At 70.1% G+C, this 57,391-nt stretch carries 49 protein-coding genes and 1 pseudogene (1 of these 50 cut by a window edge); 34 read left to right on the forward strand and 16 right to left on the reverse strand.

What is annotated here, in order from left to right; translation table 11 throughout:
* Positions 1-191: 191 nt before the first annotated feature.
* The 4 genes from AB0D27_RS09905 to AB0D27_RS09920 all read right to left on the reverse strand — a co-directional run bounded on the left by AB0D27_RS09905 (position 192) and on the right by AB0D27_RS09920 (position 4,310).
* Entirely contained in the window at positions 192-782 is a 591-nt protein-coding gene (locus AB0D27_RS09905; protein ID WP_362504709.1) for a malonic semialdehyde reductase, read from the reverse strand.
* 572 nt (positions 783-1,354) lie between these two features.
* The gene (locus AB0D27_RS09910; protein WP_362504712.1) at positions 1,355-1,591 is read right to left on the reverse strand and encodes an exodeoxyribonuclease VII small subunit; all 237 of its coding nucleotides are present in this window, start codon (positions 1,589-1,591) and stop codon (positions 1,355-1,357) included.
* Between the two features lie 9 nt (positions 1,592-1,600).
* Complete coding sequence (gene xseA, locus AB0D27_RS09915; protein WP_362504715.1) at positions 1,601-2,809, reverse strand: exodeoxyribonuclease VII large subunit; 1,209 nt, start codon at positions 2,807-2,809, stop codon at positions 1,601-1,603.
* A gap of 130 nt (positions 2,810-2,939) precedes the next feature.
* Positions 2,940-4,310 carry an APC family permease gene (locus AB0D27_RS09920; protein ID WP_362504718.1) on the reverse strand — a complete coding sequence of 457 codons (1,371 nt, stop codon included), beginning with the start codon at positions 4,308-4,310 and terminating at the stop codon, positions 2,940-2,942.
* 97 nt (positions 4,311-4,407) lie between these two features.
* Here AB0D27_RS09920 and AB0D27_RS09925 point away from each other — a divergent pair, with 97 nt between their 5' ends.
* Positions 4,408-5,427 (forward strand): 4-hydroxy-3-methylbut-2-enyl diphosphate reductase, encoded by a 1,020-nt coding sequence (locus tag AB0D27_RS09925; RefSeq protein ID WP_362504721.1) that lies wholly within the window; start codon positions 4,408-4,410, stop codon positions 5,425-5,427.
* Between the two features lie 50 nt (positions 5,428-5,477).
* On the forward strand, positions 5,478-6,227 hold the full coding sequence (ppgK, locus tag AB0D27_RS09930; protein WP_362504724.1) for a polyphosphate--glucose phosphotransferase: 750 nt from the start codon (positions 5,478-5,480) through the stop codon (positions 6,225-6,227).
* Between the two features lie 406 nt (positions 6,228-6,633).
* Here ppgK and AB0D27_RS09935 read toward each other — a convergent pair whose 3' ends face one another.
* On the reverse strand, positions 6,634-7,200 hold the full coding sequence (locus tag AB0D27_RS09935; protein WP_362504727.1) for a DUF6542 domain-containing protein: 567 nt from the start codon (positions 7,198-7,200) through the stop codon (positions 6,634-6,636).
* Positions 7,201-7,375: 175 nt separating this feature from the next.
* On the opposite strand from AB0D27_RS09935, the gene ychF reads away from it, so the two are divergent.
* Positions 7,376-8,464 (forward strand): redox-regulated ATPase YchF, encoded by a 1,089-nt coding sequence (gene ychF, locus AB0D27_RS09940; protein ID WP_362504730.1) that lies wholly within the window; start codon positions 7,376-7,378, stop codon positions 8,462-8,464.
* Positions 8,465-9,215: 751 nt separating this feature from the next.
* Positions 9,216-10,190 (forward strand): alpha/beta hydrolase, encoded by a 975-nt coding sequence (locus AB0D27_RS09945; RefSeq protein ID WP_362504733.1) that lies wholly within the window; start codon positions 9,216-9,218, stop codon positions 10,188-10,190.
* Between the two features lie 18 nt (positions 10,191-10,208).
* On the opposite strand, the pseudogene AB0D27_RS09950 reads toward AB0D27_RS09945, so the two are convergent.
* Positions 10,209-10,352: pseudogene (locus tag AB0D27_RS09950) on the reverse strand (AAA family ATPase); the annotation flags it as partial.
* A gap of 648 nt (positions 10,353-11,000) precedes the next feature.
* Complete coding sequence (locus AB0D27_RS09955; RefSeq protein ID WP_362504736.1) at positions 11,001-11,450, reverse strand: SRPBCC family protein; 450 nt, start codon at positions 11,448-11,450, stop codon at positions 11,001-11,003.
* Positions 11,451-11,555: 105 nt separating this feature from the next.
* Between AB0D27_RS09955 and AB0D27_RS09960 the strand changes: the two genes are divergently transcribed.
* A complete protein-coding gene (locus AB0D27_RS09960) occupies positions 11,556-13,949 on the forward strand; it encodes a DEAD/DEAH box helicase (RefSeq protein WP_362504739.1) in 2,394 nt (797 codons plus the stop codon).
* Between the two features lie 97 nt (positions 13,950-14,046).
* Here AB0D27_RS09960 and AB0D27_RS09965 read toward each other — a convergent pair whose 3' ends face one another.
* A complete protein-coding gene (locus AB0D27_RS09965) occupies positions 14,047-15,048 on the reverse strand; it encodes a superoxide dismutase (RefSeq protein ID WP_362504742.1) in 1,002 nt (333 codons plus the stop codon).
* Between the two features lie 142 nt (positions 15,049-15,190).
* Between AB0D27_RS09965 and AB0D27_RS09970 the strand changes: the two genes are divergently transcribed.
* A complete protein-coding gene (locus tag AB0D27_RS09970; protein ID WP_362504745.1) occupies positions 15,191-15,640 on the forward strand; it encodes a MarR family transcriptional regulator in 450 nt (149 codons plus the stop codon).
* A 66-nt stretch (positions 15,641-15,706) separates the two neighbouring features.
* On the opposite strand, the gene AB0D27_RS09975 is transcribed toward AB0D27_RS09970, so the two are convergent.
* The gene (locus AB0D27_RS09975) at positions 15,707-16,822 is read right to left on the reverse strand and encodes a pyridoxal-phosphate dependent enzyme (protein ID WP_362504747.1); all 1,116 of its coding nucleotides are present in this window, start codon (positions 16,820-16,822) and stop codon (positions 15,707-15,709) included.
* Between the two features lie 492 nt (positions 16,823-17,314).
* On the opposite strand from AB0D27_RS09975, the gene AB0D27_RS09980 reads away from it, so the two are divergent.
* The 6 genes from AB0D27_RS09980 to AB0D27_RS10005 all read left to right on the forward strand — a co-directional run bounded on the left by AB0D27_RS09980 (position 17,315) and on the right by AB0D27_RS10005 (position 23,931).
* Positions 17,315-18,574 carry a DUF4190 domain-containing protein gene (locus AB0D27_RS09980; protein WP_362504750.1) on the forward strand — a complete coding sequence of 420 codons (1,260 nt, stop codon included), beginning with the start codon at positions 17,315-17,317 and terminating at the stop codon, positions 18,572-18,574.
* A gap of 148 nt (positions 18,575-18,722) precedes the next feature.
* A complete protein-coding gene (locus AB0D27_RS09985; protein WP_362504753.1) occupies positions 18,723-19,475 on the forward strand; it encodes a GntR family transcriptional regulator in 753 nt (250 codons plus the stop codon).
* 325 nt (positions 19,476-19,800) lie between these two features.
* Positions 19,801-19,983: an SPOR domain-containing protein gene (locus AB0D27_RS09990; RefSeq protein WP_362504756.1), complete on the forward strand. Its 183-nt coding sequence runs from the start codon at positions 19,801-19,803 to the stop codon at positions 19,981-19,983.
* Positions 19,984-20,028: 45 nt separating this feature from the next.
* Positions 20,029-20,436, forward strand: coding sequence for a (deoxy)nucleoside triphosphate pyrophosphohydrolase (locus AB0D27_RS09995; protein ID WP_362504759.1), 408 nt, complete (start codon positions 20,029-20,031; stop codon positions 20,434-20,436).
* Positions 20,437-20,614: 178 nt separating this feature from the next.
* Positions 20,615-21,043 carry an ATP-binding protein gene (locus tag AB0D27_RS10000; RefSeq protein ID WP_362504762.1) on the forward strand — a complete coding sequence of 143 codons (429 nt, stop codon included), beginning with the start codon at positions 20,615-20,617 and terminating at the stop codon, positions 21,041-21,043.
* Positions 21,044-21,312: 269 nt separating this feature from the next.
* On the forward strand, positions 21,313-23,931 hold the full coding sequence (locus AB0D27_RS10005; RefSeq protein WP_362504765.1) for a SpoIIE family protein phosphatase: 2,619 nt from the start codon (positions 21,313-21,315) through the stop codon (positions 23,929-23,931).
* Between the two features lie 128 nt (positions 23,932-24,059).
* On the opposite strand, the gene AB0D27_RS10010 is transcribed toward AB0D27_RS10005, so the two are convergent.
* Positions 24,060-25,574, reverse strand: coding sequence for a hypothetical protein (locus AB0D27_RS10010; protein WP_362504768.1), 1,515 nt, complete (start codon positions 25,572-25,574; stop codon positions 24,060-24,062).
* Positions 25,575-25,685: 111 nt separating this feature from the next.
* Between AB0D27_RS10010 and AB0D27_RS10015 the strand changes: the two genes are divergently transcribed.
* Both AB0D27_RS10015 and AB0D27_RS10020 read left to right on the forward strand, forming a co-directional pair.
* A complete protein-coding gene (locus tag AB0D27_RS10015; RefSeq protein WP_362504771.1) occupies positions 25,686-26,936 on the forward strand; it encodes a hypothetical protein in 1,251 nt (416 codons plus the stop codon).
* A 183-nt stretch (positions 26,937-27,119) separates the two neighbouring features.
* Positions 27,120-27,440: a hypothetical protein gene (locus tag AB0D27_RS10020; RefSeq protein WP_362504774.1), complete on the forward strand. Its 321-nt coding sequence runs from the start codon at positions 27,120-27,122 to the stop codon at positions 27,438-27,440.
* Positions 27,441-27,461: 21 nt separating this feature from the next.
* Here the strand turns inward: AB0D27_RS10020 and AB0D27_RS10025 are convergent, their stop codons facing one another.
* The 4 genes from AB0D27_RS10025 to AB0D27_RS10040 are packed head-to-tail and all read right to left on the reverse strand — an operon-like array spanning position 27,462 to position 31,320.
* Entirely contained in the window at positions 27,462-28,232 is a 771-nt protein-coding gene (locus tag AB0D27_RS10025; RefSeq protein WP_362504777.1) for a succinate dehydrogenase/fumarate reductase iron-sulfur subunit, read from the reverse strand.
* Positions 28,229-30,172 carry a fumarate reductase/succinate dehydrogenase flavoprotein subunit gene (locus AB0D27_RS10030; RefSeq protein ID WP_362504780.1) on the reverse strand — a complete coding sequence of 648 codons (1,944 nt, stop codon included), beginning with the start codon at positions 30,170-30,172 and terminating at the stop codon, positions 28,229-28,231. Before AB0D27_RS10030 ends, AB0D27_RS10025 begins: the two co-directional genes overlap by 4 nt.
* A gap of 17 nt (positions 30,173-30,189) precedes the next feature.
* Positions 30,190-31,011 carry a hypothetical protein gene (locus AB0D27_RS10035; protein WP_362504783.1) on the reverse strand — a complete coding sequence of 274 codons (822 nt, stop codon included), beginning with the start codon at positions 31,009-31,011 and terminating at the stop codon, positions 30,190-30,192.
* A gap of 18 nt (positions 31,012-31,029) precedes the next feature.
* On the reverse strand, positions 31,030-31,320 hold the full coding sequence (locus AB0D27_RS10040) for a hypothetical protein (RefSeq protein ID WP_362504786.1): 291 nt from the start codon (positions 31,318-31,320) through the stop codon (positions 31,030-31,032).
* A 493-nt stretch (positions 31,321-31,813) separates the two neighbouring features.
* Between AB0D27_RS10040 and AB0D27_RS10045 the strand changes: the two genes are divergently transcribed.
* The 8 genes from AB0D27_RS10045 (at position 31,814) to AB0D27_RS10080 (ending at position 42,969) form a co-directional block, all read left to right on the forward strand.
* Positions 31,814-33,976, forward strand: coding sequence for an ABC transporter family substrate-binding protein (locus tag AB0D27_RS10045; protein WP_362504789.1), 2,163 nt, complete (start codon positions 31,814-31,816; stop codon positions 33,974-33,976).
* A 78-nt stretch (positions 33,977-34,054) separates the two neighbouring features.
* On the forward strand, positions 34,055-34,306 hold the full coding sequence (locus AB0D27_RS10050; protein WP_362504792.1) for a hypothetical protein: 252 nt from the start codon (positions 34,055-34,057) through the stop codon (positions 34,304-34,306).
* 158 nt (positions 34,307-34,464) lie between these two features.
* Positions 34,465-36,378: a translational GTPase TypA gene (typA, locus tag AB0D27_RS10055; protein ID WP_362504794.1), complete on the forward strand. Its 1,914-nt coding sequence runs from the start codon at positions 34,465-34,467 to the stop codon at positions 36,376-36,378.
* A 714-nt stretch (positions 36,379-37,092) separates the two neighbouring features.
* Complete coding sequence (locus tag AB0D27_RS10060; protein WP_362504797.1) at positions 37,093-38,718, forward strand: ABC transporter substrate-binding protein; 1,626 nt, start codon at positions 37,093-37,095, stop codon at positions 38,716-38,718.
* Positions 38,719-38,873: 155 nt separating this feature from the next.
* Positions 38,874-39,806 carry an ABC transporter permease gene (locus AB0D27_RS10065; RefSeq protein ID WP_362504800.1) on the forward strand — a complete coding sequence of 311 codons (933 nt, stop codon included), beginning with the start codon at positions 38,874-38,876 and terminating at the stop codon, positions 39,804-39,806.
* A complete protein-coding gene (locus AB0D27_RS10070; RefSeq protein ID WP_362504803.1) occupies positions 39,799-40,761 on the forward strand; it encodes an ABC transporter permease in 963 nt (320 codons plus the stop codon). The genes AB0D27_RS10065 and AB0D27_RS10070 overlap by 8 nt, the downstream gene beginning before the upstream one ends.
* A gap of 11 nt (positions 40,762-40,772) precedes the next feature.
* Positions 40,773-41,831 (forward strand): ABC transporter ATP-binding protein, encoded by a 1,059-nt coding sequence (locus AB0D27_RS10075; RefSeq protein WP_362504806.1) that lies wholly within the window; start codon positions 40,773-40,775, stop codon positions 41,829-41,831.
* Positions 41,824-42,969 carry a dipeptide ABC transporter ATP-binding protein gene (locus tag AB0D27_RS10080; RefSeq protein WP_362504812.1) on the forward strand — a complete coding sequence of 382 codons (1,146 nt, stop codon included), beginning with the start codon at positions 41,824-41,826 and terminating at the stop codon, positions 42,967-42,969. Before AB0D27_RS10075 ends, AB0D27_RS10080 begins: the two co-directional genes overlap by 8 nt.
* Positions 42,970-43,374: 405 nt before the next feature.
* Here the strand turns inward: AB0D27_RS10080 and AB0D27_RS10085 are convergent, their stop codons facing one another.
* Entirely contained in the window at positions 43,375-44,427 is a 1,053-nt protein-coding gene (locus tag AB0D27_RS10085) for an amidohydrolase family protein (protein ID WP_362504815.1), read from the reverse strand.
* Between the two features lie 101 nt (positions 44,428-44,528).
* Between AB0D27_RS10085 and AB0D27_RS10090 the strand changes: the two genes are divergently transcribed.
* The 8 genes from AB0D27_RS10090 (at position 44,529) to AB0D27_RS10125 (ending at position 51,796) form a co-directional block, all read left to right on the forward strand.
* Positions 44,529-45,032, forward strand: a complete 504-nt coding sequence (locus tag AB0D27_RS10090) for a DinB family protein (RefSeq protein ID WP_362504818.1) — start codon at positions 44,529-44,531, stop codon at positions 45,030-45,032.
* Positions 45,033-45,035: 3 nt separating this feature from the next.
* Positions 45,036-45,428: a VOC family protein gene (locus AB0D27_RS10095; protein WP_362504821.1), complete on the forward strand. Its 393-nt coding sequence runs from the start codon at positions 45,036-45,038 to the stop codon at positions 45,426-45,428.
* Positions 45,429-45,911, forward strand: a complete 483-nt coding sequence (locus tag AB0D27_RS10100; protein ID WP_362504823.1) for a GNAT family N-acetyltransferase — start codon at positions 45,429-45,431, stop codon at positions 45,909-45,911.
* Between the two features lie 243 nt (positions 45,912-46,154).
* Positions 46,155-47,786: an ABC transporter substrate-binding protein gene (locus AB0D27_RS10105; protein WP_362504826.1), complete on the forward strand. Its 1,632-nt coding sequence runs from the start codon at positions 46,155-46,157 to the stop codon at positions 47,784-47,786.
* 52 nt (positions 47,787-47,838) lie between these two features.
* Positions 47,839-48,762 (forward strand): ABC transporter permease, encoded by a 924-nt coding sequence (locus AB0D27_RS10110; protein WP_362504829.1) that lies wholly within the window; start codon positions 47,839-47,841, stop codon positions 48,760-48,762.
* Entirely contained in the window at positions 48,755-49,738 is a 984-nt protein-coding gene (locus AB0D27_RS10115) for an ABC transporter permease (RefSeq protein ID WP_362504832.1), read from the forward strand. Before AB0D27_RS10110 ends, AB0D27_RS10115 begins: the two co-directional genes overlap by 8 nt.
* Before the next feature lie 5 nt (positions 49,739-49,743).
* Complete coding sequence (locus tag AB0D27_RS10120; protein ID WP_362504835.1) at positions 49,744-50,718, forward strand: ABC transporter ATP-binding protein; 975 nt, start codon at positions 49,744-49,746, stop codon at positions 50,716-50,718.
* Complete coding sequence (locus tag AB0D27_RS10125) at positions 50,711-51,796, forward strand: dipeptide ABC transporter ATP-binding protein (RefSeq protein ID WP_362504839.1); 1,086 nt, start codon at positions 50,711-50,713, stop codon at positions 51,794-51,796. The genes AB0D27_RS10120 and AB0D27_RS10125 overlap by 8 nt, the downstream gene beginning before the upstream one ends.
* Before the next feature lie 187 nt (positions 51,797-51,983).
* Here AB0D27_RS10125 and AB0D27_RS10130 read toward each other — a convergent pair whose 3' ends face one another.
* On the reverse strand, positions 51,984-54,113 hold the full coding sequence (locus AB0D27_RS10130; RefSeq protein WP_362504842.1) for a prolyl oligopeptidase family serine peptidase: 2,130 nt from the start codon (positions 54,111-54,113) through the stop codon (positions 51,984-51,986).
* Between the two features lie 176 nt (positions 54,114-54,289).
* On the opposite strand from AB0D27_RS10130, the gene AB0D27_RS10135 reads away from it, so the two are divergent.
* From AB0D27_RS10135 to AB0D27_RS10150, 4 genes are all read left to right on the forward strand, one after another.
* Complete coding sequence (locus AB0D27_RS10135) at positions 54,290-54,484, forward strand: hypothetical protein (RefSeq protein ID WP_362504845.1); 195 nt, start codon at positions 54,290-54,292, stop codon at positions 54,482-54,484.
* Positions 54,485-54,544: 60 nt separating this feature from the next.
* Positions 54,545-55,405, forward strand: a complete 861-nt coding sequence (gene mshB, locus AB0D27_RS10140; RefSeq protein ID WP_362504848.1) for an N-acetyl-1-D-myo-inositol-2-amino-2-deoxy-alpha-D-glucopyranoside deacetylase — start codon at positions 54,545-54,547, stop codon at positions 55,403-55,405.
* A complete protein-coding gene (locus AB0D27_RS10145; protein WP_362504851.1) occupies positions 55,405-55,821 on the forward strand; it encodes a DUF6113 family protein in 417 nt (138 codons plus the stop codon). Before mshB ends, AB0D27_RS10145 begins: the two co-directional genes overlap by 1 nt.
* 160 nt (positions 55,822-55,981) lie before the next feature.
* Positions 55,982-57,391 carry the 5' portion of a hypothetical protein gene (locus AB0D27_RS10150; RefSeq protein ID WP_362504854.1) on the forward strand. It continues 921 nt past the right edge of the window, so the window shows 1,410 of its 2,331 coding nt (coding positions 1-1,410); it begins with the start codon at positions 55,982-55,984; the stop codon falls past the right edge of the window.

A 57,391-nucleotide genomic window follows, 5' to 3' on the forward strand; every position in this document is an offset into this window, starting at 1 on the left:
CTGGGCCCGGGGCGCCACGCCCGGGGTCCCCGCCCCGGCGTCGTCCGCGGCACTCACAATTTGGGCGCCGGCGCTTAACACGTGTAAACCGCCATGGACGCGAGTGTGGCCCCCCGCACAACACCCGGGGCCCCCTCACTCGGGTAAGTCCGGCTGGCGTCCGGCTGGCGTCCGGCTGGCGTACGACCGGATCAGACGGTCGTGATGACCTCTTCGGCCGCCAGGCGCGGGGAGCGCGGGAACCAGGCGTCCTCGCCCGGCTTGCCGATATTGACGATCATCAGCGGGGTGTGGTCGCCGTCCAGGAACTCCTTCTGGACGCCGGCGAAGTCGAAGCCGGTCATCGGGCCGGCGGCCAGGCCCGCCGCGCGGACGCCGATGATGAAGTACGCGGCCTGCAGCGCGGCGTTCAGGGCGGCGGCACCCTCACGAGCCGGGCGCTCGGCGAAGAAGACGTCCTTGGCGGCCGGGAAGTGCGGGAAGAGGGTCGGCAGCTCCTCGTGGAACTCGTTGTCCGCGGAGAGGATCGCGACCAGCGGGGCGGCGGCGGTCTTCGGCTGGTTGGCCTCGGCCAGGTGCGGGACGAGACGCTCGCGGGCCTCGGCGGAGCGGACCAGGGTGATGCGCAGCGGCGACTGGTTGAAGGCGGTCGGGCCGTACTTGACCAGGTCGTAGATCGCCTGCACCTGCTCGTCGGTCACCTGCTCGTCGGTGAACGTGTTCGCGGTGCGGGCCTCGCGGAACAGCAGGTCCTGGGCGGTGGGGTCAAGAACGAGAGACATGACAAACCTTCTCGGGAAGTCCGGTGGATCCGGGGGGTCGGCTGACAACACCGACAGTACGTCGAAGAGGTTTAAAGTTCAACCAAAAAGGGGCGAGGTGATCCGCTTCACAGGTCAAGAGGGGGTGGGCGCGACCGCCGTCATGCCTGGGGAGGGCGGGCCGCCGCTTACGCGGGGCCGATTGCTGGGGCATGGGCGGCCATGGGTGGCGCGGGCCGGAGGGGGACGTCGGCGACCTCGGCTCACGCGGGCCGTAGCCGGACGTCGGCGACCGCGGCTCATGCGGGCCCGTGCTGGGCATGGGCGGCCAGCGCTTGAGTGGGCGGGAGTCGCTTACGCGGGAGAGCCGCCGCTGACGTGGGCCGGATGTCGCTTACGCGGGAGAGCCGCCGCTGACGTGGGCCGGATGTCGCTTACGCGGGCAGCCGCCGCTTACGTGGCTCGGCCCTCGCTTACGCGGGCCGGTCGCCGCTCAGGGGCAGGTCGCCGGGCTGACCATGTCGCCCGGTCGCCGGGGTGATCACGTAGGCCGGGTGCCGGACCGATCACGTCGGCCGGGCGCCGATGGACGCTCACTCGGAGTCGGTGTCCTCACCTTTCTCCGACTCCTCCTCGGCCAGCGCCGCGTCCAGCCGGGCCCGCGCGCCCTCCAGCCAGCGCCGGCAGACCTTCGCCAGCTCCTCGCCCCTCTCCCAGAGCGCGAGGGATTCCTCGAGGGTCGTACCGCCCGCCTCCAGACGGCGTACGACCTCGATCAGCTCGTCCCGTGCCTGCTCGTACCCGAGCGCCTCGTCCACCTTGCTGGTCATGCGCCCACCCTATGCATCGACTCGAACCGTGAATTCGCCCTCGGCGACCCGCGCCCGCAGCGGCTCGTCCGCCGTGACCTCCGCCGGGTCCCGGACCACATGACCGTCGGCCCGCTGCAGCACCGCGTACCCCCGCTGGAGGGTCGCGGCGGGGGAGAGGGCCACCACGCGCGCGTGGGTGTGCGTCAGCTCCGAGTCGGCGCGGTCGAGCTGGTGCCCGAGGCAGCGCCGGCCCCGGTCGAGCATCGAGGCGACCTGGTCCGCCCGCTCGTCGACCATGCGGTGCGGATCCTCTATCGAGGGCCGGGCCAGCGCGTGCGCGAGCCCGCGCTCCTCCCGCTCGATGAACGACCGCACACAGCGCCGCGCCCGGTCCCGAAGGAACCGCACCCGCTCGTACTCCTCGCCGACGTCCGGTACGACCTTCTTGGCGGCGTCGGTCGGCGTGGACGCGCGCAGGTCGGCCACGTGGTCGAGCAGCGGATTGTCGGGCTCGTGTCCGATGGCCGACACGACGGGCGTACGGCAGGACGCGACCGCCCGTACGAGCTGCTCGTCGGAGAACGGCAGCAGGTCCTCCACGCTGCCGCCGCCCCGCGCCACGATGATCACGTCGACGTCGTCGAGCGCGTCCAGATCCTTCACGGCCTGCACGACCTGTGGAACGGCGTGCACGCCCTGCACGGCGACGTTGCGCACCTCGAAGCGGACGGCGGGCCAGCGGTGCCGCGCGTTCTCCAGCACGTCCCGCTCGGCGGCGGACGCCCGCCCGCAGACCAGCCCGATGAGCTGCGGCAGGAAGGGCAGCGCCTTCTTGCGCTCGGGCGCGAACAGGCCCTCACTCGCCAGCGACTTCTTCAACTGCTCGAGCCGGGCGAGGAGTTCCCCGACCCCGACCGGCTTGATCTCGGCGGCCCGCAACGACAGCTGTCCCCGCGGCGCATACCACTCAGGCTTCGCGTGGACGACGACGCGGGCGCCCTCGCTCACCACGTCGGCCACCGCGTCGAACACCTGCCGATAGCAGGTCACGCTCACGGAGATGTCGTACGACGGATCGCGCAGCGTCAGGAAGACGACGCCCGCGCCCGGGCGCCGCGACAACTGGGTGATCTGCCCCTCGACCCACACCGCGCCGAGCCGGTCGATCCATCCCCCGATGAGCCGCGACACCTCGCCGACGGGCAGCGGGGCGTCCGCGGACGTGTTGAGTGCCATGCGCCCGAGCGTAACGGCCGCCACCGACAGTGCCCGCACTCGTGCCGTGGCCGTTCCGAACGCGCCTGGCACCGGTGCCTCTGCCCCACCCGTGCCACCCTGGCGGCACGATGGCCCGCAGCTGGAACGGCTACGCCTCCGGGGTGACCCGCCCGCGCTGGGCCACCAGCACCGCCAGTCCCACCACCAGCCAGATCGCCCCCACCACTTGGGCCGTCCCCGACGCCTCGACGATGACCGCGATGGTGATCGCGGCGCCGAGGACCGGGACCAGGACGTGCCGCCACCACACCACGGGGCCTCCCCGGCGGCGTACGGCGAACCAGCCCACCACGCTCGCGTGCAGCAGCGTGAACGCGGTCAGCGCGCCGATGTCGACCACGGACACCAGCTTGTCGAGGCCGTCGTCGCGGCAGGCGGCCCAGACCGCGGCGACCAGCGTGATGACGGCCGCGCACAGCAGCGCCGCCCGCGGCACTCCCGCGTCGGTCCGCGACAGCGCCCGCGGCAGCCGGCGGTCACGGGCCATCGCGAAGACGAGGCGCCCGGCCGCGGCCTGCCCGGCGAGCGCCGCGAACGCCGCGCCGATCGCCTTGCTCACGGCCACCAGGTTGTGCAGCCACGAACCGACCGAGGAGTCCACCGCGTCGTAGAAGGCAGACCCCTGCTTGCCGGGGTCGGCGGCGAGCCGCGCGGACGACAGCGGCTCCAGCAACGCCACCAGATACGTCTGCGCCACGAACAGCACACCCGCCAGCACCAGGCAGAACAGCACCGCGCGGGCCACCTTCTCCGAGCCGCCCGTGACCTCCTCCGCGAAGGTCGCGATCGCGTCGAAGCCCAGATACGACAGCACGGCGACCGAGACGGCACCGATCACCGCGGACAGCGCGAACGCGCCCTGTGTGCCGTCCCCGGACAGCGGTGACAGCCAGTCGCGGTGGGCCCCGTGGCGCGCGAGCATGACGATCGCCGACACGACGAAGACAAGGAGGACCACGATTTCCATCGCGAGCACCAGGAAGCCGACCTGAGCGGCGGCCCGTACGCCCCACAGGTTCAGCAGCGTGGTGATGACCACGGCGAGCGCGGTCCACACCCACCGGGAGACGCCCGGGACCAGCGAGTTCATCGCGATCCCGGAGAACAGGTACGCCACCGCCGGGATGAGCAGATAGTCCAGCATCGCCATCCACCCGGCGATGAACCCGGCCTCGTTTCCGAGCCCCACGCGCGCGTAGGCGAATACCGAACCCGCCTGGGGGACGACGCGGACCATCTGGGCATAGCTGAATGCGGTGAACGCCATCGCGACCGTGGCGACGAGGTAGACCAGCGCGACCGCCCCGTGCGACTTGGCGTCGAGGGTCCCGAAGACACCGACCGGGGCCATGGGGGCGATGAACAGCAGCCCGTAGACGACGAGATCCCGGAAGCCGAGGCTGCGGCGCAGCTCCTGTTCCTCGTCCGCCGCGCCGGCCGAGGCCTCCGTGTCGGACATCGATTCCTCCCGAGAGTCGCGCCTGGCCCCACCCCTCCCAGCTCCCCATCAGTCTCCCCAAGGAGGCGATCTTTGACCCGCCGAGCGCGGCCTTACGATGGGGGGCATGACTGCTTCGCCTGGCCGCCGTGTCCTGCTCGCCGCCCCCCGGGGCTACTGCGCGGGCGTGGACCGCGCCGTGATCGCCGTCGAGAAGGCCCTGGAGCAGTACGGGGCCCCGATCTATGTCCGCCACGAGATCGTCCACAACAAGTACGTCGTGCAGACCCTGGAAAAGAAGGGCGCGATTTTCGTCGAGCAGACGGCGGAGGTCCCCGAGGGAGCCATCGTCATGTTCTCGGCGCACGGCGTCGCGCCTGTAGTCCACGACGAGGCCGCGGCCGGCAAGCTCGCCACCATTGACGCGACCTGCCCGCTGGTCACCAAGGTCCACAAGGAAGCCGTCCGCTTCGCGAACGAGGACTTCGACATCCTCCTCATCGGCCACGAGGGCCACGAGGAGGTCATCGGCACCTCCGGCGAGGCGCCCGAGCACATCACCCTGGTCGACGGCCCCGAGGACGTCGCCAAGGTCGAGGTCCGCGACCCGTCCAAGGTCGTCTGGCTGTCCCAGACCACTCTGTCGGTCGACGAGACCATGGAGACGGTCGACGCGCTGAAGGTGAAGTTCCCGCAGCTCATCTCCCCGCCGAGCGACGACATCTGCTACGCGACGCAGAACCGTCAGCTCGCGGTGAAGCAGATGGGCGAGGAGGCGGACCTGGTCATCGTCGTCGGCTCCCGCAACTCCTCCAACTCCAAGCGGCTCGTCGAGGTCGCCAAGCTCGCGGGCGCGCGCGACGCGTATCTCGTGGACTTCGCCGACGAGATCGAGGAGGCGTGGCTGGAGGGCGCGACGACGGTCGGTGTCACCTCGGGCGCCTCCGTCCCCGAGGTCCTGGTCGAGCAGGTCCTGGAATGGCTGTCGCAGCGCGGTTTCGAGGACGTGGAGCTCGTCAAGGCCGCCGAGGAGTCCATCACCTTCTCGCTGCCGAAGGAGCTGCGCCGCGATCTGCGCGCGGAGGCGGCGGCGCTGATCGAGCAGCGGACGACGGGCACGGCATCTTCGGCCGAGTGACGGCACCCCTCGACCGCGTGACTGTCAGTCGTACGTCGTAACGTAGGGCCATGCAGATCTTCGGCGTGGACATTGGCGGATCCGGGATCAAGGGCGCCCCCGTGGACCTGGACCGCGGGGACCTCACCCAGGAGCGCTTCAAGGTGCTCACCCCGCATCCGGCGACGCCCGACGCGGTGGCCGACGGCGTGCAGGAGGTCGTCGGCCACTTCGGCTGGACCGGCCCGGTCGGCATCACCTTCCCGGGCGTGGTCACCGGCGGCGCCACCATCCGTACGGCGGCCAATGTCGACAAGGGCTGGATCGACACCGACGCGCGCGCCCTGCTGAGCGAGCGGCTCGGCGGCCTTCCGGTGACCGTACTGAACGACGCGGACGCGGCGGGCGTCGCCGAGACCCAGTTCGGCGCCGGGCGCGACCGCCGGGGCACGATCATCCTCCTCACCTTCGGCACGGGCATCGGCAGCGCCCTCTTCATCGACGGTGAGCTGGTGCCCAACACAGAACTGGGCCACCTGGAGCTGAACGGGCACGACGCGGAGAAGCGCGCCTCCACGAAGGCCAAGGAGGACCACGAGCTGACGTGGGAGCAGTGGGCGCATCGGGTCACGAAGTACCTCGCCCATGTCGAGATGCTCTTCTCCCCGGAGCTCTTCATCATCGGCGGCGGTGTCAGCCGCAAGTCCGACAAGTTCCTGCCCCTGATCGAGGGCATCAAGGCGGAGATCCTCCCGGCGCAGCTGCAGAACAACGCCGGGATCGTGGGGGCGGCGATGAGAGCGGCGAAGACAGCGGGGTAGGCCCCGGTTCGGGGAAGGGGGTCGCGGGCAGGGCGCGACCGCCGGCCTCGGCGCCGGCGTCCACCGCGCCGACCACTGCTGTTTCGAGCCGAGCCGAGCCGAGCCGTCGCCGAGCCGAGCCTTCCCACCACCCGGGATGGGTGGCGCGTCTCGCCCGTCCTTCCGGCAGCTGGGTTGCTTCGGCGTCGTTTCGAGCTGAGCCTTCCAGCCGGCCGAGGACGGGTGGGCGTGGTGGAATCCCGCCGCGAAGCGACGAAAACCCACCATCGACCTCCCGGCCGAGGACGGGTGGGCGTGGTGGGAACCTGCCGCGAAGCGACGAAAACCCACCATCGACCTCCCGGCCGAGGACGGGTGGGCGTGGTGGGAACCTGCCGCGAAGCGGCGAAAAAACCCACCACCGACCTCAGGTCGGCCGGCGACGCATGGAAGCCTCCGCCCGGCGCTGGGCGGCCCGTCGGCTCATGAGCCGAATCTTCCGCGCGGTCACGATGACCCCCGCGACCAGCGTCCCCCCGTACAGCCACCCCGCCTGGAAGGCGAGCCCGGTCACCAGCCCCATGAGGCGCCCCCCGAGCCCCCCGCCGCCGTCGGCGACCGGCAGCAGCCCGAACGCGAACGCGATCGGCACGACGACGGGCGCGCTCACCAGGTCCCCCCGCCGCACCCACACCGCGGTCAGCGCGCACACCGGCAGAAACAGCACCCCGTACACCGTCGTCGACGCCCCGAACAGCAACTGGTCGAGACAACCGAGCGCGAACATCGACGCACTGCAGAACAGTCCGCTGCCCAGCCCGGTCAGCCGCGGATTCGGCATCCGCCGCGCCGCCTGGACCAACGGCGGCACCGGCCGCCGCGCCCCCGAGGAGCCCCGCCGAACACCGTCGGCCGCGCCCCGCCCGGCCTGCGCGGGAACGGGCATGCCGCGTCGCGGTCTGTACTGAGGGGGACGCGTCCTGTGTTGCTCCACCGGACCAACTTAGGTCGGTTTATGTGTCGAATAGCCCCTGGGACACGCCGAAGGCACGCGGAACAACGGCCGATGGGCAGAGCTTGGCCAAGCGTTCGACACGTCGCCGGTGCGGGTCCGTGCACGCCGTAGACTGGTGGATCGTCCTCCACCCTCATGTACGGGAAGTCGCAACGTGTCGCTCACGATCGGAATCGTCGGTCTGCCCAATGTCGGCAAGTCGACCCTGTTCAACGCCCTGACCAAGAACGACGTGCTCGCGGCCAACTACCCGTTCGCCACCATCGAGCCGAACGTGGGCGTGGTCGGCGTCCCGGACGCCCGTCTCACCAAGCTGGCCGAGATCTTCGGCTCGCAGCGCATCCTCCCGGCGACCGTCGATTTCGTCGACATCGCGGGCATCGTGAAGGGTGCCTCGGAGGGCGAGGGCCTGGGCAACAAGTTCCTCGCGAACATCCGTGAGTCGGACGCGATCTGCCAGGTCATCCGCGCCTTCAAGGACGAGAACGTCGTGCACGTCGACGGCAAGGTCTCGCCCAAGGACGACATCGAGACGATCAACACCGAGCTGATCCTCGCGGACCTCCAGACGATCGAGAAGGTCCTGCCGCGTCTCCAGAAGGAGTCGCGCATCAAGAAGGACATCGCTCCCAAGGTCGCGGCGGTCGAGGCGGCGAAGGAGATCCTGGAGAGGGGCGACACGCTCTTCTCGCAGGGCATCGTCCAGGGCTCCGGCAACGAGGAGCTGCTGCACGACCTGCACCTGCTCACCACCAAGCCGTTCCTCTACGTCTTCAACGTGGACGAGGACGAGCTGGTCGACGACGACTTCAAGGCCGAGCAGCGCGCCCTGGTCGCCCCCGCCGAGGCGATCTTCCTCAACGCCAAGCTGGAGGCGGACCTCGCCGAGCTCGACGACGAGGACGCGATGGAACTCCTGGAGTCGGTGGGCGCCGAGGAGCCGGGCCTGACCACCCTCGCCCGCGTCGGCTTCAACACCCTCGGCCTGCAGACCTATCTGACGGCCGGCCCCAAGGAATCCCGCGCCTGGACCATCAAGAAGGGCGCCACTGCCCCCGAGGCCGCCGGTGTCATCCACACCGACTTCCAGAAGGGCTTCATCAAGGCCGAGGTCATCTCCTTCGAGGCCCTCGTCGACACGGGCTCAGTCGCCGAGGCCCGCGCCAAGGGCAAGGCCCGCATGGAAGGCAAGGACTACGTCATGCAGGACGGCGACGTGGTGGAGTTCCGCTTCAACGTTTAGCGGCCGCGAGATCGTGGACGCGGTGATTTAGCAAACGTGCAGGTCAGTTGGGGTCGGCCCGAGTCGGGGTCGGCCCCGTTGGCGTGCCCGTGGCTGGATCCGTGCTGGATTTTCTGACGTTTCGTCATCTGTCGTCATCCGTTGTTCTCCGTACGCCGGCTGGATCGATAAGCCGCTGGCCAGTTGTGGAGCGCTGGCGATCCAGGCGGTCATCCAGGTTCGCCGGTAGGGGACGCTGGCTGCATACCTCGTGTTGTTGAGCCTCAAGTCCTCGGGATGAGACCACCGTTTGCTGCTCGGTGCCGGAGCCGATGGTGTCATTCGGTGGCGTCGGGAGCGGGCTGGGTCGTCAGCAGCAGATTCAGCCGTCGCGCAGCTCGCTGTCTTCCTACTCCTGGAGCGGGGTGCGTGGGCCTGTTCGGCCGTGATCCGTCACGAAGTGGCTTGCGGTCGGGCAGGACGCGGTTGGCGCGCACCCGGCACAGCAGGTCGGCTCTCTGCTCAAGAGTCCGCGTCGACCCGCTCGGCGGGGTTCACTCCTCAGGTCAGCAGCCAGTCGAGCCAGCGCGTTGCGCACGGCGCTGACGGTCATCGGAATTCACAGGGGCACGACGTGGATTCCGAACACCCTTTGCCTCCGGCATTCACTCCTAAGGCCCCCTTCTTTCACCCGGTTGGAGTGCTGGCCGAGCCTGCCGGTGCGGACGCGTGAACACTCCGTGTCATAGATCTCACGGAAAGCGAGAACGGCATGGCAGCATTTCCGGTCCCCGGTTCACGGCGCCGAATACGTCGCGCACACGTCATGGCGGCCGGGTGCGCCGTGGCCATGTGCACGGCCCTGGCGGCCCCTGTCGCCGCGGACGGCGGCACGACCACGACCAAACCCACCATCGTGCTGGTGCACGGGGCGTTCGCGGACGCCTCCAGCTGGAACGGGGTAGTCGAACGGCTCGAACGCCGTGGCTACACCGTCATCGCTCCCGCCAACCCGCTGCGCGGGCTGTACAGCGACTCCACCTACATCGCCTCCTTGCTGGACAGCATCAAGGGCCCTATCGTGCTGGCGGGTCACTCATACGGCGGCGCCGTGATCAGCACGGCCGCTGCGGGCAACGCCCGGGTGAAGTCCCTGGTGTACGTATCGGCGCTGATGCCCGACGTGGGCGAGAGCGGAATGTCCCTGGGGGCCAAGTTCCCCAGCGAACTCGGCACCGCCACGAAGTCCGTTCCCTACCGGGCCGGCGGCGTCAGCGGGACAGACCTGTACCTCAAGCCCGACAGGATCCATCCGGTCTTCGCCGCCGACCTGCCGGAAAACACCACGAGGGTCATGGCGGTCACCCAACGACCTGCGGCAACGACTGCGTTCTCGGAGACGGCCAAGGTGGCCGCCTGGAAGCACATCCCGTCGTGGGTCCTCGTCGCGAAGCAGGACAAGACCATCAATCCCGACCAGGAACGCTTCGAGGCGAAACGCGCGGGTTCACACACGGTGGAGATCGACTCCTCCCACGTGGCCATGGTCTCCCACCCCGACGCGGTCACCGACCTCGTCCTCCAAGCCGCCACGGCGGCCGATTCCGCCCGGCCTGCGCTGGCCGCCTCCGGAACCACCCATGACGCCCGGGCCGAGACCGCACTCACCGGCATCGCCGCCGGCTCGTTGATCGCCGGTACAGGAGCCCTCCTGCTGGGCCGCCGCCTGAGGCGCTCCCGGCCCTGACAATGCTCCGGGACGGCGTCATCCTGCTGCGGCGTACTGGGCGGCGGCCCGGGCCTGGGTGATAGCGAGACGGTAGGTTTCGGTGCCGGTCTGGATGAGGTTGCCGCCGAAGGTGAGCCGGTCGACTATGGCCGCGCAGAGCCGGGGATCGGTGAAGTCTCGGTGACGTCGAAGCTGTGCGGAGCGCGCGTGATGAGCGTGGTGTCCTGGAGCGGAGAGTCCGTCGTGGTGGAGTCGGCTGGGACGAGCAGGGCGGGCGCCCAGCCCGCTCATCACCGCCCACTGGCCGGTCGTGACGACCAGGCCGTAGCCCTGCAGTCCCGTGGGGATGGACGCCGGGGTGTACGGCGCTCCCAGCATCGCCTCGAGCGCGCCCACTCCGGCCTCCGCGCCCACCACGTTGCGTACCGCAAGGCTCGCGCCGACGGTGCCGTGCACGGCTACCACGCCCGGGATCAGCACCAGTAGCAGCCCGGTGGCGACCGCGTCGGCGTTCGCGCCGTACTGCGTGCCCAGCCGGGCGCTGTTCGCGGCGCCGTTCATGGTGCTGTCGTCCGAGACAAGGGGCAGCGCGACGGCGACTGTATGCGCAGCCGGTAGGCATCGCCGAGCAACGCGCTGCGCGGCGCCGCCGGTTCACCGCGGCCGGCGACGCGCCCGTCCTGCAGGACCGTCACGTCGTCGGCGAGGGCGTGGGTCGAGACGAACACGGTGTGCCCGTAGTCGGCAAGCTTGGGTTTACTTGGCGGCTCGGCCCCTTCGTCATGCCCGGCCCCGATGCATGCCGGCGACCCACCCCAGGCCCGCGCCCTACGCGGCGCCGCTTTCGAGCAGTTCCTTGAGCCTGTGCTCGTCCCTCGGCATTTCCTTGCGTGCCTTGCGGCGGACGACCAGGGGTACCAGCAGTTTGCCCATGCCGTGGCCCTCGAAGTCGAGGTCGATGGTCACACGCGACCGTTCGCCGTCGCCGAGCGGCTCGATCGTGCCCTGGACCTCGCTCCTGACGGGCCCGTCGATGCCCCGCAGATGCCAGCCGTGCGGCGGGTCGATATCGGTGACCTCCATGGTCATCGGGAACTCCCGGGTGCCCATGCGCCGGGTCACCACCACCCGGGATCCCACGGTCATCGGCATCTCGTCCAGCGGCCGTACGGCCACGACGCTCTCCTGCCATTCGATGAGGTGGGTGGGGTCGATCAGGTAGGAGTAGATGTCCTCGGGTCGGCGAGAGATGTCTACGCTCTCCTTGATGGCGGACATTTCGCCTCCTTTGTCGGCTTCTGCCCCAATGATCCCACTGGCGCCCGCTGTCAGCGCCGCATGGAAGGATGCGCGCATCGGTGCGGACGGCACATGAGGGGTGTCATGGCGGGGGTCGAGGGGGCGGTGGGCGGACCGCTCGTCGGGCGCAGGGTGCGGACCCTGCTCACGGAGGGCGCGCGGCTGCACGAGGCCGCGCGTACCGTGCTCGCCGATCACGCGCGCGCCCTCGAAGCGGTACGTACGTCACTGGCGCCGCTGCGGGCCGAACTCGTCGCCCGGGAGCTGGAGTCCATCCCCGTCTCGCGGCTGAAGGACGTCACCGAGGGGCGGCTTCGCCTCGCGGCCGTCGAGGCGGCCGGGCTCGGCTCGGTACGCGCGGTGCACGAGGCGAGCCGCTATGCGCTGCGGCAGATCCCGGGAGTCGGCGCCCAGACCGCCGACCAGGCGCTGGCAGCCGCCCGCCAGATCGCCCGGGCGGTCGAGGAGACCGTGTCCGTACGGATCGATGTGGACCGCCCCGAGCCCCGGACCACCGCGCTGGTCGTCGCGCTGGGCAAGCTGGTCGAGGCCGGTCCCGAGCTGCGGCGGGCCGTGGACGCCGCCCAGCAGCTCGACGAGCGGCTCGGCGCGCTGCTGCCCGAGGCCCGCCCGGCCGCCGGACGGCTGCGGATGGCGTTCACGGGGCGGCGCCGACGCCGGGGCGCGGTCACGGCGGTCGCCGGTATCCGCGAGCTGACGGCCGACGCGACCGCCCGGGACCTCGGGCTGCTGCTCGCGCAGGCCGCCACGGACCTGCTGCGCGAACCGGCGAACGACATCGAGGCGTGGGTCGACTTCGAGCTGCGGTCCACGGAGTACTACAGCCAGCTCGCCGAGATCTCCGAGCGCCCCCGGGGCGCGGGTGCCGTCGAGGCCGCCGAGGGCTTCCTGCCGTCCGCGGTCGCCGAGCGGGTGCACGGGCAGCCCCTCGACGACACCCACCGCCGGGTCTCGCTGCGCGGCTACCAGTCCTTCGGCGCCCGTTTCGCGCTGGCCCAGCGCCGGGTCGTCCTCGGCGACGAGATGGGGCTGGGCAAGACCGTCCAGGCCATCGCGGCGCTCGCCCATCTCGCGGGGGAGGGGCACAGCCACTTCCTGGTGGTGTGCCCGGCCGGCGTGCTGATCAACTGGACCCGCGAGGTCCGTGCGCGCAGCACTCTGCGGGCTCTGCCGGTGCACGGCGCCGACCGGCAGGACGCGTACGCCGAGTGGCGGGAGCGCGGCGGCGTCGCGATCACCACGTACGAGGTACTGCACACGCTGCCCGCCCCGGACGGAAACGGCCTGCCCGAGCCGGCGCCTAGCGCGAACGGCCTGCCCGCGCAGACTGGAAGCGGCCTGCCCGCGCAGACTGGAAGCGGCCTGTCCGCGCAGACTGGAAGCGGTCTGTCCGCGCAGACTGGAAGCGGTCTGTCCGCGCAGACCGGAAGCGGCCTGCCCGCGCAGACCGGAAGCGGCCTGCCCGCGCAGACCGGAAACGGCCTGCTCGCGCCCGGCATGCTCGTCGTCGACGAGGCCCACTACGTGAAGAACCCGGACGCCCGCCGGTCCAAGGCGGTCGCGGCCTGGGCCGGTCACTGCGACCGTGTCCTGTTCCTCACGGGTACGCCGATGGAGAACCGTGTCGAGGAGTTCCGCAGCCTCGTCCGCTACCTGCGCCCCGAGCTGCTCCCGGCGATCCACGACAGCAGTGCGGCCGCGGGCCCGCACGCCTTCCGCACCTCCGTCGCCCCCGCCTATCTGCGCCGCAACCAACGGGACGTCCTCACCGAACTCCCCGCACTCCTCCAGGTCGACGAGTGGGAGGAGTTCAGCGCGGCCGACCGGGCGGCCTACCGTGAGGCGGTCGAGGCCGGGAATTTCATGGCGATGCGCAGGGCCGCGTACGCCGATCCCGAGAAGTCCGCGAAGCTCCAGCGGCTGCGTGAGCTGGTGTGCGAGGCGGCCGAGAACGGGCTGAAGGTGGTCGTGTTCTCGTACTTCCGGGATGTGCTCGCCGCCGTCCACGACGCCATCGGGAAGGATGCGCTCGGGCCGATATCCGGCGCGGTCCCCGCCGCGCGCCGCCAGCGTCTCGTCGACGACTTCGCCGCGGCTGACGGACACGCCGTGCTGCTCTGTCAGATCGAGGCGGGCGGGATCGGCCTCAACCTGCAGGCGGCGTCCGTGGTCATCCTCTGCGAGCCGCAGGTCAAACCGACCCTGGAGCACCAGGCCGTGGCCCGCGCCCACCGCATGGGCCAGGTCCGCACGGTCCAGGTGCACCGGCTGCTGGCCGCCGACAGCGTGGACCAGCGGCTGCTGCGCATCCTGCGGAACAAGGACCGCCTCTTCGACGCCTACGCCCGCCGAAGCGACATGGCGGAGGCGACCCCGGACGCGGTCGACGTCTCGGACGGCGGGCTGGCCCGCCGCATCGTGGAGGAGGAACAACAGCGGCTGGCCGGAGTGGGCTGAGGGCCCGTCAGATGCCTTGCGCTCACGCGACGGTGAACGGCGTCCGGGGACTGCCCGGTCCCATCGGGCCGCCCTTGTCGAACTGGGAGCGGGCCCGTCAGATGCCGTGCACCCACGCGACGGTGAACGGCGTCTCGGGAGTGCCCGGTCCCATCGGGCCGCCCTTGTCGAACTGGGAGCGCACGACAAGGGTGCGACCGTTTCGGCGCACGAGTGTGGTCGGGATCTGGAGCGCGGCGTCGGTGACGCTCCGCTCCAGCCGGGCCGCGGTGCCGTCCGCCGACAGGCGCCAGCGGGTGATCGTGTTGGTCTTGTTGAGGGCGGCCCACAGCGTGTCACCGACGAGTTCCAGACCGTCGCCGTTCACCAAGTCACCGCCGGACAGGACGACTTGGCGTACGTCACCGGTGGCGAGGTCCACTCGGTAGAGGGCGCCCCCGGTCATGTCGACGGTGAGCAGGAAGCGGTCCGAGGCGACGATGCCGTTCAACGTGAACGTGCCGGACGGGTGCGGGGCCACGACGCCGCTGAGGTCGTAGGCGGTGGTGAGCGTGGAGCGGCCGCCGTGCGAGGCCGCCCGCGCCAGGTCGGCCGGTGTCACCCGGTAGATGACCTCCCGCACGCTGTCCGTCAGATAGGCGCTGCCGTCCGCGGTGATCGCCAGGTCGTTGACGAAGCGGGGCGCGTCGCCGGGTACGTCGAAGCGGGCCAGCAGGGTACGGGTGCGCAGGTCGTAGACGTCGACCCCGGATGTCGAGTCGGTCACCCAGAGACGGCCCGCGCGGTCGGCCTTCAGGCCGTTGGCGGTGTCGCGGCCGTCCGTGCCCGCGGGCAGGAAGACCTCGGCCGTACGGCGGCCGGCCGTCGCCCGGTAGACGGCGCCGGTGGTGTACGAGCCCACGTACAGCTCGCCCGTACGCGGGTCGGCCGCTATGCCCTCGGGGTAGGTGCGGTCGCCGGGGAGTTCGAACGCGGTGGAGACGCGGGTGGTGGCGCCGGCGGGCGGTGCGGTGCCGATGGCTGCCGCGACGGTCAGCGCGGCGGCGGTGCCCAGGAAGGTGCGGCGCTGGATCGTGCGGTGCTGGATCGAACGGGACACGACGGTGCCTCTCGGTCGGCTTCTCGCTTACTGATCGATGAAGAGGAACCTATGTTAGGGCTCTAATCCTCGTCAAGGTATTTATGACCCTGAGGGGTCTCATGGACGTTATGGCTGAACAGTGCGCCGCTACCATGCGGAGATGACGTCCATGCCCGTGTCCGAGCGCCTCGGCTCCCACCTCAAGCGGGCCGAGCAGGCCCTCAGCGCGACGAAGGCCGCGGTGCTCAAGCCGGCGGGCGTGACCGTCGCCCAGTACTCGGCGCTGCTGCACCTCAGCGCCAACCCCGGGATCTCGGCCGCCGCGCTGGCCCGGCTCTGTGGGGTCACGCCGCCGACCATGAACACGGTTCTGAAGAACCTCCAGGACCGCGGGCTCATCGAGCGCACGCCGCACGAGTGGCACAAGAACGTCCTCGAGACCCGGCTCACCGAGGAGGGGCGGGCCGTCATGGCTGACGCGGACGCCCGGGCGGTGCGGGTCGAGCGTGCGCTGGCCGCCGAGTTCTCTTCCGAGGAGCGGGAGGCGCTGGTCGGGCTGCTCGGTCGGTGCGTCGCGCTCTTGGAAAAGGAGCGAGGGGTGGCGGGGTGAGGGTTTCTTCGCCCCCCTCCACCCCTACCCTCCCCCACTCCCGGCTTCGCTCGAGCGGGGGGACCCTCACGACGGGCTGACATCAGCCAGCCCGGTCTTCGCCCCCGCCCCGCACAGCGGTACCACCCCCGAGCGCTCCCCGAGCGCTCCCTCCCGAACGGCTGCCCAGCAGGCGACCCCCGTCGGCTCCACGTACAGCCCCTGGGAGGCCAAGTCCGTCTGGGCGTGCCGGATCTGGTCCTCCGTCACCGTCAGGAACGTGCCCGCGGACTCCCGGACCGCCCGCAGGATCTGCCGGGCCCGCGGCGGGCGGGGAATCGCGATGCCCTCGGCGAAGGTGGGGGCCATGGGTGTGACGCCGACCAGATCGTCCGCGCCCTCGGACCATGCGCGGGCCAGCGGCGCGACCGCGGCGGACTGGACGGCGTACAGGGCGGGCCGCCGGTCGATGAGGCCCGCCGAGTGGAGCTCGGCGACGGCGAGCGCGGCGCCGAGGAGCAGCGTGCCGTTGCCGACGGGGACGACGATGACGTCGGGGAGCCGGCCGCCGAGGTCCTCCCAGAGCTCGTGGACGTAGGTCTTCGTGCCGTGCAGGAAATACGGGTTGAAGACGTGCGAGGCGTAGAACACGCCCTCCTCGTCCGCCGCCTCCCGCGCTGCTGCCGCCGTTGCCTCGCGGTCGCCCTCGACCACGTGCAGCCGCGCCCCGTGCGCCTCGATCTGCTCCAGCTTCTTCGCGGAGGTGCCCTCGGGCACGTACACCGTGCAGGGCAGCGCGGCCCGTGCGCAGTACGCGGCGATCGCCGTGCCCGCGTTGCCGCTGCTGTCCACGAGGACCTGCCGGGGCCGCAGCCGCAGCGCCAGTTCGGCCAGCAGCACGGCCCCGCGGTCCTTGAACGACAGCGTCGGCATGAGGAAGTCGAGCTTCGCCGAGATGCCCTCGCGGAGCGGCACCAACGGGGTGCGGCCCTCGCCCATGCTGACGGAGGGAGCGGCCAGCGGCAGGCACTCCGCGTACCGCCACAGCGAGTTCACCCGCCCGGCGAGGGACTTGAGGGGAGCCGGCGTGGGCGCGAAGTCCAGATCGAGCGGGCCGCGGCAGACCGGGCAGCACCAGGCGAGCGAGCCGGCGGGGACGCGGGTGCCGTCCATGGGACAGAAGCAATCCGGCGAGGATGTCATGTGCGCAGGGTAGAGGCGACGTTTGGTGGCACTCCGTCATAGTCGGCGCGCACGGCGCGTCCGTTGCGCCGGAGCGCCGAGCCGCACCTCAGGGAAGCCGAAGGGTCGGTCGCAGCGCTCCTTCTCCACGCGCATCCGCCACGCCGACCCGGTCGGGCTCCAGTCCCCTTGTCCCAGCGAGCGTGCCCATGAACTCCCGTGCCCGGTAGGCCGCTTGATCCGCCGGTGCCCCCGCGGCCTCCGCCAGCTCCGCGCGCGCCGCGCCCCCCAGCCCCGTCCGCCAGGAAGCCGAGCAGCGGCCACACCCGGCCGCCGAGAAGACCGTGCCGTCCGACACCTCAGCCACCCAACGCGCCGTCAGCCCGTTGACCGCCTGAAAAGTCCCGTTCATGACCCGCGTTACGCCCCCGTCCGTTGCGCGCTTACGATGCGCGCAGCCATCCGGCAGACGTACGCATGTTCTCCCTCGCCTGGACTAGGAGCAAGGTACTCGTGGCCATACCCCCGCCGCCCGGGCCGCAGCAGCCCGAGGGCCAGTACCCGCCTCCGGGGACGCCACCGGGTGCGCCGGGCCAGTACCCGCCTCCAGGGCTGCCGCCGGGCGCGTACCCGCCCTCGTACGCCCAAGGCCCGTACCAGCAGTCGCCGTACGCGGGCCCGTACCAGCCCTGGGGGCAGGGCTACTCCCCGTACAACCGTCCGGCGCCCGTCAATGGGCTGGCGATCTCCGCGCTCGTGCTCGGCATCCTCTGCTTTCTGCCCGCCGTCGGGCTGGTGCTCGGGATCGTGGCTCTCGCGCAGATCAAGAAGCGGGGCGAGCGCGGCAGGGGCATGGCGGTGGGCGGCATGGTGATGTCGTCGATCGGCGTCGTGCTGCTGGTCGTCGCCCTCGCCACGGGCGGGGCGCGCGACTTCTGGGACGGCTTCCGGGAGGCGGCGAACGACTCCGGGGGCAGCTCCTTCTCGCTGAAGAAGGGCGAGTGCTTCGACGCGCCCGGCGGTTCCCTGGAGGGCCTGGCGTACGACGTCGACAAGGTGCCCTGCGCGGGGCGGCACGACGCCGAGGTGTTCGCGAGCTTCAAGCTGAGCGGCGGCGTCTATCCGGGCGACGGCAAGGTCTCCGACGCGGCCGACGCCAAGTGCTACGCGCTGAGGGACGCCTACGCGATGGACGCCTGGGCCGTTCCGGCCAACGTCGACGTGTACTACTTCACGCCGACCCGGCAGAGCTGGCGCGCGGGTGACCGCGAGGTCACCTGCATGTTCGGGAACACCGACGAGAAGGGCACGCTGACCGGCTCGCTGCGGGAGGACGCGTTCACGCTCGACGTGGACCAGGTCGCCTATCTTCAGGCCGCGCAGGTCCTCAACACGGCGATGGACTCGGCGCCCGACAAGGAGTACGTCGAGGACGACCTCCCCGGCCACAAGAAGTGGGCGACCAGGGTCTCGGACGCGCTCACGAAGCAGGCGGGGATGCTGCGCGGACACACGTTCGCCCCCGCCGCCGGGAAGCCGATCGCCGCGCTGGTCAAGGACATTGAACTGTCGCAGAAGGAGTGGGCGAAGGCCGCGGACGCGGGGGACGCGGACACCTTTTACGCGCACTACGAGAAGGGGGTGAAGCTCATCGACCCGCACAAGACGGTCACCACCCGCAAGGCTCTGGGGCTCGCCACCACCCCGCCGTCGACCGACGAGGACGGCGGCACCACAAGCGCTGGCGGAGGCGGCACCGGCATGGAGGTGTGACGGCTGCCATAGCGGGGAGAAAGTGCCTGCGTAAAGCCCTCGGGCGGCTCAAGTCATCACATCGAGTGATTCTCTGGCCTTTGCTTGCATGGCACAACCCACGGTTGCCACGCTGTTGCTGTCTGTACAACCTGATGGGAGCGGCTAAGTGACTTTCGGTGAGCAGCCGGCGTACCTGCGTGTCGCGGGTGATCTCCGCAAGAAGATCGTCGACGGCTCGCTGCCACCGCACACCCGCCTCCCGTCCCAGGCCAGGATCCGCGAGGAGTACGGCGTCTCGGACACGGTCGCCCTCGAGGCGCGCAAGGTGCTGATGGCCGAGGGCCTGGTCGAGGGCCGCTCAGGCTCGGGCACGTATGTGCGCGAGCGGCCGGTGCCGCGCCGGGTGGCCCGCTCCGGGTATCGGCCGGACAGCGGCGCCACCCCGTTCCGCCAGGAGCAGGCCGAGGCCTCCGCGCGCGGCACCTGGGAGTCCCACAGTCGGCAGGTCGAGGCGAGCGGCGCGATCGCCGAGCGGCTGTCCGTCCACCCCGGCGACCGCGTGATGTGCACGCACTACGTCTACCGCGACGGCGGCGAGACGATGATGCTCTCCACGTCCTGGGAACCCCTCGCCGTCACCGGTCGTACGCCGGTGATGCTCCCCGAGGAGGGCCCCCTCGGCGGCATGGGCGTCGTCGAGCGCATGGCGGCCATCGACGTGATCGTGGACAACGTCACGGAGGAGGTGGGAGCGCGCCCAGGCCTCGCCGAGGAACTCCTCGCGCTGGGCGGCGTACCCGGGCATGTGGTCATCGTCGTGCAGCGGACCTTCTACGCGTCGGGGCGCCCGGTCGAGACGGCCGACGTCGTCGTACCGGCGGACCGGTACCGAATCGCGTACCACCTGCCGGTGAAGTAGTCCCTGGGCCCGCCGGGCGACCGCCGGCGGGCGCCAAGTGGACGGCGCGTGAACCCGGTTGGGATCTGGCCTTTCTCAACCGCCGTGCCCTGCCGGGACTTCGCCCTGCTAGGGGGTGCGCGGGCGGCGGTCGGCGGCGCGTTCAATGGCGTGCGCCCCCCGGCTTCGGGGCTCGTCCTGGCCGGTTGCGTACCTCTTTGTGAAAAGCCGTATTCGCTCCGTGAAGGTTAGGCGTAGGCTCGGGCATATGCGGATTGCGGTTTCCTTAGAGGGCGGGGTACGGCGGGGTACGGCGGGGACCCGGGGCGGGATGCGGAGGGGCGCGATGAACGACGGCACGATCACTCTTCCCTGGCTCGTCATACGACAGGACGACAGCGGCAATCGCTACCGCGTGGGCAGGTACGCGACCCGCGCCGAGGCCCAGAAGATCGCCGACAGCCTCGACGACCGCGGCCACAAGCAGCTCTACTGGGTCGAGCGGATCGCGCAGAACGGAAGCAAGTGATCGACCGCGCTCGGGGCATCCGTCCGCTCCCGTAGGCTCCGGCGCATGACGGAACGGATCGTGGTGGTCGCGGCCGCCCTGCTGAGCGGCGGACGCCTGCTCGCCGCCCGCCGCAGCGCGCCCCCCGAGCTGGCGGGGCGCTGGGAGCTGCCTGGCGGCAAGGTCGAACCCGGCGAAACTCCCGAGCACGCCCTCGTACGGGAGCTGCGCGAGGAACTCGGCGTCGAGGTGGAGCCGCTGGAGCGGGTCCCCGGCGAGTGGCCCCTGAAGCCGGGTTACGTCCTGCGGGTGTGGACCGCCCGCCTGCTCGCGGCCTCCGGCGAACCGCAGCCTCTGGAGGATCACGACGAGCTGCGCTGGCTGGCCCCCGGCGAGATCTGGGACGTGGACTGGCTGGACCAGGACGTCCCGGCGGTGAAGTGCGCGCGGGTGAGGCTCGACGCGGGGGCGTAGACGGCGTCGAGGGCGGCCGGGCGGGAAGCCCGGTGAGGCATGGAGGGGTCTTGCGGAGGGCGTGCGCGGACAGCTTCCGTGGCGCGTACGCCGTTCGTGCCACTGAGCGCCGTCGAGTGCGGTAAGGCGCCCCAGATATCGGGTATGTGCCCATTAACCCCACGAAACCGGACATGGGTTGCTGGCCCTCCCCTGGGAAGTGATCGGCGTGATCGACCCCGAAGGCGACTGCGCCGAGTGGACCTTTCCCGCGGAGCCAGGTGTCGTCCGCAACGCCCGCGCCGTCGTCCGGGGTCAGCTGCGCGACTGGGAGCTTGACTCCCTGAGCGACCTTGCCGCCCTGCTGGTCAGCGAGCTGGTGACGAACTCCCTGCGGCATGCCACGGGTCCCATCGGCGTACGCCTCGTGCGCCCCGCCGGAGTGCCGGACGCCCTGCTCGTGGAGGTCTCCGACCCGCTGCCGGACCCGCCCCACGAGCGGAGCGCCGACGCCGACGACGAGAGCGGGCGCGGAATCCAGCTCGTGGCCGGCTCGTCCCGTCGCTGGGGAACCCGCCCCGGGCGCACCGGCAAGACGGTCTGGTTCGAACTCGCGGTGCCCGGCTGAGAATGTGCCGCTCGGGGGCGCAGGAGCCGCGCCGGGGCGGAGCGCGGCGAAACCGATTGGTTCAGGCCACTGGTACCGGGCGAACTCTTTGATTCGAGGGGGCGCCACCTGGTTAGAAGACTGGGAGTATGTCGCGGCCGGTCCAAAAATCATCGGGACCGTGCTGTGATCGTGAACACCGTGTTGTGCGGCACCGTAGTGCTGGATACTGCGGGCAGCCGCCCCCGGTGACCGGTGCCGGACGCGGTGAGCTGGAGGGGACGGTTCGCGTGAGCGAGATACCAGCGAAGGCCACGGAGTCCGAGGACCCGTCGGACGGCGCGAGGGCTGATGCCGCGGTCGATTCCGCGCGCTCGGTGTCCGGCGGGGGCGCCGGCGACCCGATGGGCGACGGGATGTGGCAGAGCAGTCCGCCCGGTTCGATCTACGACTACATCAAGGTCGCCTCGTTCTCCATCGGCGCCGACGGGCTGGTCGAGCAGTGGAGTCTGCGGGCCGAGCAGCTCTTCGGCATCCCCTCGGAGCGGGCCGTCGGCATGGATCCCATCGAGGCGTTCGTCGCCCCTGACCGGCGCGAGTTCGGGCAGTGCAAGATGGCGGAGATCCTGGACGGCCGGGAGTGGACCGGCGTCGTCCCCTTCCGGATGCCGGAGCCCGAGGGCGGCGGCGAGGGCGCCGAGGGGCTCGCCGAGGTCTATGTGATGCCCACCACGACGGAGGACGGCGAGCGGGCCGCCGTATGCATCGTCGTGGATGTCCGTACCCTGCGCCAGATCGAGACGGATCTCGCTGCCTCGCAGGCGATTTTCGGACAATCTCCGTTCGGCTTTCTGCTGATCGACACCGACTTGCGGGTCCGGCGCGCCAACCAGCGGTTCGCCTCGACTTTCGGCGGCACCGTCGACGACCACCGCGGGCGGGGCGTTCACGACTATCTGCCGCGCGCGGAGGCCGAGCGTGTCTCCGCGACCCTGCGCCGTGTCCTGGAGACCGGCGACTCCATCACGGACATGCACGTCACCGGCCATGTGCCCGGCTCCGACGAGCGCCGCCACTGGTCCATCAACCTTTACCGCGTGCACAGCGGCAGCGGCCGCCCCATCGGCATCGCCTGGCTCGGAACCGACATCACCGCCCGCCGCGCCGCCGCCCGCGAGGCAGCCGCAGCCCGGCGCAATCTCGCCCTTCTGAACGAGGCCGGCGCCCGCATAGGCAACTCCCTCGACCTGGAGACCACCGCCCGCGAACTCCTCGACGTCGTGGTCCCCGGATTCTGCGATCTGGCGACGGTGGACCTGTACCAGGGCCTGCTGGCCGGCGACGAGACCCCGCCCGGGCTCGCGGACGGCAGTGCCGAACTCCGCCGCGTCGCCTTCGCCAGCGCCGTCTCCGACGCGCCCTTCGTCGGCGGACCGGCGCCGGTGGACGTGGGCGCGGTCCACCACTACCCCTTCAACTCGCCCTGCGCCGACGCCCTGCGCACCGCACGCCCCCAGCACATCCCCGCCGAGGAAGGCGGCCTCATCCAGTCCACCCTCGCGGTCCCGATGGTCGCCCACGACACGGTCGTCGGACTCGCCCAGTTCTCCCGTACGAAGGGCAGCGAGCCGTTCGGGGAACGCGACCGGGCGCTCGCGGTGGAACTCGCCGCGCGCGCCGCCGTCTGCATCGACAACGCCCGGCTGTACCGCCGCGAGCACGAGCGCGCGCTGATCCTGCAGCGCTCCCTGCTGCCCCCGGGCGACCCCGAGGCCTCCGGCCTGGACATCGCGTGTCGGTACCTGCCGGGCAACGCGGCGACGGAGGTGGGCGGCGACTGGTTCGACGTCATCGAACTCCCCGGTCACCGCACGGCGTTGGTGGTGGGGGATGTGATGGGCCGCGGTCTGCGCGCCGCGGTGGCGATGGGCGAACTCCGTACGGCCGTACGGACGCTGGCCCTTCTCGACCTGGAACCCGCCGAGGTTCTCTCGGCGTTGGACGAGATCGCGCGCGGTCTCGGCACGCCCGGCGGGGTCCAGCAGGCCACCCGCACCGCCCGCCAGCCCCGCGACGCCGACCTCTCCGAGGTGTACCTCGCGACCTGCGTGTACGCCGTCTACGACTCCGTGACGCGCCGCTGCACCTTCGCCAACGCCGGCCATCTGCCCCCCGTGCTGGTCGAACCCGGCGAGAGCGCGCTGATGCTCGACGTGCCGCCGGGGATGCCGCTCGGGGTGGGCGGCGAGCCCTTCGAGGAGGTGGAGGTCGAACTACCCGAAGGTGCGCTGTTGGCGCTCTACACGGATGGACTGGTCGAATCACGCGATCACCCCCTCGACGAGGGCCTGCAAGCCTTCGTCGGCGCCCTGACCGACCCCTCCAGCCCCCTGGAGGACGTCTGCGACCACGTCCTCAACACCCTCGACACCCACCACGGCGAGGACGACATCGCGCTGCTGATGGCGCGTGTCCAGGGGCTGCCCGCCGAGTCCGTCGGCGACTGGACCCTGCCGCGCGAGCCGCGCAGCGTGGGGCGCGCCCGCGAATACGCGCGTGCGCAGCTGCTGTCCTGGGGCCTCCAGCCACTCGTGGACACGGCGGAGCTCCTCGTCAGCGAGCTGGTGACCAACGCGTTGCGGTACGGCGAGGGGGAGATCAGGCTGCGGCTGCTGCTCGACCGCACGCTCGTGTGCGAGGTGTGGGACGCGGGGCTCGTTCAGCCGCGGCGGCGGCGGGCCCGTGACACGGACGAGGGTGGGCGGGGGCTCCAACTCGTCGGCCTGCTCTCCGCCGCGTGGGGTTCGCGCCGCACTCCCCACGGCAAGACCGTGTGGTTCGAACTTCCCCTCCCCGACGGCGACACGGGCCTGACAGGCCCGGCAGAGGCGTTGCTGAGCCTGTTCTGAGAGGGTTCTCGCCCCCTCCGCCCCTTACCTGGGGCTGCGCCCCCAGACCCCCCTGTCGCGCTTCGCGCTCGTCCTCAAGCGCCGGACGGGCTGAAACCAGCCCTGACGGTCGGCGCGGGGGGTCCGGTTCAGTCGTGGGGGATCCGGCGCCACCGGGTGCGGGGGCCGCCGAAACTGGCGGGGCCGTCACCCTCGTGCCCCCTGGAAGGATTTCCGTACGTCCGCACATCCCGCTCGGCGAGCCGCCGCGCCTGGAGAGCGAGATCGTCAGCCCGCTCGATGTCGGCGAGGGCGGAAAGGGAGCCCGGCGCGAGAAGCCGTTCCGCCTCCGCCAACCGCACGCGGGCCTCGCTCTCGACCACCCCCGGGTGCGTCGAGACGACGTCCGCCACGGTGGTGGCCACGCTTCGGGCCGGCAACAGCGCGTGGTCGAGGAGAGCACCGGCACGCCCACCGGCAAGTGCCACCCCGGCCGCGGCGACACGACGGAGCGCGTCGAGCGGATCGTACGGACCGGCCCCCCTCTCCCGGCGCACCCCGGCGAGAAGCGACGCGGCCCGCGCGACAGGACCGGCCGGCACCCCGCCGCCCCCGCTCACACCCGCTCCCCGAGCCTGCGCCAGCTCGGCCTCCGCTGCGTCGAGCGCCACGGGCAACCGCTCCTGTGCGGCGCCCAGTTCACCCGCGAGCCGGTCGACCCCGTCCACAAGGACGGCCGCCTGGCCCACGGCAGCTTCCGCCGCCCGCAGATGTGCGGCGGCCCTTCCGCCGTCGTTCCGACCGAGGGCCTGCCGCGCCTGGTCGAGGCGGGCCGTGGCGGTCAGGAGCCGGTCCTTGGCCTGTTCGACGTGGCCCGCGACGGGGAGGCAGGCGGAGGGGGCGTACCGCTTGTGGAGCTCGCCGAGTGCCGTTTCCGCGGCGGGGACACGCGCGGCGATCGCGCGCACACGCGTCTCCGCGTGTTCCAGCGCGCCCGCCGCGTCGCGCTCCAACGCGCGCAGCTGGTCGAATCCGGCCGCCTCCGCGTCCAGCCGCCGCCCGGCGTCCGTGCAACGGGCGATGACCTCTTCCAGAACGACCCCGCTGTCGCCCGGGGCCGTGTCGTCGAGCCCCTGCCGCAGCCGGAAGGCCGCGGCGAGTTCGGACTTCGCGTACGCCAGCGCGTCCGCGTACGGTTCGAGCGCCCCGTCCCCGAACTGGTCAGTGGCGACGCCGAGTTCCTCGGCACTGGTGCGCACGCAGTCGTCTATGTCGACCAGCAACCGCCGGGCCCGGCGGTCGAGTTCCCCGATCGCCGGTACGTCGTGCGGGCCGCCGCCACCCGGTGTCGTACGCGTCCTGGCCCGCCGCGCGCGCCGCGCGTACCCATACACGCCCAGCACCGCCGCGGCGCCGAGCGCGACGAGAGGCAGTACGAGATCCCCCGTGGCCGTCTCGTCCTGCCCGGGACCGGCCGCGACCGCCCCCTGGCCGATTACCGGCGCACTCCGGGCAACGGTCACCGAACTCCCGCCGCCCGCCCGCGCCAGGGGCAGCACCAGCCAGCCCAGAGCCACCAGCCCCCCGAGCACGACACACGCCACCCGCACGGCTATGTGAGACGGGGCCCGGCGCGACCGGCTTCGACTCAGGGACGACGTCACATTTTGGAGCGTATGACCGCCTGCGCGTTGCCGCGACCGGTGTGCGTCGAGGCGGCGGCGCCTAAGGTACGGGAGATACGGGGGCGTAGGGGAGGGGCACGGGGGATGGGCATGGACGGCTCGGCATCGGGTGACCAGGGCCGTACGGGGAGGCCCGGGACCGGGACGGAGGACCAGGCCGGGAATCCGGTCGAAGTCCGCCGGGATCCGGCGGACCGAACGGAAGAGCCGACGTCTGCCGCCGCGGCGGGAAACGAGCCTGGGAAGCCCGAAGCCCCCGCTGAGCCCAACGAGCCCGTCGCCGACCCCCGGCAGTCGCCGCGCATACCTCACCGCCTCGCCCGAGCCTGGCGGCACCCCCGTCTGCGTTGGCCCAAACGCGTCGCGCTCGCGTTGCTCCTCGCCCTCCTGCTCCCCTCCCTCGCCGCCGGGATCGCCCTGCGCGTGAACTACGCCGGAGGCCCGGCCCCAGGCACGCAGACCAGGCACCGAGACGCCCTCTGGCTGGGGCACGCCTGGATCGACGGGCGGAAGACAGACGCGCAGATGAAGGCGCTGGTGGCGCGGCTGCGGAGTACCGGCGTCCGGGACCTGTATGTGCACGCGGGACCGCTGGAACACGACGGGACGCTGCCCGAGACGGCGTACCCGTCGGCGAGTTGGCTGATCGCGGCCGTGCACCGGCAGCTGGACGGCGTACGGGTGCAGGCCTGGCTCGGTGACGAGCTGGCGAGCGAGGGGCCGGTCGGACTGCGGCTGGAGCGCCCGGCGACCCGGGAGGCGGTCGTGCGGTCGGCCCGTCAGATCCTCGACGCCGGTTTCGACGGCGTCCACTTCGACCTGGAGCCCCTCCACTCGGGCGACCCGCACTACCTCTCCCTCCTCGACGACCTGCACCGGCTCACCCGCTCCCGTCACGTCCCCCTCTCCGTAGCCGCCCACCAGATCGACCCGCTCCCGGCCGCCCACTCGGTCCGGGGCACCCTCACGGGGCACCCCAAGTGGTGGTCACAGGCGTACTTCGGGCAGGTCGCCCGCCGCGTAGACCAGATCGCCGTCATGTCGTACGACACGGCCCTGCCGTTGGAGAGCCTGTACGGCGGTTACGTCGCCCAGCAGACCTCCCTCGCCCTCGAAGTCACCCCGAAGTCGACGGACTTGCTCATGGGGCTGCCCTTCTTCCACGAGGACAAAATGAGCCACCACGAGTCCGCCGAAACGGTCAGGGCGGCCGTCCGCGGCACCCGCCTCGGCCTCTCCCGCACGGACCGCACCCGCACCCGGTTCGGCGTCGCCCTGTACGTCGACTTCGCGGCCCGCGCCGAGGACTGGACGGCGTACCAGGAGGGATGGGTCCGATGACCGTCGATCGCGGCGCGCTCACACCGCGGGACGGGCGTCTACCGGCTCGCCCTCGACGACGGCTGTGCGCGCCATCGCGGAGCACAGCGTTCAGCGGACGCTGATCCCCTCGGACGGGCACCATTCCCGCATGCCATGATCGGGGTGGGTGCCGGGTGGGCACGCCTGGGGATGGGGGACAGGATGCACTGGATTCTGGTGACGGCGGCCGTGATCGCCCTGGTTGCCCTGGCGGGAGCCGGGGTCGCGGCGATCACCACGGGCCGGCTGGCGCCGTGGGGCCGCCGCCGTGTGCTGCGGCCGACACTGTGGGGGTACGGCGCGGTGGTGGGCGCCGTCGGCATGGCGCTGTACATGTTCCTCGGACCGTTCCGCGGGCCCGACCTCGCGATGGCGCCCTATGCGATGAGCGGGATGGCCCTGTTCTTCTTGGGCCTGGCGCTCCAGTGGGCGGGTCAGCGCCCCGGCCGCCCCACGAGCCTGGTGACGCCGGACCCACGATGACGGCGGACCGGGGCCTCGCGGCTACGTCTGCCGCCTCCTGATCTTCGACCCCAGCCAGACCAGCGGGTCGTACTTGCGGTCAACCGCCCGTTCCTTCAAGGGGATCAGGGCGTTGTCCGTGATCTTGATGCCTTCGGGACAGACCTCGGTGCAGCACTTGGTGATGTTGCAGTAGCCCAGACCGTGTTCGTCCTGGGCGGTGCGTTTGCGGTCGAGCCCGGTGTCGGCGGCGGCGTCCAGCGGGTGCATGTCCAGTTCGGCGACGCGCATCAGGAAGCGCGGGCCGGCGAACGCCGGTTTGTTCTCCTCGTGGTCGCGCACGACATGGCAGGTGTCCTGGCACAGGAAGCACTCGATGCACTTGCGGAACTCCTGCGAGCGGTCGACGTCCTCCTGCCGCATCCGGTACTCGCCAGGACCCAGGTCGGCAGGGGGCACGAAGGCGGGGACCTCGCGCGCCTTCGCGTAGTTGAAGCCCACGTCCGTGACCAGGTCCCGTACGACCGGGAACGCGCGCAACGGCGTGACGGTGATCGTCTCCTCCTGGGTGAACACCGACATCCGCGTCATGCACATCAGCCGCGGCCGACCGTTGATCTCCGCCGAACACGAACCGCACTTGCCCGCCTTGCAGTTCCAGCGCACGGCCAGGTCGGGAGTCTGGGTCGCCTGGAGCCGGTGGATGATGTCCAGCACCACCTCGCCGTCGTTCACCTCGACCGCGAAGTCCTCCAGGCCACCGCCCTTGACGTCCCCGCGCCACACCTTGAAGCGGGCCTCATAGCTGCTCACTCGTACAGCTCCTCTTCGGCGAGGTACTTGACCAGCTCCTCCTTCTCGAAGAGGGCGAGCAGGTCGGGGCGGATGGGTTCGGTGCTCTCACGTACCAGGTCGATCTGGCCGTGCACGGGATCGGTCGCGGCCAAACCGCCGGTGGGGTCGGTGAGTTGGCAGAGGAGATTGACGCGACGCCAGGCGCGGTCCATCGTCGGATGGTCCTCGCGGGTGTGGCCGCCGCGGGACTCCGTGCGCTCCAGCGCCGCCCGTGCCACGCACTCACTGACGAGGAGCATGTTCCGCAGGTCGAGGGCGAGATGCCAGCCGGGGTTGAACTGCCGGTGCCCCTCCACCCCCGCCCGGCGCGCCCGCACCCGCAGCTCCGCGAGCTTCTCCAGTGCCTTTTCCATCTCCGCCTCACGGCGGATGATGCCGACCAGGTCGTTCATGGCCTGCTGGAGTTCCTGGTGCAGGGTGTACGGGTTCTCGGGCGGGTGTCCGTTCTCCTGGTCCGGCTCCGGACCCTCCGCCGAGAAGGGGCGCAGCGCCTCCGCCGCCGCCGAGTCGATCTGTACCTCGTCCACCGCCGGGCGTCCGCCCGTGAGCCCCGTCGCGTACTCGGCCGCGTGCAGGCCCGCCCGCCGCCCGAACACCAGCAGGTCGGACAGCGAGTTGCCGCCCAGCCGGTTGGAGCCGTGCATACCGCCCGCGACCTCACCGGCCGCGAACAGCCCCGGTACACCGCGTGCCGCCGCGGTGTCCGACTCGACCGCGATCCCGCCCATGACGTAATGGCAGGTCGGCCCGACCTCCATCGCCTCGGCCGTGATGTCGACGTCGGCGAGCTCCTTGAACTGGTGGTACATGGAGGGCAGTCGGCGCCGGATCACTTCGGCGGGCATACGGGTCGACACGTCGAGGAAGACGCCGCCGTGCGGGGAGCCCCGGCCGGCCTTGACCTCGGAGTTGATGGCGCGCGCGACCTCGTCACGGGGCAGCAGTTCCGGCGGGCGCCGGTTGTGGTCCGGATCGTCGTACCAGCGGTCGCCCTCCTCCTCCGACTGCGCGTACTTCTCCTTGAAGACGTCCGGGATGTAGTCGAACATGAACCGTTTGCCGTCGGAGTTCCTGAGCACTCCGCCGTCGCCGCGCACCGACTCGGTGACGAGGATGCCCTTCACCGACGGCGGCCAGACCATGCCCGTCGGGTGGAACTGCACGAACTCCATGTTCAGCAGGGGCGCCCCGGCCAGCAGCGCGAGGGCGTGCCCGTCGCCGGTGTACTCCCACGAGTTCGACGTCACCTTGAAGGACTTGCCGATGCCGCCGGTGGCGATCACGACGGAGGGCGCTTCCAGGACGAAGAAACGGCCGGACTCGCGCTCGTAGCAGAAGGCTCCTGAGACGCGGCGGCCGTCTTTGAGGATCCGGGTGACCGTGCACTCCTGGTACACCTTCAGGCGGCTCTCGTAGTCGCCCGTCTCCTTCATGTCCTCCTGCTGGAGGGCCACGATCTTCTGCTGAAGGGTGCGGATCAGCTCGAGCCCGGTGCGGTCGCCGACGTGCGCGAGCCGCGGATACTCGTGGCCTCCGAAGTTGCGCTGCGAGATCCGCCCGTCCTTCGTACGGTCGAAGAGGGCGCCCCAGGTCTCCAGCTCCCATACCCGGTCCGGTGCTTCCCGGGCGTGCAGCTCGGCCATCCGCCACTGGTTGAGGAACTTCCCGCCCCGCATGGTGTCGCGGAAGTGGACCTGCCAGTTGTCGCCGGAGTTGACGTTGCCCATGGCGGCCGCGATGCCGCCCTCGGCCATCACCGTGTGCGCCTTGCCGAACAGCGACTTGCAGATCACGGCCGTTCGCGCGCCGCGCTCCCGTGCCTCGATGGCGGCTCGCAGTCCGGCGCCGCCGGCACCGACCACGACAACGTCCCACTCCTGCCGATCGACCACGGACATCAAAAGGCCCCACTCATCTAGAAGAAGCGCGGATCGTCGAAGGCGCCGGACGCGACCAGATACACGTAGAAGTCGGCGAGCGCCACACTCACCAGCGACGCCCAGGCCAGCAGCATGTGACGGGCGTTCAGCTTTCCGACCCACTGCCACATCCGGTAGCGCACGGGATGCTTGGAGAAGTGTTTGAGCTTTCCCCCGACGATGTGCCGGCAGGAGTGGCAGGAAAGGGTGTACGCCCAGATCAGCACGATGTTGACCAGGAAGACGAGGGTGCCAAGGCCCATATGGCCCCAGCGGTAGTGTTCATCGCGGAAGGACAGCACGGTGTCGTACGTCAGGACCCCGGCGACGGCGATGGCGGCGTAGAAGAAGTACCGGTGGATGTTCTGCAGCACCAGCGGGAAGCGGGTCTCACCCGTGTACTTCTTGTGCGGTTCGGGGACCGCGCAGGCCGGCGGTGACGCCCAGAAGCCGCGGTAGTAGGCCTTGCGGTAGTAGTAGCAGGTCAGCCGGAAGCCCAGCGGGAAGATCAGGATGATGATCGCGGGGGAGATGCCCCACCAGCTCCCGAACAGGTCCGCGTTGGGCCCGGCGTGCATCGTCCGGCACCGCTCGGCCAGACAGGGCGAGTAGAACGGCGAGACGTACGGCGCCGCGTAGTAGTTCGTGTCCGCGAAGGCCCGCCACGTCGAATACACGACGAAGGCCAGCAGCCCGGCCGCGGTGACGGCGGGCGCCAGCCACCAGCGGTCGGTCCGCAGATGCGGGGCGGCGATCGCGGCGCGCGTACCGGTGCGTACGCCGCCGCTGTTCAGATGGGGTTCCGTACCAGTCGTCAACGAATGCTCCGGTCGGGGTCAGGGGGCGTGCCGGTCGCGGGCGCCGAGACCCTCGTCGTCCGAGTCGGTCCACAAGGTGCTGTCGTACGGGGTGTCGGAGATGGCGACGAGATCGGGGCGCCGGGCGTTCGCGAGCCCGGGAAGGGCCTCGCGCAGCAGCGCCACGCTCTCGCGCAGGTGGTCGGCGTCGGTGTGGACGCGGCGCATTTCGAGCCCACCGCTGCCCATCTGCTGCTCCAGTCGCCCCACTGACCGTGACAGGTCGTCGAGGCAGCGCTGGACTGACGTCAGTTCGTCGTGCACGGACATGACGTGACCTCACTTCCGTGGGTCCGGGGACCGAGGCGACAACGTTCATGCGCCTGCGAGTGTTGCGCGTCACACCTGGCCGTGTGAAGGGATGTGCACCGATTGGCGGATCGCGATCCTCCGAACGCGCCCATGTGCGCGCCGCATGCGCCGGGCTGCGCCCGAGACGGGCGTGCACTCGCCAGGGTGGCCGCACACCTTTCCGGCGCAGGCCGGGCACCTTGTGGGTCCAGTCGAGCACCATCCGGAGCCGCAGTCCAGTCGAGCCGCGGGCCGCTCCGCGGCGCGGGCCCGCGCATCTCGGCCGCCCCTCCCGCGCCGCGCACATTGCGCCGCACGGGTGGGCTTCGGCCCGCCCACCGCCGTGTCGCCGCCCCCGAGCGGATGCACTCCCCTTCAGTGGGCGGATACATCTGATCAGCTCCATATACCGCCGAACGTGATCAGAAGTCGACCTGCCCCCACAGCGGAGCATCCCCCGGAGGTTGCAGTGATGTCCCACGACGGCGTCGGACTGCGCGCGGTGATGCGCTCGGTCGCCTTCCTCACCGCGGGTGCGCTCGCGGTACCCGCCCTCGCCGCTTGCAGCGCGGACGACGAGGCGGGCCAGCCCGTCGCCGCCCAGGACATCGCGCCCGCGGCCCGCGACCTGGTCGCCGACGGCGGGACCCTGCGCTGGGCCGTGGACGCCATGCCGGAGACCCTGAACACCTTCCAGGCGGACGCCGACGCCGTGACCTCGCGGGTCGCCGGTGCCGTACTGCCGTCGATGTTCCGGCTCGACCAGAACGGGCGCCCGCAGACCAACCCCGCCTACCTGGAGTCCGCGAAGGTCGTCGAGAGCGAGCCCAAGCAGGTCGTGGTGTACCGGCTCAACCAGCAGGCGGTGTGGAGCGACGGCCGGGAGATCGGCGCCGCCGACTTCGCCGCCCAGTGGCGTGCCCTGTCCGGCAAGGACACCGCGTACTGGACGGCCCGCAACGCCGGCTACGACCGTATCGAGAAGATCGAGCGCGGCAAGAGCAACCTGGAGGTCCGTGTCACCTTCAGTCGCCCCTACGCCGACTGGAAGTCGCTGTTCTCGCCGCTGTATCCGAAGGACGTCATGGGCACCCCCGACACCTTCAACGACGGCGCGCGGCGGAAGCTGAAGGTCACCGCGGGGCCCTTCGCGCTGAAGGAGATCGACCGCAAGGACGGCAAGGTCAGCCTCACCCGCAATCCGCGCTGGTGGGGCCGTCCCACCAAGCTGGCCCAGATCGATCTGGTCGCCGTGGCCCGCGACAAGCGGGCCGCCGCGCTCACCGAGGACAAACTCGACCTGGCCGAGGTCGACCCCGCGGACGCCGAGCGGATCACGCTCGCCGCCGGCGACAAGGGCGGCAGCGCCGTCCAGGGGCCCGGCGCCGACGAGACGCACTCCGGCAAGAAGGAGCGCAAGGCGATCACGAAGCTCGCCGGCCCGCAGACGGGCCTGCGCGGTTTCGTGGTCCGCAAGTCCCTGGAACCCGTCTACACCCAGCTCGCCCTCAACGGCTCCGAGGGTCCGCTCGCCGACGAGCGCGTCCGCCGCGCGGTGGCGCGTGCCCTCGACCGCAAGGAGCTCGCCCGGGTGGTGCTCCAGCCGCTGGGCCTGCCCGCCGTGCCCGTCGGCAGCCACCTCGCCCTGTCGGGCCAGGAGGCGTACGCCGACAACAGCGGCGCTCTCGGCAGCCAGGACACCGCCGAGGCGCAGGCGCTGCTCTCCGACGCCGGGTGGGTGCCCGGCGGCCCGGTCAAGGAGCAGAAGAAGACGGAGAAGGCGGCCGGGTCCAAGGGCAAGAAGTCGGGTGCCGACAACAGCGAGGGCGACGACGGGACGTACATCGTCGGCGAGGACGACAAGCCCTCCGACGCCGACCGGAAGACGAAGAAGGACCCCCAGGACCACTCCAAGAAGCACTCGGGGCAGCACGCCGACGAGCAGGCGGGCAAGCACCTGGACGGCAAGCAGTACGGCAGACAGGGCGGGGCACCGGGGGCGTACGCCCCCAAGGGGACGGCCGCGCCGGCGGGTGTCGCGGCGGGCGCGCTCGCCAAGGACGGCAAGCCGCTGACCCTCCGCTTCGTCCTGCCCTCGGGGCCCGGCTCGGAGTCCCTGCAGGCCGTCGCCGACCGCATCGCGCAGATGCTTCAGCGCATCGGCATCCATACGGAGATGTCCAAGGTCTCGGACGACAGCTACTTCAAGGACCACATCGCCTCGGGCCAGTACGATCTGGCGCTCTACTCGTGGCCCGCCACCGCCTACCCGGCCACCGACGCCCGGCCCATCTACGCCAAGCCGGTGCCTGCCGCCGACGGCTCTCTCAGTGTCGAGCAGAACTACACGCGCGTCGGTACCGACCAGGTCGATCAGCTCTTCGACCAGGCCGTCTCCACGCTCGACGAGGACGAGGAACGCTCGCTGGTCCGCAAGGCCGACGCCCGTATCTGGGCCGCCGCCGGCTCCATCCCTCTCTACCAGCGTCCCCAGCTCACCGCGGCCCGCGCCACCCTCGCCAACACCGGCGCCTTCGGCTTCCAGACCCCGGTCTACGAGGACATGGGCTTCCTGAAGAAGGGCGCCCAGGGGGCGGAGAAGACGCAGGGGACGGGAAAGAAGAAGGAGAACTAGTCGTCCAGGAACGAGAACTGGTCGTCCCTCCTCGAATCGACCTCAAGTCCGTTGCCAGGCGGCCCAGGGCTGGGCACCGTGTCTCCACAGGGTTCGTACTACGCGTGGTCGTTCATCGATCTGGTCGAGGCCGACCTCACGTACACCTGTCCCGGCGGTGCCGCCGAGCCCGTCAAGGGTCACGTGGTGACCTGGGACAAGAACGGCAGCGGGTTCCTTTCCTGCGGTGAGCCCATGAGTGACGAGGGCCCCGAAAAGGCGGGCGCCGCCGAGCGCACCGCCGCCCGGGAGAACTGCCCGGCCGGTTCGCCGGCCGGCAAGACCGCCTGACCGCGAGGCCCAGAACGCTGCCCACGGCCGTCGCGCACAAGCCCGCGGAGGCCGTCTCCCGTTCGGCCACGTACCATGGGGTAAGGCCGTGGCGTGTTCAGCCCGGCAGGCCCCGCGCAGCGGAGGCCGTCCACTCACTCCGGGAGAAGCGCCTCAATATGGCCACGCGCCACGACATCCGCAACGTCGCCATCGTCGCCCACGTCGACCACGGCAAGACCACCCTGGTCGACGCCATGCTCAAGCAGGCCGGTGCCTTCGCCGCGCACGCCGCCGAGTCGCTCGACGACCGCATGATGGACTCGAACGACCTGGAGCGTGAGAAGGGCATCACGATCCTGGCCAAGAACACGGCCGTGAAGTACCACCCGAAGGATGGCGGCGACGTCATCACGATCAACATCATCGACACCCCCGGCCACGCCGACTTCGGTGGTGAGGTCGAGCGCGGTCTGTCGATGGTGGACGCGGTCGTGCTGCTGGTCGACGCCTCCGAGGGCCCGCTGCCCCAGACCCGCTTCGTGCTGCGCAAGGCGCTGCAGGCCCGCCTGCCCGTCATCCTGTGCATCAACAAGACGGACCGCCCGGACTCGCGCATCGACGAGGTCGTGAACGAGGCGTACGACCTCTTCCTCGACCTCGACGCCGACGAGGAGCAGATCGAGTTCCCGATCGTCTACGCGTGCGCCCGTGACGGTGTGGCCTCGCTGACCAAGCCGGAGGACGGCACCGTCCCGGCCGACAGCGACAGCCTGGAGCCGTTCTTCTCCACGATCCTGTCGCACGTCCCGGCCCCGTCGTACGACGAGGCGGCCCCGCTCCAGGCGCACGTCACCAACCTGGACGCCGACAACTTCCTCGGCCGTATCGCGCTGCTCCGCGTCGAGCAGGGTGAGCTGCGCAAGGGCCAGACCGTCACGTGGATCAAGCGCGACGGCACGATGTCCAACGTGCGCATCACCGAGCTGATGATGACCGAGGCGCTCACCCGCAAGCCCGCCGAGAAGGCAGGGCCCGGTGACATCTGCGCCGTCGCCGGTATCCCGGACATCATGATCGGTGAGACCCTCGCCGACCCCGAGAACCCGATCGCGTTGCCGCTGATCACGGTCGACGAGCCGGCGATCTCCATGACCATCGGTACGAACACCTCGCCGCTGGTCGGCCGTGGTGGCACGGGCAAGGGCGCGGACGCCAAGGCCGCTGTCAAGGACAAGGACCGCAAGGTCACCGCCCGCCAGGTCAAGGACCGCCTCGACCGCGAGCTGGTCGGTAACGTCTCGCTCCGCGTGCTCGACACCGAGCGCCCGGACGCCTGGGAGGTCCAGGGCCGTGGTGAGCTGGCGCTCGCCATCCTGGTCGAGCAGATGCGCCGCGAGGGCTTCGAGCTGACCATCGGCAAGCCGCAGGTGGTCACCCAGGTGATCGACGGCAAGGTCCACGAGCCGGTCGAGCGCATGACGATCGACGTCCCCGAGGAGCACATGGGCGCGGTCACGCAGCTCATGGGCGTCCGCAAGGGCCGGATGGACAACATGTCCAACCACGGTTCGGGATGGGTGCGTCTGGAGTTCGTCGTGCCGTCCCGCGGTCTCATCGGGTTCCGGACCGAGTTCCTCACCGGCACCCGCGGCACCGGCATCGCGCACTCGATCCACGAGGGCCACGAGCCCTGGTTCGGCGTGCTGACGACCCGTAACAACGGCTCGCTGGTCGCCGACCGCGCCGGCGCCGTCACCGCGTTCGCGATGACGAACCTCCAGGAGCGCGGTGTGCTGTTCACCGACCCCGGCACCGAGGTGTACGAGGGCATGATCGTCGGCGAGAACTCGCGCTCCGACGACATGGACGTGAACATCACCAAGGAGAAGAAGCTCACCAACATGCGGTCGGCCGCGGCCGACTCGTTCGAGGCGATCGTGCCGCCGCGCAAGCTCTCGCTCGAGCAGTCGCTGGAGTTCTGCCGCGACGACGAGTGTGTCGAGGTGACCCCGGAGGCCGTGCGCATCCGCAAGGTGAACCTGGACGCCCGCGAGCGCGCCCGCTCCGCGAGCCGCGCCAAGCACGGCTGACCTCGGCCGTTCCCCACTGAAGAAGGACACCCCGCATCTGCGGGGTGTCCTTTCGTGTATGGGGGGCACCCCGCAGCCCCGCGCACGAGAGCGGGCGAGAAGGTAAGAGGACAAGAGGGTAGGGATAACCCTTGATTGTGAGGGCCATGCCTTGCGGGGTGGCTGATTCGCACTACCCTGCATTCACCATGGGTCTCGTCCCCATCGCACTGTGCGCCCTCTTGGCGCCCGACCAGTGCCGTCAGGGACGTACGCGCTCGAGCACCGAACGGCCTTGACGCAGGAGTGCGTTGGCCGCGTGATGTGCGGACGCCCCGCAGGACCGTGGCGCGTCGGTACGGCGATGGCATCCCGGCACGGCGGCCACGACAGCCGCAACTGGTTTTTCTTCGCCTTGTGTCCGCAATACGGACGCCCGCGACCGATAGATGTGTAACAAGTCCGTTTCGCAGGGATCTTTCAGCAAACCCTTTGTCCGGATTTTGGAAGAAGTACGCGCCAGGTGTGATCGAACCGAGACCTTGTGAGTGTGGTCGGGCCCTGGCCCATGCCAGATAGTTAGGCGCGTAGAGCTCGGATCAAACGGGTCATGCGCCTTCAGGTGGCGCTGACTCGCGAGCGCAGGGGGCACAAGCACTTTCTCCGTCTCAGGTGTCGGTGGTGTGTCTGATGCTCCCTTTTGCGGTGAACCAATGGACTCATGAGGAGGAACCCATGCGCGGTGCCAAGAGCGCCAAGTGGGTCGCGATAGCCGCGGTTGTGGCGCTGGGAGCGACCGCCTGTGGTGGTGGCGGCGGTGACAAGGGCAGTGGCAGCAAGGCCGCTGTCGACCCCAACGCGAAGTTCTCGGTCGAGGTGGGCGAGCCGCAGAACCCGCTGCAGCCGGCCAACACCATGGAGTCCAACGGCAGCATTGTCGTCAAGTCCCTTTTCTCGCAGCTCGTGAGCTACGACGAGAAGGGCAACATCGTCTACGTGAACGCCAAGTCGGTGGACACGACGGACAACAAGACCTATACGGTCAAGCTGAAGCCGGGCTGGAAGTTCCACGACGGCACCGCGGTGACCGCCGACTCCTACGTCAAGGCGTGGAACTGGGCCGCCGCCCCGAAGAACAAGCAGACCAACAGCTTCTGGTTCTCGGACATCGCGGGGTACGACGCCGTCGCCCCCGCGAAGGGTTCCCCCAAGGCCACCAGCATGTCCGGTCTGAAGGTCGTCGACGACAACACCTTCACCATCACGCTCACCAAGGCGATCCCGTACTACGTCTACAAGCTCGGCTACGAGGTCTTCTCGCCGCTGCCGGCGTCCTTCTACAAGGACCCGAAGGCCGCGGGCGAGCACCCGATCGGCAACGGCCCGTACAAGTTCGTCAGCTGGCAGCACAAGAAGCAGATCGAGGTCGCCAAGTTCGACGGCTACCAGGGTCCGGACAAGGCCAAGAACGGTGGTGTGCTCTTCAAGAACTACACCAGCCTCGAGACGGCCTACGAGGACCTGAAGTCCGGCAACGTCGACGTCCTGCGCCAGATCGCCCCCAAGGACCTGCCCGTCTATAAGACGGACCTCGGCAGCCGCGCCGTCGACAAGGCGTACTCCGCCATCCAGACCATCACGCCGGCCTTCTACACCAAGCAGTGGAAGGGCATCGACCCCAAGGTCCTGCAGGGCCTGTCGATGGCGATCGACCGCAACACCATCACCAAGACGGTGCTCCAGGGCACGCGTGAGCCGGCCACCGGCTGGGTCGCCAAGGGCGTCCTCGGCTACGAGCCGAACGCGGGCGGCGACGTCTTCACGTACAACCCGACGAAGGCCAAGCAGCTCATCAAGGATGGCGGCGGCGTTCCGGGCAACAAGATCTCCATCCAGTACAACGCGGACGGCGGTCACAAGGAGTGGGTGGAGGCGGTCTGCAACTCGATCACCAACGCCACGGGTGTCAAGTGCACCGGCGACTCCAAGGCCGACTTCCAGGCCGACCTGGACTCGCGTGACGCCCACCAGGTCAAGTCCCTGTACCGCAGTGGCTGGGTGCTGGACTTCCCGATGAACGCCAACTTCATCCGTGACCTGTTCGGCAGCAAGTCGGACGGCAACACGAGCGGCTTCTCGAACAAGAAGATCGACGAGGAGATCGCCGCTGCCGACACCGCCAGCTCGCTGGCCGACTCGGAGAAGAAGTACCAGGACATCGAGAAGCAGCTGGTGAACTACATGCCGAGCATTCCGCTCTGGTACTACAAGGTCAACGCGGGCTACTCGGACAAGGTCACCGGCGTCGGTTACGCCCAGGACGGTGACCCGATCCTGACCGGCGTCGAGGTCAAGAAGTAACCGCAATCAGCCCGTTGATCCCGGGTGCCGCGCCGCCTCGTGCGCCGCACCCGGGGGGACGGCAGCGGCCGGGGGGCCCTTTCCACACGCATCGTTCAGGGGTGCGCGGGGAAAGGGCCCGTCGGCTGCCGCCGTAGTAACTACATGGAGGCACGATGGGGCGCTACGTCGCACGACGACTGCTCCAGATGATCCCGGTCTTCATCGGGACAACCCTGCTGATCTTTCTCATGGTCTACGCCCTGCCCGGTGACCCCGTGCGAGGACTCTTCGGCGACAAGGGCGGAAGCCCCGCTGTGATCGCCTCCCTGAGACATCAGTACGGCCTGGACCAGCCGATCCTGGTGCAGTACTACCACTACATGAAGGACATGATCCTTCACTTCGACTTCGGCACCCAGATCGCGAGCGGCCGCCCTGTCACGGACGTGCTCGGTGACGCGTTCCCGGTGACCCTCCGTCTTGGCGGGCTGGCCTTCGCCATCGAGCTGGTCCTGGGCTTGATCCTGGGCGTATGGGCGGGCCTGCGCGCCGGGCGGGTCTCGGACAACGCGATCCTCCTGGTCTCGCTGCTGCTGATCTCCGTCCCGGTGTTCGTTCTCGGCTTCATACTCAAGGCCGTCTTCGCCTTCGGGCTGGACTGGCTGCCGCCGAACGTGAACGACTCCACGAACGTCAACGAGTTGCTGATGCCCGCGTTCGCCCTGGCGACCGCGTCACTGGCCTATGTGACCCGGCTCACCCGTACGTCGGTCGCCGAGAACCTGCGCGCCGACTACATCCGTACCGCCATCGCGAAGGGCCTGCCCAAGCGCCGTGTGGTGGGCGTCCACCTCATGCGCAACTCGCTGATCCCCGTGGTCACTTACCTGGGCACGGACATCGGCGCGCTGATGGGCGGTGCCGTCGTGACGGAGGGTGTGTTCAACATCCAGGGCATCGGCGGCACGATCTACCAGTCCATCGTGCGCCGTGAAGGAACCACGCTCGTAGGCCTGGTGACCGTTCTGGTGCTGGTCTACCTCCTCGCCAGCCTGCTTGTCGACCTGCTTTACGCGGTCCTGGACCCGAGGATTCGCTATGCCTGACGTGACCAAGAGCGATGTGAGCGAGGCCGTCGAGGCGCACCTCGTCCCTCCGGCGACCCCGCTGGACCCAGCGCCGCTGCCTGAGGCCAAGCCGGAGAAGTCCCGCAGTCTGTGGGGAGATGCCTGGACCGACCTACGCCGCAGCTGGATCTTCGGCGTCTCGGCGGTGCTGATCCTCCTGCTGCTGACGATCACCTTCTTCCCCGGGCTGTTCACCGACACCGACCCGATCAGGGGCGACCTGGCCAAGCACTTCCTGCAGAAGCCGAAGCTGGGCCATGTGTTCTCCGCGGACTGGCTGGGCTACGACCAGCAGGGCCGCAGCGTGTTCGCGCGCGTCATCTACGGCACCCGGGCCTCGGTGGCCGTCGGCTTCGGCACCACCTTCGTGGTGACGGTTGTGGGCAGTCTGGTGGGCATGATCGCCGGATACTTCGGTGGCATCGTCGACTCGATCCTCTCGCGCCTGACGGACATCTTCTTCGGCATCCCGTTCCTGCTCGCCACCATGGTCGTGCTGACCTCGTTCCCGGACCGCACGGTCTGGGTCGTCATCGGCGCGCTGGGTGCCTTCGGCTGGACGCAGAGCGCCCGTGTGATGCGCGGTGCGGTGATCACGACGAAGCAGGCCGACTACGTGCACGCCGCCCAGGCGCTGGGCGCGAGCACCCCGCGGATCATGTTCCGGCACATCCTGCCGAACACGCTCGCCCCGGTGATCGTCGTGGCCACCATCTCGCTCGGCGTCTACATCTCCGCCGAGGCGACCCTGTCCTTCCTGGGACTGGGCCTCAACGGCGTGTCCTGGGGCAACGACATCTCGGACGGCGGCAACCAGATCCGGGTGGCGCAGTGGATCATGCTCTACCCGTCGATCATGCTCAGCATCACGGTGCTGGCGTTCATCATGCTCGGTGAGGCCGTCCGCAACGCCCTCGACCCGAAGCTGCGCTGAGGGAGGCGTACGTGACCATCATCGAAGACATCGCACCGGTGCCCGCCCCCCGCGAGGGCGGCTCCGCCGACGGCCCGCTGCTCGAAGTGCGTGACCTGCACGTCGAGTTCCACACCCGCGAGGGCGTGGCCAAGGCGGTCAATGGCGTCAACTACAGCGTCAGCGCGGGCGAGACGCTCGCCGTGCTCGGCGAGTCGGGCTCCGGCAAGTCGGTGACCGCGCAGGCCATCATGGGCATCCTCGACATGCCGCCGGCGAGGATTCCGCAGGGCGAGATCCTCTTCCGCGGCCAGGACATGCTCAAGATGTCCGGCGAGGAGCGCCGCAAGATCCGGGGCCAGGAGATCGCCATGATCTTCCAGGACGCGCTCAGCTCGCTGAACCCGGTCCTGTCCGTCGGCTACCAGCTCGGCGAGATGTTCCGCGTCCACCAGGGCCTCTCCAAGAAGGAGGCCAAGGCCAAGGCGATCGAGCTGATGGACCGGGTGAAGATCCCGGGCGCCGCGGCCCGCGTGAACGACTACCCGCACCAGTTCTCGGGCGGTATGCGCCAGCGCATCATGATCGCCATGGCGCTGGCCCTGGAGCCGGACCTGATCATCGCCGACGAGCCCACCACGGCCCTCGACGTGACGGTCCAGGCCCAGGTCATGGACCTGCTCGCGGACCTGCAGCGCGAGTACAACATGGGGCTCATCCTGATCACCCACGACCTCGGCGTGGTCGCCGACGTCGCGGACAAGATCGCGGTGATGTACGCCGGCCGGATCGTGGAGCGCGCCCCGGTCCACGAGCTGTACAAGCGCCCGGCGCACCCGTACACGCGGGGTCTGCTGGACTCGATCCCGCGCCTGGACCAAAAGGGCCAGGAGCTGTACGCGATCAAGGGTCTGCCGCCCAACCTGTTGCGCATTCCGTCCGGTTGCGCCTTCAACCCGCGCTGCCCCAAGGCCGAGGACATCTGCCGTACGGAGGTCCCGGCCCTGCTGCCGGTCTCCGAGCAGGACGGCACCGAGCTGGTCGGCCGCGGTTCGGCGTGCCACTTCTGGAAGGAGACGATCCATGGCTGAGCTCAGCAAGAACGACGAGCAGGAGGCCACGCCGAATGTCTCCGATGTGGAGGTGATCGACGCCCACTCCGAGACGGAGGCGGTGGCGGCGATCGAGGCGCCGGTCGACCGCGGGGAACCGATCCTGCAGGTGCGCGACCTGGTGAAGCACTTCCCGCTCACCCAGGGCATCCTGTTCAAGCGGCAGATCGGCGCGGTGAAGGCCGTCGACGGCATCTCGTTCGACCTGCACCAGGGCGAGACGCTGGGCATCGTCGGTGAGTCCGGCTGCGGTAAGTCCACCGTGGCCAAGCTGCTGATGAACCTGGAGCGGGCCACCGCGGGCGAGATCTTCTACAAGGGCCAGGACATCACCAAGCTGTCCGGACGTGCCCTGAAGGCCGTACGCCGCAACATCCAGATGGTCTTCCAGGACCCGTACACCTCGCTCAACCCCCGTATGACGGTGGGCGACATCATCGGTGAGCCCTTCGACATCCACCCCGAAGTGGCACCGAAGGGCGACCGGAGGCGCAAGGTCCAGGATCTGCTGGACGTGGTCGGCCTGAACCCCGAGTACATCAACCGCTACCCGCACCAGTTCTCGGGCGGTCAGCGTCAGCGCATCGGCATCGCCCGCGGTCTCGCGCTCAACCCCGAGATCATCATCTGCGACGAGCCGGTGTCGGCGCTGGACGTATCGGTGCAGGCGCAGGTCATCAACCTGATGGAGCGACTGCAGGACGAGTTCAACCTCTCCTACATCTTCATCGCGCACGACCTGTCCATCGTCCGGCACATCTCCGACCGGGTCGGCGTGATGTACCTCGGCAAGATGGCCGAGATCGGCACCGACGAGCAGATCTACGATCACCCGACGCACCCCTACACCCAGGCGCTGCTGTCGGCCGTGCCCGTGCCGGACCCGGAAGCCCGCGAACACCGTGACCGGATCATCCTGACCGGCGACGTGCCCTCTCCGGCGAACCCGCCGTCCGGCTGCCGTTTCCGCACCCGCTGCTGGAAGGCCCAGGAGAGGTGCGCCCAGGAGGTCCCGCTCCTCGCGGTGCCCGAGATCTTCAAGGGCTCGGACACGCCCGCGGCTCACGAGTCGGCGTGCCACTTCGCCGAGGAGAAGAACGTCGTTCACGCGGCCTGATCCGTACCATCTGACGGATTCCCGGCACCGGTACCCGGTGCCGGGAACCGTCATTTTCGGACCGCCGCGGAAGAGCGGACGATCCAGTGGGGAGCCCGCGATGCTGCATCACGTCGAGCTGTGAGCGCCCCAGGGGGCGGCATACGACGCGCACGAGCGGCCTGCCGACGGTGCCGGCATATCGGTCTCGGGCGGGATGCGTACGACGTCGCCGTGGGCGTAGGTGGCTTCGCGCCGGTGTTTCGGCGTCCAGGTCTGCGGGCGCGGGCGGCGGGGTCCCGCGTGTCGGAGGCGGACGGGCCTTCGCGTGTCGGAGGCGGATGGGCCTTTGCGCCTCGAAGGCGAACGGCCCCCCGCGTCTCGGAGACGAACCGCCCCCGCGTCTCGCAGGAAGCACCGGCCCCGTCAGCGGACGACACGGCCGCGCAGCACAATGCGGCGGGGGTGGCGCAGAGTGCCGGGTTCGAGCCGTGGATCGGCGTCGTAGACGGTGACGTCCGCGAGGCCGCCCTCGGTCAGCCCGCTCAGGCCCAGGAACGCGCGGGCGGTCCAGCTCGCGGCGCCGACCGCGGCCTCGGCGGGCAGACCGGCGGCGATCAGGTGCTCGACCTCGGTGGCGACGTTGCCGAACGGCGCCGAGTCCGTGCCGGCGAGCACGGTGACACCGGCGTCGTACGCCTCGCGGACGCGGCGGATCATCGTCCGGTGCCCTGCGCGCCAGAGCCGGTCACGGGCGTTGTCCTCGATGCGGCGGGGTGCGCTGTGAGCGAAGGCGGTGAGGGTGGGGACGTACGCCGTCCCGTGCGCGGCCATGAGCGCGACGCACTGCTCGGGCATGCCCATCCCGTGCTCGATGGAGTCGACGCCGGCCCGGGCGGCGCTCAGCACGCCCTCGGCGGACTGACAGTGCACGGCGACCCGCCCACCGGTCGCGTGAACGCCGTCGACGACCGCCCGCAGCAGTTCGTACGGCACCGGGGCGGCCTCGAAGTCCCAGTCGCCCATGAGCTTGCACCAGCCGTCGTGGGCCTTCGCCTCCGTCACCGCCGCGGCGACCAGATCATCGGTGACCGTGTGGAACACGGCGCTCTTCGAGAGCCCCGCCCAGGCCAGCCAGCGCCCCGCCGTGATCATCCGAGGGGAGTCGGGCGCGTCGCGCAGCGCGCTGGGCACTTCGCCCGCGAGCCCGGGGAAGCGCAACGCCGTGGTCCCGGACTCGCGGTGGGCGGCGATCTGCTCTGCGAAGAGTTCGGGGACGAACTCGGGCCGGCCGCTCTTGTCGTCGGCCCCCGGGTGCGTGTGCGCATCGACGAGCCCCGGCAGCAGAAAGCCGCCGTCGGCGATCGTGACGGTGTCGGCCGCGCCGGTAGGCCGGTCGAAGGTGATGCGGTCGCCGAGCAACCAGAGATCGCGTACGGCGCCGTCGGGCAGGACGGTGCCGCGCAGGTGGAAGGTCATGGAGCGCCAGTCTGGCGTCGGCCGACGGGCGGGGACAAGTCCGTGCTCAAGCGCGCTTATTCGCTCGACATCGAACAGGTGGGCGGCGATGCTTCACCCCGATGACTCGTACTGACACGCCTCCCGCCTGGGACGAGCGCACACAGCTGACCACCTTCCTCGACTACGCCCGCGCCACCGCCCACGCCAAGTGCGAGGGCGTCTCGCCGGAGGACGCTCGCAAGGCCCCGCTGCCCGGGTCCCCGCTGATGACGCTCAGCGGACTGATCAGCCACCTCCGGTGGGTCGAGTACTCCTGGTTCCAGGTGGTGTTCCTCGGCCAGGAGGACGAGGGCCCGTGGACGGACGAGGATCCCGACCGCGAGATGCGCATCGCCGTCGACGTGCCGATGGCCGACCTCCTGGACCAGTACGAAGAACAGTGCGTCCGCTACCGCAAGTTGGTGGCCGACCACGACCTGGACAGCAAGGCGCAGCGTCCCATCCGCGACGGCCGCCAGGTCGACCTGCGCTGGATCCTCCTGCACCTCATCGAGGAAACGGCCCGCCACAACGGCCACCTCGACATCCTGCGTGAACTGGTCGACGGCCGGACGGGGGCGTAGATCATGGGAGAGGCAGGACCGCTGAATCCGACCATCCACTCCCTCACCTTCGACTGCACCGGTGACCCGTACGATCTCGGCCTGTTCTGGAGCGGGTTGCTCGGGCGGCCGCTGGACGACGACGACAAGCCGGGGGATCCGGCGGCCGTGATCCGCGATCCGAACGGCGGACCGGCCCTGCTTTTCCTGCGGGTCCCGGAGGACAAGGCGGTCAAGAACCGGCTCCATCTCGACCTGCGGCCGCAGGGGCGCACCAGGGCGGCGGAGGTCGACCGGGCGGTCGGGCTCGGCGCCCGGCAGGTCGCCGACCACACCCGCCCGGACGGGGGCGGATGGGTGGTCCTGGCCGACCCCGAGGGCAACGAATTCTGTGTGGAGCGCGGGGAGTTGGGCTGAGTGGCGGATCCGCGTCTGGAGAAGGTGACATCGGACAACGTCGACGCGGCGTTGCGGCTGAGGGTGCGACCGGACCAGGAACGGTTCGTGGCCCCCGTGGTGAAGTCGCTGGCCGAGGCCTATGCGCACGGCGAGACCGCCTGGCCCCGCCTCATCTTCGACGGCGAGGAACTTGTGGGCTTCGTCATGGCCTTCTTCGACATCCGCTTCTACCCCGCGAACCCCGACGACCGCCCCCGCTCCGGTCTGTGGCGCCTGAACATCGCCGACGGCCGGCAAGGCCGTGGTTACGGCCGTTTCGCCGTCGAGGCGGTGTGTGAGGAGATTCGTCGACGGGGGCAGTCCCGCGCCACCGTGACCTGGGCCGAGGGCGAGGGTGGACCCGAGGAGTTCTATCTGCGGCTCGGGTTCCGCCGTACGGGAGAGATGAGCGGGGGCCAGGTCGTGGGCGAACTGGACTTGATCCGGGCCGCGGCCGACTGAGTGTCAGGGTGAAGGACCGGGTCCTGCCGCCGTCCTTCATCGTGCCGGCCTCCGCCGGCCGGACGGAGTGACTGCATCCGAATGGAGTGACTGCATCCGGATGGCGCTGCCACCCATAAGGGTGGGGTGAATGTGCGATACACCCCGCATGCCCCGATATTGGGCGCTAAAGGCACAGTGCACCGGAGCCCGCAGCGCTCGCCCCGGCGCCGGCGGCCCAGCGCACTCTTGAGGAGGCACTCCATGCGTGGAGCCACGCACGCCAAATGGGCCGCATGCGCGGCGGCGGTCGCTCTCGCGGCGACCGCCTGCGGGGGCGGGGGGAGTGGCAGCGGTGGCGGCAACGGTTCCGGCGTCGTCAGTGCCTCCTGGGGTGACCCGCAGAACCCGCTGGAGCCGGCCAACACCAACGAGGTGCAGGGCGGCAAGGTCCTCGACATGGTCTTCCGCGGTCTGAAGCGGTACGACGCCAAGACCGGCGCCGCCCAGGACATGCTCGCCGACAAGATCGACACCTCGGACTCGCAGAACTTCAGGATCACCGTCAAGGACGGCTGGAAGTTCAGCAACGGCGAGGCCGTCACCGCCAAGTCCTTCGTCGACGCGTGGAACTACGGGGCCGGCCTCAAGAACAACCAGAAGAACGCGTACTTCTTCGGGTACATCGAGGGCTACGACAAGGTGCACCCCGACTCGGGCAGCCAGAGCGCCGACACCCTCTCGGGGCTCAAGGTGACCGGCACCAACACCTTCACCGTCAAGCTCAACCAGAAGTTCTCGACCTTCCCCGACACGCTCGGCTACGCGGCCTTCTCCCCGCTGCCCAAGGCGTTCTTCGACAACCACGCGGCCTGGGTGAAGAAGCCCGTCGGCAACGGCCCGTACACCATCGACTCCTACACCAAGGGCTCGAAGATGTCCCTGCGCAAGTGGGACGGCTACACCGGTTCGGACAAGGCGCAGAACGGCGGGGTGGACCTCAAGGTCTACACCGACAACAACACCGCCTACACCGACCTCATGGCCGGCAACCTCGACCTCGTCGACGATGTGCCCGCCTCTCAGCTCAAGAACGTGAAGAGCGACCTCGGTGACCGGTACATCAATAATCCGGCCGGCATCATCCAGACGCTCGCTTTCCCGTTCTATGACAAGCAATGGGACAAGAGCGGGTCGGCGAAGGTCCGCAAGGGTCTGTCCATGGCGATCAACCGCGACCAGATCACGAACACGATCTTCCAGAAGACCCGCACCCCGGCCACCGACTGGACCTCGCCGGTGCTCGGCAAGGGCGGCGGCTTCCAGGACGGGCTGTGCGGCGACGCCTGCACGTACAACCCGGCCGAGGCCAAGAAGCTGATCCAGCAGGGCGGCGGCCTCCCCGGCGGGCAGGTCAAGCTCTCGTACAACGCGGACACCGGCTCGCACAAGGAGTGGGTGGACGCCGTCTGCAACTCCATCAACAACGCGATGGGCAATGACAAGGCCTGCGTCGGCAACCCGGTCGGCACCTTCGCCGACTTCCGCAACCAGATCGGGCAGCACAAGATGCCCGGTCCCTTCCGGGCCGGCTGGCAGATGGACTATCCGCTGATCCAGAACTTCCTGCAGCCGCTGTACTACACCAACGCCTCCTCCAACGACGGCAAGTGGTCCAACAAGGACTTCGACAAGCTCGTCGACCAGGCGAACGCCGAGACCGGACGCGCCAAGGCGGTCAAGCTCTTCCAGCAGGCCGAAGGGGTCGTACGGGACAACATGGCGGCCATTCCGCTCTGGTACCAGAACGGCAGCGCCGGCTACTCGGACCGGGTCTCCAACGTGGCGCTCAACCAGTTCAGCGTCCCCGTCTACAACGAGATCAAGGTCAGCTGAGCCGCCGGGACAGCCGTTCCCGGACGGCTGTCCCACTATCTCCGGAGCCCTCATGGGACGGTACGTCATCCGGCGTCTGCTGCAGATGATCCCGGTCTTCATCGGTGCCACACTGCTGATCTTCCTGATGGTGAACGTGATGGGCGACCCCGTCGCGGGCCTGTGCGGCGAGCGGCAGTGCGACCCCGCCACGGCAGCGCAACTGCGCAAGGACTTCGGCCTCGACAAGCCGGTGTGGCAGCAATACCTGACCTACATGGGCCATGTCTTCACCGGCGACTTCGGTACCGCATTCAACGGGCAGAAGGTCACCGAGCTGATGGCCACGTCCTTCCCGGTCACCATCCGCCTGACGATCGTCGCCATCCTCTTCGAGATCGTCGTCGGCATCACGCTCGGCGTCGTCACCGGGCTGCGGCGCGGACGGCCCGTCGACACCGGCGTCCTGCTGATCACCCTCGTCGTCATCTCGGTGCCGGTCTTCGTCACCGGTCTGGTGCTCCAGCTGCTGCTCGGCGTCGAGTGGGGCTGGATCAAACCGTCCGTGTCCCCGGACGCCGCCTTCGGCGAACTGATCGTGCCGGGCCTGGTGCTGGCCTCTGTCTCGCTCGCCTATGTGACCCGGCTGACCCGTACCTCCATCGCGGAGAACAAACGGTCCGACTACGTCCGTACGGCCATCGCCAAGGGCCTGCCCCGGCGCCGGGTGATCACCAAGCACCTGCTGCGCAACTCGCTGATCCCCGTGGTCACCTTCATCGGCACCGACATCGGCGCGCTGATGGGCGGCGCGATCATCACCGAGCGGATCTTCAACATCCACGGCGTCGGCTTCCAGCTCTACCAGGGCATCCTCCGGCAGAACACCCAGACCGTCGTCGGCTTCGTGACCGTCCTCGTCCTCGTCTTCCTGGTCGCCAACCTCCTCGTCGACCTCCTGTACGCCGTACTCGACCCGAGGATCCGCTATGCCTGAGCAGCCGCCGTACGAGCCCGAGGGCGCCATCGCGGCGACCGGCATGGGGGGTGCCATGGACCTGGCGACGAGTGAAGGGGCCACACTCGAGAAGACACCAGGTGGGCCGGAAGGCACGGGTCCGCAGGAGAGACCCAGGAGCCTGTGGTCCGACGCCTGGCGCGATCTGCGCCGCAACCCCGTCTTCCTCATCTCCGCGCTCGTCATCCTCTTCCTGGTCGTCATCTCGCTCTGGCCCTCGCTGATCGCCTCCGGCAACCCGCTCAAGTGCGACCTCGCCAAGGCCCAGGAGGGCTCGCAGCCCGGGCACCCCTTCGGCTTCGACGGCCAGGGCTGCGACGTCTACACGCGCACGGTGTACGGGACGCGGATCTCGATCGCCGTCGGTGTCTGCGCCACGCTGGGCGTCACGATCCTCGGGTCCGTGCTCGGCGGGCTCGCCGGGTTCTTCGGCGGGGTGTGGGACGCGATCCTGTCCCGGATCACCGACGTCTTCTTCGCGATCCCCGTGGTGCTCGGCGGTCTGGTCCTCCTCTCCGTGGTGACCAGCAATACGGTCTGGCCGGTCATCGGGTTCATGGTGCTGCTCGGCTGGCCGCAGATCTCCCGGATCGCCCGCGGCTCCGTCATCACCACCAAGCACAACGACTACGTGCAGGCCGCCCGCGCCCTCGGCGCCCCCAACTCGCGGCTGCTGCTGCGGCACATCACACCCAACGCGGTCGCGCCGGTCATCGTCGTGGCGACCATCGCACTCGGTACGTACATCTCGCTGGAGGCGACGCTGTCGTACCTCGGCGTCGGTCTGAAGCCGCCGACCGTCAGCTGGGGCATCGACATCTCCTCGGCGTCCGCGTACATCCGCCAGGCGCCGCACATGCTGCTGTGGCCCGCCGGCGCCCTCGCGATCACCGTGCTCGCGTTCATCATGCTCGGCGACGCGGTGCGCGACGCCCTCGACCCGAAGCTGAGGTGACGGCGGTGCTGCTCGAAGTGCGCGATCTGCACGTGGAGTTCCGGACCAGGGACGGGGTCGCCAAGGCCGTCAACGGCGTCACCTACAGCGTCGACGAGGGCGAGACCCTCGCCGTGCTCGGCGAGTCCGGCTCCGGAAAATCAGTGACCGCGCAGGCCGTGATGGGCATCCTCGACACACCGCCCGGAAAGATCACCGGCGGTGAGGTCCTCTTCCAGGGCAAGGATTTGCTGAAGCTCAAGGAGGACGAGCGGCGCAAGGTGCGCGGCGCCGAGATGGCGATGATCTTCCAGGACGCGCTGTCCTCCCTGAACCCGGTGCTCAGCATCGGCGACCAGCTCGGTGAGATGTTCACCGTGCACCGCGGAATGTCCCGCAAGGACGCCCGCGCCAAGTCGATCGAGCTGATGGACCGGGTGCGCATCCCGGCCGCCACCGACCGGGTGCGCGATTACCCCCACCAGTTCTCCGGCGGTATGCGCCAGCGCATCATGATCGCCATGGCGCTGGCCCTGGAGCCGGCCCTGATCATCGCCGACGAGCCGACCACCGCGCTCGACGTCACCGTCCAGGCCCAGGTCATGGACCTGCTCGCCGAGCTGCAGCGCGAACTCAACATGGGCCTGATCCTCATCACCCACGACCTCGGCGTGGTCGCGGACGTCGCCGACAGGATCGCCGTGATGTACGCGGGCCGGATCGTGGAGTCGGCGCCGGTCCACGACATCTACAAGGCGCCCGCCCACCCCTATACGAAAGGGCTGCTGGAGTCGATCCCCCGGCTCGACCAGAAGGGCCAGGAGCTCTACGCCATCAAGGGCCTGCCGCCCAACCTGATGCACATCCCGCCGGGCTGCGCCTTCAACCCGCGCTGCCCGATGGCGCAGGACGTCTGCCGCACCGACGTACCGCCGCTCTACGAGGTGGACGAGGAACGCCGCAGCGCCTGCCACTTCTGGAGGGAGTGCCTGCATGGCTGAGCCGATCCTGGAGGTCAGCGGGCTGGTCAAGCACTACCCGCTCACCCGGGGGATTCTCTTCAAGAAGCAGGTCGGCGCGGTCAAGGCCGTCGACGGCGTCGACTTCCACCTCGCCCGTGGTGAGACCCTCGGCATCGTCGGCGAGTCCGGCTGCGGCAAGTCGACGGTCGCCAGGATGCTGGTCAACCTGGAGAAGCCGACGGCCGGGACGATCAAGTACAAGGGCCAGGACATCACCCGGCTCTCCGGGAAGGCGCTCAGGGACGTACGCCGCAACATCCAGATGGTCTTCCAGGACCCGTACACCTCGCTCAACCCCCGGATGACCGTGGGCGACATCATCGGGGAGCCGTACGAGATCCACCCCGAGGTCGCCCCGAAGGGCGACCGGCGCCGGAAGGTGCAGGACCTGCTCGACGTGGTCGGGCTCAACCCCGAGTACATCAACCGCTACCCGCACCAGTTCTCCGGCGGCCAGCGGCAGCGCATCGGCATCGCGCGCGGGCTGGCGCTGCGCCCCGAGATCATCGTCGCCGACGAGCCGGTCTCCGCGCTCGACGTCTCCGTGCAGGCCCAGGTGATCAACCTGCTGGACAGGCTCCAGGACGAGTTCGACCTCAGTTACGTCTTCATCGCGCACGACCTCTCGATCGTGCGGCACATCTCCGACCGGGTCGGCGTGATGTACCTCGGGCGGATCGTGGAGACCGGCAAGGACGCCGAGATCTACGACCATCCGACGCACCCGTACACCCAGGCGCTGTTGTCCGCCGTGCCGGTGCCCGACCCGGAGGCGCGGGAGCGCCGGGAGCGGATCATCCTCAGCGGGGATGTGCCGTCCCCGGCGAACATCCCCTCCGGGTGCCGCTTCCGCACCCGGTGCTGGAAGGCGCGGGAGAGGTGCGCGCTGGAGGTGCCGCTGCTCGCGGTGCCCGCCGAGTTCCGCCTCACCGAGGGGCCGGCCGCGCACGACTCGGCCTGTCACTTCGCGGAGGAGAAGCAGGTCGTACCGCCGGAGGAGGCATCCGCGGACGATCGGGCGGGCCAGCCGGACGATCATGATGACGGGGCGAAATAACCGTACAAATGGGCACCAACTGCGTTAACATGCAGGCAACTTGGTCGACCCGATCCCGATATACGGACGCGTCACTCTGAACAGCGTACGGCCGTGCGGGTGCCGTAAACGGGCCGGGGCGCGCCATGTCGCCCCGGCTCGTTTTTTTTGCGCCTGATGGTTGCGGTGCTTGGTGGAGTGCTGCCGCTCAGCCCAGTTGTAGGGCGCGCCGTAGGAAGTCGACCTGAAGCAGCAGCAGGTTCTCGGCGACCTGCTCCTGCGGGGTCATGTGCGTCACGCCCGACAGGGGCAGCACCTCGTGCGGGCGGCCCGCGGCCAGCAGCGCCGAGGACAGTCGCAGGGCGTGTGCCACCACCACGTTGTCGTCCGCGAGGCCGTGCACGATCATCAGTGGCCGGTGCGGTTGCGCGGGCGCGGAGAGCCCGTCGTCGGTGATCAGCGAGCTCTTCGCGTACGTGTCCGGGCTCGCCGCCGGGTCGCCGAGGTACCGCTCCGTGTAGTGGGTGTCGTACAGCCGCCAGTCGGTGACCGGGGCACCCGCGATGCCCGCGTGGAAGACGTCGGGGCGGCGCAGTACGGCGAGACCGGCGAGCCAGCCGCCGTACGACCAGCCGCGGATCGCCACCCGGGACAGGTCGAGCGGGAACCGCTCGGCGAGTGCGTGCAACGCCTCGACCTGGTCGTCGAGGGAGAGCGTGAAGTCGTCGCGGACCGCCTTCTCCCAGGCGGGGGAGCGGCCGGGGGTGCCACGGCCGTCGGCGACGATCACCGCGAAACCCTGGTCGGCGAACCACTGCGAGGTCAGGTGCGCGTTGTGCGCGGCCAGCACACGCGGGCCGTGCGGTCCGCCGTAGGGGTCCAGGAGGACGGGAAGGGGAGTGTCACCGTCGTAGTCCCTAGGCATAAGCAGGGCGCATGGGATTTTCTGTGCGCCCCCCTGTGTGAGCGTCACGCGCGGGGACAAACCGGGATCTTCGGCGTACGAAGCTACGGTCGCCGTCCGCTTGCCGTCCCGCAGTACCTGCACCTGGGCGCCCGGCCGGCCGAGAACCGAGGAGACGAGCACGGTCACGCCCCCGGCGCGCACCGCCGAGTGCACGCCGGGCTCCTGCGAGAGGCGCTCCATGCCGAGCTCGTTGACGCGGTACACATGCACCTCGCCGGTTTCCGGCGCCGCAGCCGCCTCGCCCGCCGACGCCGAGATCAGCACGTCGTCGTCCGAGACGTCGAGGACCGCGCGGACATGCAACTGGGGTCCCGTCAGCGGGCGTTCGCCGAACGCGAGCACCCGCGCGCCGCCCTCGTCGGCGATCCGCACGAGCTGCCCGCCGGGGCTCCAGCACGGAACACCGGGGAAAAGATCAAGCCATTGTGGATCTTCGTCCGCGTGCACCATCCGGGTCGCCCCCGTGTCCGGCTCCACGGCCAGGAACAGCTGACTGCGCTGGTCCCGCGCCTGCACCAGGATCAGCGGCGCACCCGCCGCTGACCAGTGCACATGCGCCAGATACGGGTAGCGTGCCCGGTCCCACACGACCTCCGTGCGCACCCCGTCGAGGCCGATGACGAACAGCCGCACCTCCGCGTTGTCGCTGCCCGCCACCGGATACGCGACCCGCTGAGGATCGCGTTCCGGATGCGCCGGATCCGAGATCCACCAGCGGCGTACGGGCGTATCGTCGACCCGCGCGACGAGCAGCCGGTCCCCCTCCGGCGACCACCAGAAGCCCCGCGAACGCCCCATCTCCTCGGCCGCGATGAACTCGGCCAGTCCATAGGAAACCGACCCCGGTTCTGCCGCGGGCTCCGGCTCCGCGAGCGCACGGTCGTCCTCGCCCTCGGCGCCCACGACCCTGAGAGCGCCCCCGGCGACGTACGCGACGAACCGTCCGTCGGGGGAGGGGCGTGGGTCGATCACCGGCTTGGGGACGCGGAGTTCACGTGCCGTGCCGGCCCGCAGCTCCGCCGTGAAAAGCCGCCCTGACAAGGAGAAAGAGGCCAACTCGACCGCCGTGTCGGTGGCGTAGCCGACGATCCCGGCGCCGCCCTCGCGGCTGCGCTCGCGGCGCGCCCGCTCCTCGGCCGACAGACGCTCGGTGGCGCCTGCGAGCAGCGCCGCGGGATCGGCCGCCACCCGTTCCACGCCCTCCGCCACATCGAGAATCCACAGCTGATTCGCCCGGTCCGTACCGGAGCGGGACCGCAGGAACACCACACGGGAACCGTCGGGGGACACGGTGAACGCGCGCGGCGCGCCGGACGTGAACCGCTGGGTGCGGGCGTACCGGCGCGGGAAGGAAAGGGGCTCGGTCGTCATGCCCCGACCATATTGGCCATGCGCCCCCTTGTGCGGCCGTGCGCCGATCGATGCGCGCGTACACATAGTTATGATCACTAGCGCTGCGTGGGTATGAACCCGCTGGCCGCTGTATGGATTTGTCGACCCCCATGTCCGACTCCCCATGTCCCTGGGATCTTTGGAGGTGAGCCGCCGTGGCACTCTCGATTTCGGCGGTGGTGCTGCTGGCGATCATCGTCTTTCTTCTGATCAGGAAGTCAGGCCTGAAGGGCGCGCACGCGCTGGTGTGTGTCCTCCTCGGCTTCTACCTCGCCTCCTCCACGGTCGCTCCCACGATCAGCGAGCTCACCACGAACATCGCGGGCATGATCGGCAGCATCAAGTTCTGACCTCGTCGATCGTGCCTCGTAGGTCGGGCCTCGTGGGTTGAGCCTCGTAGGGTGTGTTCCATGACGGAACTGCCCGACCGGCGTCTGCTCCTGGTGCACGCGCACCCGGACGACGAGTCGATCAACAATGGCGCGACCATGGCCAAGTACGCGGCCGAGGGCGCCCATGTGACGTTGGTGACCTGCACCCTCGGCGAGGAGGGCGAGGTCATCCCGCCGGAGCTCGCGCACCTCACGCCCGACCGGGACGGCGGACTCGGCCCGCACCGGATCGGCGAGCTGGCCGCCGCCATGAAGGAGCTGGGTGTCGTCGATCACCGGTTCCTCGGTGGACCGGGGCGTTTTCGTGACTCCGGGATGATGGGCGTCGAGCAGAACCACCGCGCGGGCGCCTTCTGGTCCGCCGACGTCGACGAGGCCGCCGCCCACCTCGTCGGGGTGATCCGCGAGGTACGCCCCCAGGTCCTCGTCACCTACGATCCCGACGGCGGCTACGGCCACCCCGACCACATCCAGGCCCACCGCGTCGCCATGCGGGCAGCCGAGCTGGCCGCCGACGCGGGGCACGAGATCGCCAAGATCTACTGGAACCGCGTCCCGCGCTCCGTCGCCGAGGAGGGCTTCGCGCGGCTGCCCCAGGACCTCCCGGACCTTCCCTTCACCAGGGCGGCCGGCCTCGAGGGCGTACCGGGTGTCGTGGACGACGAGCGGATCACCACCGCGATCGACGGCACCGCGTACGCCGCCGCCAAGGCCGCCGCGATGCGCGCGCACGCCACCCAGATCGAGGTGGCCGAGTCGTACTTCGCGCTCTCGAACGAGCTGGCGCAGCCGATCTTCGCCACGGAGTACTACGAGTTGGTGCGCGGGGAGCCCGGCGACACGCGCGAGACGGACCTGTTCGAAGGGCTGGCCCTGTGATGAGCGCGAACAGTCGCGGGAGCATGCTCGCCCAGCCGCTGCGGCGGCCCTCCACCGGGCGGATAGTCGCCTACCTCGGCCTCTTCCTGCTTGGCGCGGTCGTCGGGCTCGCGGGGGCCCTGATGCAATCCGGCTGGTTCCCGGGCGGGTTGCTGCTCGCGCTGGCGGGGGCCGCCGGGCTCTTCCTGGGCGGCGCTCGGGCCACCGACTCCCGGGCCGGGGCGGTGGCGCCCGCGGCCGGCTGGATGGTCGCCGTCATCCTGCTCACCGCCAGCCGCCCGGAAGGCGACTTCCTCTTCGGCGCGGGGCTCGGCTCCTACCTCTTCCTGCTCGGAGGGATGGCCGTCGCTGTGATGTGCACCACCCTTGGACAAGGGCGGCAACCAGGCGGCTCCGGCGTCCGACATGGCAAGTGACGTACCACTTCGCCGTATCGGACAGGTGCGGGTCCCGTGGGGGTTTCCTTCGCGGGCGAGGTTTGCGCGCCGGACATGGCCAGTATGGTGGTGCGCGCCGCCGAGCTGCCCGAGATGAGGTCGAGTAAATGGGCGGCGGAGCCAACCGGGAGAACCTGCCTTGAGTCGTGAAACTGACAGTTCGTCCTCCGGGCCCAACGGGCGCGGTGGAGCCGCGTACCCGTCGGGGACGCCGCCGTACGGGACCCCCGCGGCTTCCGAAAGCGGCGCCGACGCGGGCCTTTCGGCCACCGGCAACCCGCCGGAGGAGCGCAAGACCGAGACCACGCTGACGACACGGATCCGGATCAACATCCCCGGATCGCGGCCCATCCCGCCCGTCGTCGTCCGCACACCGGTCGGGGACGCGGGCGCGTCCGCCGACGGCGTGGACGGCGCGAGCAATGGCGCACAGGCGCCGCGGGGCGTGAGTTCGCCCGCGGCCGCGTCCGCGGCGACGGCCACCACCGCATCCCCCGCCCCGACCGCGCCCGGGGACAGTCCCGCCGGAGCCCCCGCGGCCGAGGACAAGACGAGCGACTGGTTCGCGCCGCGCAAGTCCGGTGCGCCCAAGAGCGGCCCGGGCGGCGGATCCACCAACGGTGCGGGTCTGCCGGGCGGTTCGGCCGCCCCGGCGGAGCCGGGCGGGCGTCCTGGCGGTCCGGGCGGCGCGCGTCCGACTGCCGCGAGCGGTGCCGGTCCGTCGGGCGCCTCCGGTGGCGCCAGGCCCGGCGGGGCGAACGCTCCCCGGCCCGGCGGTGGCGGCGGCGGCGGTACGAACGGTGCCGGGCTGCCCGGTGCCACCGGCGCCGGACCCGTGGCCCCCGGCCACGGGGGCGGCACCGGCTCCTTCGACGTCTCCGGAGCGCTGAGCAGCACCGGCTCCTTCCCCTCCATCGGATCCGGCAATGGCGGATTCGGCAACGGTGGTGAACCGCGCCGCGACGACCTGCCGTACTTCTCCGAGGGCGACCAGGGCGGACAGGGCGGCCGTCGCGGGCCCGCGGGTCCGACCGGCGGTCCGGTCACCGGAGACGGCCCGCTGGTGCCGCCGACCGGGCCCGGCGTGGCACCTGGCAGCTTGGCCGCGGGACCGGGAGCGAGATCGGGTGCGAGGCCCGGTACTGGCTCGGGGCAGGCGTATCCGGGTGTTGGCCCCGGCGGTGGTCCGAGGGGCCCCGGTGGTGGCCCGGGTGTCGGTCCCGGCGGTGGGCCCAGCACTCCGGGTGTCACCCAGCGCGGCGGCCTCAGCGGCGGTCTCAGTGACGACACCGCGATCCTCACGCCGCAGAAACCCGCGCCCGAGCCGGGCGCCGGTGGCTACGGCGGTCCCGCGGACAACGTCTCCGGGCACACTCTCACCAGCGGCATCCCCGTCGTCCCGCCCGCCCACAACTCCCCGTTCGGGCCGGGCGCGCACACGGACGGCCCGCTGCCGCACACCCCGCCGAAGCTGCCCGAGCCGGTGCAGCAGCCCCGCGCATCCTCCAAGCCGGCCAAGAAGAAGGGCCGCAACAAGCCGGCTCTTCTG

Origin of the sequence: Streptomyces sp. NPDC048415 (assembly GCF_040651675.1) — a bacterium.
Classification (GTDB): Bacteria; Actinomycetota; Actinomycetes; order Streptomycetales; family Streptomycetaceae; genus Streptomyces.

Excerpts from the sequence above, each read along its gene's own strand:
- typA (WP_362504794.1), top strand. The coding sequence starts at position 34,465 with ATGGCCACGCGCCACGACATCCGCAACGTCGCCATCGTCGCCCACGTC.
- AB0D27_RS10125 (WP_362504839.1), top strand. The coding sequence starts at position 50,711 with ATGGCTGAGCCGATCCTGGAGGTCAGCGGGCTGGTCAAGCACTACCCG.
- AB0D27_RS10110 (WP_362504829.1), top strand. The coding sequence starts at position 47,839 with ATGGGACGGTACGTCATCCGGCGTCTGCTGCAGATGATCCCGGTCTTC.
- AB0D27_RS10065 (WP_362504800.1), top strand. The coding sequence starts at position 38,874 with ATGGGGCGCTACGTCGCACGACGACTGCTCCAGATGATCCCGGTCTTC.
- AB0D27_RS10085 (WP_362504815.1), bottom strand. The coding sequence starts at position 44,427 with ATGACCTTCCACCTGCGCGGCACCGTCCTGCCCGACGGCGCCGTACGC.
- AB0D27_RS10105 (WP_362504826.1), top strand. The coding sequence starts at position 46,155 with ATGCGTGGAGCCACGCACGCCAAATGGGCCGCATGCGCGGCGGCGGTC.
- AB0D27_RS09910 (WP_362504712.1), bottom strand. The coding sequence starts at position 1,591 with ATGACCAGCAAGGTGGACGAGGCGCTCGGGTACGAGCAGGCACGGGAC.
- AB0D27_RS09975 (WP_362504747.1), bottom strand. The coding sequence starts at position 16,822 with ATGACATCCTCGCCGGATTGCTTCTGTCCCATGGACGGCACCCGCGTC.
- AB0D27_RS10040 (WP_362504786.1), bottom strand. The coding sequence starts at position 31,320 with ATGTCCGTGCACGACGAACTGACGTCAGTCCAGCGCTGCCTCGACGAC.
- AB0D27_RS10020 (WP_362504774.1), top strand. The coding sequence starts at position 27,120 with ATGCACTGGATTCTGGTGACGGCGGCCGTGATCGCCCTGGTTGCCCTG.
- mshB (WP_362504848.1), top strand. The coding sequence starts at position 54,545 with ATGACGGAACTGCCCGACCGGCGTCTGCTCCTGGTGCACGCGCACCCG.
- AB0D27_RS10090 (WP_362504818.1), top strand. The coding sequence starts at position 44,529 with ATGACTCGTACTGACACGCCTCCCGCCTGGGACGAGCGCACACAGCTG.
- AB0D27_RS09955 (WP_362504736.1), bottom strand. The coding sequence starts at position 11,450 with ATGTCCGCCATCAAGGAGAGCGTAGACATCTCTCGCCGACCCGAGGAC.
- AB0D27_RS09970 (WP_362504745.1), top strand. The coding sequence starts at position 15,191 with ATGACGTCCATGCCCGTGTCCGAGCGCCTCGGCTCCCACCTCAAGCGG.
- AB0D27_RS10030 (WP_362504780.1), bottom strand. The coding sequence starts at position 30,172 with ATGTCCGTGGTCGATCGGCAGGAGTGGGACGTTGTCGTGGTCGGTGCC.
- AB0D27_RS10045 (WP_362504789.1), top strand. The coding sequence starts at position 31,814 with ATGTCCCACGACGGCGTCGGACTGCGCGCGGTGATGCGCTCGGTCGCC.
- AB0D27_RS10080 (WP_362504812.1), top strand. The coding sequence starts at position 41,824 with ATGGCTGAGCTCAGCAAGAACGACGAGCAGGAGGCCACGCCGAATGTC.
- xseA (WP_362504715.1), bottom strand. The coding sequence starts at position 2,809 with ATGGCACTCAACACGTCCGCGGACGCCCCGCTGCCCGTCGGCGAGGTG.
- ppgK (WP_362504724.1), top strand. The coding sequence starts at position 5,478 with ATGCAGATCTTCGGCGTGGACATTGGCGGATCCGGGATCAAGGGCGCC.
- AB0D27_RS10015 (WP_362504771.1), top strand. The coding sequence starts at position 25,686 with ATGGACGGCTCGGCATCGGGTGACCAGGGCCGTACGGGGAGGCCCGGG.
- AB0D27_RS10060 (WP_362504797.1), top strand. The coding sequence starts at position 37,093 with ATGCGCGGTGCCAAGAGCGCCAAGTGGGTCGCGATAGCCGCGGTTGTG.
- AB0D27_RS10130 (WP_362504842.1), bottom strand. The coding sequence starts at position 54,113 with ATGACGACCGAGCCCCTTTCCTTCCCGCGCCGGTACGCCCGCACCCAG.
- AB0D27_RS10095 (WP_362504821.1), top strand. The coding sequence starts at position 45,036 with ATGGGAGAGGCAGGACCGCTGAATCCGACCATCCACTCCCTCACCTTC.
- AB0D27_RS10070 (WP_362504803.1), top strand. The coding sequence starts at position 39,799 with ATGCCTGACGTGACCAAGAGCGATGTGAGCGAGGCCGTCGAGGCGCAC.
- AB0D27_RS10115 (WP_362504832.1), top strand. The coding sequence starts at position 48,755 with ATGCCTGAGCAGCCGCCGTACGAGCCCGAGGGCGCCATCGCGGCGACC.
- AB0D27_RS09925 (WP_362504721.1), top strand. The coding sequence starts at position 4,408 with ATGGGGGGCATGACTGCTTCGCCTGGCCGCCGTGTCCTGCTCGCCGCC.
- AB0D27_RS09995 (WP_362504759.1), top strand. The coding sequence starts at position 20,029 with ATGACGGAACGGATCGTGGTGGTCGCGGCCGCCCTGCTGAGCGGCGGA.
- AB0D27_RS09920 (WP_362504718.1), bottom strand. The coding sequence starts at position 4,310 with ATGTCCGACACGGAGGCCTCGGCCGGCGCGGCGGACGAGGAACAGGAG.
- AB0D27_RS09945 (WP_362504733.1), top strand. The coding sequence starts at position 9,216 with ATGGCAGCATTTCCGGTCCCCGGTTCACGGCGCCGAATACGTCGCGCA.
- AB0D27_RS09960 (WP_362504739.1), top strand. The coding sequence starts at position 11,556 with ATGGCGGGGGTCGAGGGGGCGGTGGGCGGACCGCTCGTCGGGCGCAGG.
- AB0D27_RS09905 (WP_362504709.1), bottom strand. The coding sequence starts at position 782 with ATGTCTCTCGTTCTTGACCCCACCGCCCAGGACCTGCTGTTCCGCGAG.
- AB0D27_RS09990 (WP_362504756.1), top strand. The coding sequence starts at position 19,801 with ATGAACGACGGCACGATCACTCTTCCCTGGCTCGTCATACGACAGGAC.
- AB0D27_RS10145 (WP_362504851.1), top strand. The coding sequence starts at position 55,405 with ATGAGCGCGAACAGTCGCGGGAGCATGCTCGCCCAGCCGCTGCGGCGG.